This is a genomic window from Kitasatospora sp. NPDC088861 (assembly GCF_044750105.1).
In the GTDB taxonomy this organism is placed as follows: Bacteria; Actinomycetota; Actinomycetes; order Streptomycetales; family Streptomycetaceae; genus Kitasatospora.
In genome coordinates this window covers 1-57,671 of record NZ_JBIVJF010000005.1, presented here as the reverse complement: position 1 = coordinate 57,671, position 57,671 = coordinate 1, and the positions used below count along the sequence as shown (strand labels likewise).

At 75.8% G+C, this 57,671-nt stretch carries 18 protein-coding genes and 1 rRNA gene (1 of these 19 running past the window's edge); 11 read left to right on the top strand and 8 right to left on the bottom strand.

The window, feature by feature from the left end; all coding sequences use genetic code 11:
- From ACIP37_RS11580 to ACIP37_RS11535, 10 genes are all read left to right on the top strand, one after another.
- Positions 1–131, top strand: the 3' portion of a protein-coding gene (locus ACIP37_RS11580) for an FMN-binding protein (RefSeq protein WP_400806119.1). 406 nt of this gene lie to the left of the window's left edge; 131 of the gene's 537 nt are visible here — the last part of the coding sequence; its start codon lies off the left edge, out of view; the stop codon is at positions 129–131.
- 30 nt (positions 132–161) lie between these two features.
- On the top strand, positions 162–959 hold the full coding sequence (locus tag ACIP37_RS11575) for an FAD:protein FMN transferase (protein ID WP_400806166.1): 798 nt from the start codon (positions 162–164) through the stop codon (positions 957–959).
- Positions 960–1,115: 156 nt separating this feature from the next.
- Positions 1,116–1,649 (top strand): EF-hand domain-containing protein, encoded by a 534-nt coding sequence (locus tag ACIP37_RS11570; protein ID WP_363617591.1) that lies wholly within the window; start codon positions 1,116–1,118, stop codon positions 1,647–1,649.
- Positions 1,650–1,859: 210 nt separating this feature from the next.
- On the top strand, positions 1,860–2,747 hold the full coding sequence (locus ACIP37_RS11565; RefSeq protein ID WP_363617593.1) for an SAM-dependent methyltransferase: 888 nt from the start codon (positions 1,860–1,862) through the stop codon (positions 2,745–2,747).
- A gap of 116 nt (positions 2,748–2,863) precedes the next feature.
- Positions 2,864–3,622, top strand: coding sequence for a DeoR/GlpR family DNA-binding transcription regulator (locus ACIP37_RS11560; RefSeq protein ID WP_363586604.1), 759 nt, complete (start codon positions 2,864–2,866; stop codon positions 3,620–3,622).
- A gap of 217 nt (positions 3,623–3,839) precedes the next feature.
- Complete coding sequence (locus ACIP37_RS11555; protein ID WP_363586605.1) at positions 3,840–5,111, top strand: extracellular solute-binding protein; 1,272 nt, start codon at positions 3,840–3,842, stop codon at positions 5,109–5,111.
- Between the two features lie 43 nt (positions 5,112–5,154).
- Positions 5,155–6,084 carry a sugar ABC transporter permease gene (locus ACIP37_RS11550; protein ID WP_363374460.1) on the top strand — a complete coding sequence of 310 codons (930 nt, stop codon included), beginning with the start codon at positions 5,155–5,157 and terminating at the stop codon, positions 6,082–6,084.
- A gap of 44 nt (positions 6,085–6,128) precedes the next feature.
- Positions 6,129–6,920 (top strand): carbohydrate ABC transporter permease, encoded by a 792-nt coding sequence (locus ACIP37_RS11545; RefSeq protein ID WP_363586619.1) that lies wholly within the window; start codon positions 6,129–6,131, stop codon positions 6,918–6,920.
- Positions 6,921–7,066: 146 nt separating this feature from the next.
- A complete protein-coding gene (locus ACIP37_RS11540) occupies positions 7,067–9,727 on the top strand; it encodes a TIM-barrel domain-containing protein (protein WP_400806124.1) in 2,661 nt (886 codons plus the stop codon).
- A 116-nt stretch (positions 9,728–9,843) separates the two neighbouring features.
- Positions 9,844–11,427 (top strand): phytoene desaturase family protein, encoded by a 1,584-nt coding sequence (locus tag ACIP37_RS11535; protein ID WP_400806127.1) that lies wholly within the window; start codon positions 9,844–9,846, stop codon positions 11,425–11,427.
- A 28-nt stretch (positions 11,428–11,455) separates the two neighbouring features.
- On the opposite strand, the gene ACIP37_RS11530 is transcribed toward ACIP37_RS11535, so the two are convergent.
- On the bottom strand, positions 11,456–12,109 hold the full coding sequence (locus tag ACIP37_RS11530) for an SRPBCC family protein (protein WP_400806129.1): 654 nt from the start codon (positions 12,107–12,109) through the stop codon (positions 11,456–11,458).
- A 358-nt stretch (positions 12,110–12,467) separates the two neighbouring features.
- Here ACIP37_RS11530 and ACIP37_RS11525 point away from each other — a divergent pair, with 358 nt between their 5' ends.
- On the top strand, positions 12,468–13,946 hold the full coding sequence (locus ACIP37_RS11525) for an FAD/NAD(P)-binding protein (RefSeq protein ID WP_400806131.1): 1,479 nt from the start codon (positions 12,468–12,470) through the stop codon (positions 13,944–13,946).
- Positions 13,947–14,019: 73 nt separating this feature from the next.
- On the opposite strand, the gene ACIP37_RS11520 is transcribed toward ACIP37_RS11525, so the two are convergent.
- The 7 genes from ACIP37_RS11520 to rrf all read right to left on the bottom strand — a co-directional run.
- Positions 14,020–14,532: a GNAT family N-acetyltransferase gene (locus ACIP37_RS11520; protein ID WP_363586611.1), complete on the bottom strand. Its 513-nt coding sequence runs from the start codon at positions 14,530–14,532 to the stop codon at positions 14,020–14,022.
- A gap of 45 nt (positions 14,533–14,577) precedes the next feature.
- A complete protein-coding gene (locus tag ACIP37_RS11515; RefSeq protein ID WP_363586612.1) occupies positions 14,578–14,781 on the bottom strand; it encodes an MbtH family NRPS accessory protein in 204 nt (67 codons plus the stop codon).
- 130 nt (positions 14,782–14,911) lie between these two features.
- Entirely contained in the window at positions 14,912–35,038 is a 20,127-nt protein-coding gene (locus ACIP37_RS11510; RefSeq protein WP_400806134.1) for a non-ribosomal peptide synthase/polyketide synthase, read from the bottom strand.
- 23 nt (positions 35,039–35,061) lie between these two features.
- Positions 35,062–54,006 (bottom strand): non-ribosomal peptide synthase/polyketide synthase, encoded by an 18,945-nt coding sequence (locus tag ACIP37_RS11505; RefSeq protein ID WP_400806137.1) that lies wholly within the window; start codon positions 54,004–54,006, stop codon positions 35,062–35,064.
- A gap of 201 nt (positions 54,007–54,207) precedes the next feature.
- A complete protein-coding gene (locus ACIP37_RS11500) occupies positions 54,208–55,557 on the bottom strand; it encodes a serine hydrolase domain-containing protein (RefSeq protein WP_400806139.1) in 1,350 nt (449 codons plus the stop codon).
- 1,040 nt (positions 55,558–56,597) lie between these two features.
- Entirely contained in the window at positions 56,598–57,191 is a 594-nt protein-coding gene (locus ACIP37_RS11495) for a hypothetical protein (RefSeq protein ID WP_400806142.1), read from the bottom strand.
- 388 nt (positions 57,192–57,579) lie between these two features.
- A 5S ribosomal RNA gene (gene rrf / locus ACIP37_RS11490) occupies positions 57,580–57,671 on the bottom strand; the annotation flags it as partial.

Genomic DNA, 57,671 nt, shown 5'->3' with positions numbered 1-57,671 from the left:
CGCTGCCCCTGCTCAACCAGGAGGCGATCGCCGCGCAGAGCGCCGGGATCGACGTGGTCAGCGGCGCGACCTTCACCAGCGACGGCTACGTCCGCTCCCTACAGAGCGCGCTCGACCGCGCCGGGCGGTGAGGCACGGTGCTCCGCCACGCCGAACCCGTCATGGGCACCGTCTTCTCGATCGCCGTCCGCGATCCCGGCCCGGACACGCCCGCCGCGCTCCGCCGGATCGCCGACCGGCTGCACCGGATCGACGCGGTGTTCTCGCCCTACCGGCCGGACAGCGACATCAGCCGCCTCGACCGGGGCGAACTCGCCCTCGCCGACTGCGATCCGCAGGTCCGCGCCGTCCTGGCCGCCTGCCGCGAGGTCGCCGCGCAGACCGACGGCTTCTTCACCGAGCGGCCCGGCGGCCGGCTCGACCCGAGCGGCTGGGTCAAGGGGTGGGCGGTCGAGGAGGCGGCGGGGCTGCTGCGCGCCGCCGGGGCCCGGCAGTACTGCGTCAGCGGCGGCGGGGACGTGCAGACCGCCGGCGGGCCGTGGCGGATCGGGGTCGCCCACCCGCTGCGGCCGGACGCGCTGGCCGCCGTCCTGGGCGGCGACGACCTCGCGGTGGCCACCTCCGGCACCGCCGAGCGCGGCGCGCACATCCTCGATCCGCACACCGGCCGGCCGGCGCTCGGCCTCGCCTCGCTGACCCTGGTCGGCGCCCCCGGCACCGGGATCGCCCGCACCGACGCCTGGGCCACCGGCGCCTTCGCGATGGGCCCCGACCGCGCGCTCGTCTGGGCCGCCCGGCAGCCCGGCGTCGAGGCCCTCGCCGTCCTGCCCGACGGGACCAAGCGCTGGACGCCCGGCCTGCCCCGGCACCTCCCGCCCACCGGCCCCGCCGACTGGCGGCCGGCCGCCCCGGCGGCCCGAGCAGGGCCGTTTGCGCGCCAACTGGCTTTCGAACGCTGATAGTTCACTCCATCAGGTGAAGAACTCGATCATGACTCATCCGCCCCGACCCGGGTGGCCGATAGTGGGGAGACCGATCGGACGCACACCATCCGGTCCCACCGGAACGCGTGGACCCGCGGACACGCGTGAACCCACGGAAAGAGGTAGCGACACATGCCCACCGAGGCCACCCGGCGGATCGACCTCGTCTTCTCCCTGTTCGACGCCAACCGCAACGGCGTCGTCGAGGTCGACGACTTCAACCTGATGACGGCCCGCGTGGTCGCGGCCGCCGCCGATTCGGACGACGCCGCGAAGGCCGCGATCCGCGCCGCCTTCCGGCGCTACTGGACCACCCTGGTCAGCGAGTTGGACACCGACGGCGACGGCGTGATCAGCCGCGAGGAGTTCGGCGGCTTCGTCCTCTCGCCCGAGCGCTTCGGCCCCACCGCCGGCGAGTTCGCCGACGCCCTGGCCGCGCTCGGCGACCCGGACGGCGACGGCCTGATCGAGCGCCCGCTGTTCGTGGCGCTGATGTCCGCGATCGGCTTCGAGCACGCCAACGTCCACGCCCTCTTCGACGCCTTCGGCCCCACCCCCGAGGACCGCATCACGGTGGCCGTCTGGGCCGCCGGGATCCGCGACTACTACGCCCCGGACAAGGTCGGCATCCCCGGCGACCTGCTGGTGGGCCAACCGGCCGCCTGATCTCCCCGGGGCGCGCCCGCCCCGGATCGGCTGAGCGACGGCGCCGCCGCCCCGCACCTGCCCGGCGGCGCCGTCCCGCGCTTCGCGCACCGGGCCCACGGCCGCCCGCGCCACCACCCACGACCGGTCCGCCGGGCAGGTCCTGTCCGGCCGATCCTGCCGGACAGGACCTGGTCGCGGCTTCCCGAAGTCCGAACACCAGGAGGGATCATGGCCACCGCCGCCCGCCCCCGTGCCGGCGTCGACGAGGGCGTCGGACCGACCGCCCTGATGGTCGCCGCCGCCCGCGCGATCGAGACCCACCGCCCCGACGCCCTCGCCCGGGACGCCCACGCCGAGCACTTCGTACGCGCCGCCCGGTCTTCCGCGCACTGGCCGGTGCACCCCCGGGACGTCCCGGGCGGCGAGGCCGATCCGCTCTGGGGGCGGCTCGGCCGCTACCTCGCCCTGCGGACGAGGGCGCTGGACGACCAGCTGCTGTGGTCCGCCCACCTGGGCGTCCGCCAGGTCGTCCTGCTCGGCGCCGGCCTGGACACCCGGGCCTTCCGGCTCGACTGGCCCGCCGACCTCGCCGTCTTCGAGGTCGACCGGCCCGAGGTCCTCGCCTTCAAGCAGCGCGTCCTCGACCGGGTCGACGCCCGGCCGGCGGCGCGCCGCGTACCGGTGGCCGCCGACCTGCGCGGCGACTGGGCCGACGCCCTCACCGCGGCCGGCTTCCAGCCCGCCGAGCCGACCGCCTGGCTCGCCGAGGGCCTGCTGCCCTACCTGCCCGCCGCCGCCGAACAGCGACTCGCGGCCGCCGTCGACCGACTCGGCGCCGCAGGAAGCACCTTGGCGTACGAGGCCAAGCTCGGACCGGAGTCCGCGGCGGTCCGCGACAACCCCGTCTACACGACCGCTCGCGAGCGGCTCGGGGTCGACCTGCTCGCCCTGTTCGACGCCGGGCCCCGCCCCGACACCACCGCCGATCTCACCGCGCGCGGCTGGTCCACCACCGTCCACACCCCGTTCGACTTCACCCGCCACTACGGCCGCGGCCCCCGGCCCGAACCCCACGACGCCTTCGCCGCCAACCGCTGGGTCTTCGCCACCCGGTGACGCCCCCGCTCCGGGCTGCCCCGGCCGGCTCCGGCCCGCCCGGTGTTCGGTTCTGCGCACAGGCCGCCGCCGCACGGGCCCGACGTGATCCAACGGACACGCCCTAGACTTCGGCCATGCTCAAAGCCGACCGTACCGCCCGGATCCTCACCCACATCACCGAGGCGGGCAGCGCCGATGTGCACGAGCTGGCCGGCCTCCTCCAGGTGTCACCGGCCACCGTCCGCCGGGACCTCCAGGAACTGCACGACCAGGGCCTGCTGCACCGCACCCGTGGCGGGGCGGTCACCGGTGCCGTCAACCTCGAACTGCCGCTGCGCCACAAGCACGGGACGCGGCAGGCGGAGAAGCGGCGGATCGCGCTGGCGGCCGACCGGCTGGTGCCGGACGGCGCCGTGGTGGGCCTGACGGGCGGCACGACGACGAGCGAGCTGGCCCGGGTGCTGGCCGAGCGCGGCGGGATCACCATCGTGACCAACGCGGTCAACATCGCGGCGGACCTCATCGTCCGGCCGGAGGTCCGCCTGGTGGTGGTCGGCGGCCTGGCCCGGACCACGAGTTACGAGCTGGTGGGGCCGGCCGCCGACCGGATGCTCGCCCAGTACCACCTGGACCTCGCGTTCATCGGGGTGGACGGCCTGACCGCGCAGGACGGCTGCACGACGCACGACGAGATGGAGGCCCAGACCGACCGCGCGTTCCTGCACGCCAGCGCGCGGTCGGTGGTCCTGGCGGACAGCACCAAGATCGGCCGGGTGACCTTCGCCAAGATCTGCCCGCTCGCCGAGGTGCACGACCTCGTCACCGACGACGAGGCCACCGCGGCGCAGGAGAAGGCGATCGCCGCCTGCGGGGTGCGGGTCGCGCGCGTCTGACCTGTTCACGCGGGGTGCCCGGCCGGGGAGAACCGGCCGGGCTCTCTGTCGCACCGTCAGTTGTCATGCAACGGTCCGATAACGACATCCGGGCGACACCTCGACCCCGCCGGTCCGCCTCGTGAATACTGCCCGACGCCACGCTCTTTCGAATCTGCTCAGAACCAGCGCTCTTCAAGCAACTAGGATCAAGCGGCGTACGAAGGCGGTAACTGCGGTGAACACACGTGTACGTACCCTCTGGGCGGTCTGTGCCGTCGGCGCGCTCGCCCTCACAGCGTGCGGCGGCAGCAGTGGCGGCGGGTCCTCCCCGAACGGCGCCGTGACGCTCAAACTCGTCGCCGCCGACTACGGCGAGAAGGAGTCCAACAGCTCCAAGGCCTACTGGAACGGCGTCGCCACCGCGTTCACCGCGGCCAATCCCGGCATCAGGGTCGACGTCCAGGTGATGAACTGGAACGACATCGACAAGCAGGTCAAGACGATGATCCAGAGCGGCAACGTCCCCGACGTCCTGCAGACCGGGGGCTACGCCGACAAGGTCGCCGACGACCTCCTCTACAAGGCCGAGGACGTCCTGTCCGCCGACACCCGGGCCGACCTGATCCCGAGCTTCGCCGAGGCCGGCCGGGTCGACGGCGTGCAGTACGGCATCCCGTTCGTCTCCTCCGCCCGCGCCCTCTTCTACAACAAGGCCGTCTTCCAGCAGGCCGGCATCACCCAGCCGCCCGCCACCTGGGACGAGGTGCGCAAGGACGCCGAACTGATCAAGGCCAAGGCGCCCGGGGTCACCCCGTACGCGCTGCCGCTCGGCCCGGAGGAGGCCCAGGGCGAGAGCATGATCTGGGAGCTCGGCAACGGCGGCGGCCCCACCGCCAAGGACGGCACGTACGCCATCGACAGCCAGGCCGACGTCGACACCTTCCGCTGGCTCAAGGCCAACCTCGTCGACCCCGGCCTGACCTACGCCAACCCGGCCACCACCGACCGCAAGACCGCCTTCGCCGACTTCGCCGCGGGCAAGGCCGCCATGGCCAACGGCCACCCCTCGCTGATCCAGATGGCCAAGGACGGCAAGGTCGACTACGGCGTCGCGCCCATCCCCGGCAGGACCGGCCCGCTCGCCTCCACCCTCGGCGTCGCGGACTGGACGATGGCCTTCAAGAAGAACGGCCACCGCGACCAGATCAGGAAGTTCCTCGACTTCGCGTACTCCAAGGACAACACGCTCGCCTTCGACGAGACCTACAACCTGATGCCGGTCACCCAGAGCACCCTGCGCGAGATGACCGCCAGCGGCAAGCACAAGGACCTCGAACCGTTCTTCGCCCTCCTGCCGAACGCCGTCTTCTACCCGCTCGGCAACACCACCTGGGACGCGGTCTCGGCCGAGCTCAAGAAGAGCATCGGCACCGCCGTCGCCGGCGACCCGGCCAAGGTGCTCGGCGACCTGCAGAAGAAGGCCCGGGACGCCGTCGCGAACAAGTAGGGCACGCCCGCCCCGGCCCGCGCCCCGTCCGAAAGGCACCGCCGTGTCCCTCGACTCCCCCACCCCCCAAGCCTCCGGGCCCGGGCGGCCCGCCCGGACGGGCTCCGGCCCCGGCCGGCTCGGACCGCTGCCGTGGATCGCCCCGGCCGTCCTGCTGATCCTGGCCGTCGTCCTGTGGCCCGTCTACGAGATGGTCCGCACCTCGTTCCTGCGCATCAGCACCAGCGGATTCGTCCGCGGCTCCGCCGGGCTGGACAAGTACCGCAAGCTCTTCGGCGAGGCCGACCTCGGCCGGGTGCTGCTCTCGACGGTCGTCTGGACGGTGGCCGTCGTCGGCCTGACGATGGCGCTCTCGCTCGGCCTGGCCCAGCTGTTCAACCAGCGCTTCCCCGGGCGCCGGTTCGCGCGCTGGGCCCTGATCGCCCCCTGGGCGGCGTCCGTCCTGATGACCGCCATCGGCTTCCGGTGGATGCTCGACCGGACGGCCGGCGTGCTCAACACCGCGCTGACCGACCTCGGCCTGGTCGACGGCCCCCGGGACTGGCTCGGCGACCCGTCGACCGCCTGGCCCTGGATGGTCCTCGTCGCCGTCTTCGTCTCGCTGCCGTTCACCACCTACACCCTGCTCGCCGGCCTGCAGACCGTCCCCGGCGAGCTGTACGAGGCGGCCCGGGTGGACGGTGCCTCCCCGTGGCAGGCCTACCGGAGGATCACCCTGCCGCTGCTGCGCCCGGCCTTCCTGGTCGGCCTCGTGATCAACCTGATCAACGTCTTCAACTCCTTCCCCGTCATCTGGGGCATGACCCAGGGCGGCCCGGGCAGCGCCACGGCCACCAGCACGGTGTTCATGTACCAGCTGAAGAACACCGACATCGGCGAGTCCGCGGCCATGTCGGTGGTCAACTTCGCCCTGGTGGTGCTGATGGTGCTGGTCTTCCTCAAGGTCGGCCGCTGGAACGGGGAGGAGCGTTGACGGCCCGCCCGCCCGCGCGCCGGATCCGCCCGCGCGCCCTGGTCATGGCGGCGGCGGCCTGGCTGCTGGCGGCGGTCTTCCTGCTCCCGTACCTGGAGATGGCCGTCACCGCGCTGCGCCCCGCCGACGAGCTGCGCGACGCGGGCTACCTGCCGCGCCACCCCGCCTGGTCCAACTTCGTCGACGTCTGGCGCGAGTCGACGCTCGGCGCCAACCTCAAGGTCACCCTGCTGGTCGCCGGCGGCTCCACCGTGCTGGCGCTGCTGGTCGCGCTGCCCGCCGCGTACTGCACCGCGCGGTTCAGGTACCGGGGCCGCAGGCTCTTCCTGCTGCTCGTCCTGGTCACCCAGATGTTCCAGCCGACCTCGCTGCTGGTGGGCCTCTACCGCGAGTTCTACCAGCTGGACATGCTCAACTCGGTCTGGACGCTGATCCTCTGCAACGCCGCCTTCAACCTGGCCTTCGCCGTCTGGATCCTCACCGCCTACATCGGCTCGATCCCGGTCGAGTTGGAGGAGGCCGCGCTGCTCGACGGCCTCGGCCGGCTCGGGGCGCTGCGCCGGGTGGTGCTGCCGCTGGCCATGCCCGGCGTGGTCACCGCGGTGATCTTCACCTTCATCTCCGCCTGGAACGAGTTCGTGATGGGCCTGACCCTGTCGACGGCCCCGGAGAGCCAGCCGCTGACCGTCGGCATCAACGGCTTCATCGGCAACTACACCGTGGAGTGGAACTACCTGTTCGCCGGATCGGTGGTCGCGATCGTGCCGGTCGTGGTGCTGTTCGCCGTCATCGAGCGCCACGTGGTCTCCGGGCTGACCGCCGGATCGGTCAAGTAGCCCCGGCCGTCCGGGGTGTCGGGAACGGTGACCCCGCCATTGACATGGACCGGCCACAACTGTGAATGTTGCTTGTATTCCCCCATGTTCAAGCAGCTTCGCGCAGTAAGTGAACATCTCTTGCTCATCCGACGGGAGAACACACCGTGCGCTTGGTACGACCTCGCCTCCGCCGGGCCGCCCTCACCGTGGCCCTCACCAGCATCGCCGCCGTGGCCGGGCCCGCCCTGCCGGCCCGCGCCGCCACCCCCGGCTCCGCCGTCCTCGACGGCAGCCACCAGAGCACCACCTGGCAGAGCCCCACGTACGCCAAGGGCACCCTCGGCGGCGCCGCCTCCTGCCCGTCCGCCGCCCAGGACCCGGACGGCACGGTCTGCGGCCGCTTCGACCTGACCGTCGACGCGCCCGCCGGCTACTGGGACGACAACCCCGAGGGCGGCGTCCCGCTCTCGATCCAGTGGCAGAACCCCACCGACGACTTCGACCTCTACGTCTACGACGCCAACGGCAAGGAGGTCGCCGAGAGCGCGGGCACCGCCAACCCCGAGGCGACCGTCATCCCGAAGGCCTCGGGCACGTACCACGTCCTGGTCGTCCCCTACGACGTGCACGGCGGCTCCTTCACCGGCCGCGCCTACCTGCCGCAGACCGCCGACGCGGGAGACCTCACCTCCTTCTCCGGCGGCCAGGGCAGCTACGACATCGCCGCCGGCACCCTCAAGGCCAAGGTCGACTTCCTCGCCGACGACCAGTTGCGGCTGCGCGCCGCCCCGGACGGCGTGCTCACCGACCCGGCCGGCAGCACGATCATCCGCAAGCAGCCCGAACTCCAGCGCGGCACCTCGTCGTTCGACGCCGGCGACTACTACGGCATCCGCTCCAAGGACCAGGTGCTGCGGGTCTACAAGCACCCCCTGAGGTTCGGCCTGTACAAGGCCGACAACCGCACCGCCGTCTGGCAGGAGGACGCCCCGCTACGCTGGTCCACCAGCGGGCTGCGGCAGAGCCTGGTCCGCGGCGCCGACGAGCAGTTCTTCGGCGGCGGCGAGCAGAACGGCTCCTTCTCCCACCGGGACAAGACCGTCCACGTCGCCAACAGCACCAACTGGAACGAGGGCGGCTACAACAACTCGCAGCCGTTCTACATCTCCACCGCCGGCTACGGCGTCTTCCGCAACACCTTCGCCCCGGGCAGCTACGACTTCGGCTCGCCCGTGCGCACCGGACAGCAGGAACGGCGCCTGGACGCCTACTACTTCACCGGTGACGTCAAGTCGGTGATCGGCAAGTACACCACCCTGGTCGGCAAGCCCTTCATGCCGCCCGTCTACGGCCTGGAGCCCGGCGACTCCGACTGCTACCTGCACAACGCCAACCGCGGCGAACGCCACACCACCGACGCGCTCAAGGTCGCCGACGGCTACGTGCGGAACCAGATGCCGCTCGGCTGGATGCTCGTCAACGACGGCTACGGCTGCGGCTACGAGAACCTCGCCCAGACCGGCGAGGGCCTGCGCAAGGACCACGCCCAGCTCGGGCTCTGGACCCAGAACGGCCTGCCCGACCAGGCCGCCGAGGTCAAGGCCGGCGCCCTGGTGCGCAAGCTCGACGTCGCCTGGGTCGGCAACGGCTACGACTTCGCGCTGAACGCCTGCGACCAGGCCAAGGCCGGCATCGAGGACGGCAGCGACGCCCGCGGCTTCGTCTGGCTGCCCGTCTCCTGGGCCGGCGCCCAGCGCTGCGGCGTCCTGTGGAGCGGCGACCAGAGCCTGTCCTGGGACTACATCCGCTGGCAGATCCCCACCTACGCCGGCGCCACCATGTCCGGCATCGCCTACAACACCGGCGACGTCGGCTCCATCTACCGCCGCGACCCGAAGATGTACACCCGCGACCTCCAGTGGAAGTCCTTCCTCCCGGCCATCATGACCATGGACGGCTGGGCCAGGGACATGGCCGGCAAGGAGCAGCGCGACCAGCAGCCCTGGCTGGACGGCGAGCCCTACACCTCGATCAACCGCAAGTACCTCCAGCTGAAGGAGCGGCTGCTGCCGTACATGTACACGCTGTCGGCGGAGGCCACCAGGACGGGCGTCGGCGCGGTGCGTCCGCTCGCCCTGGAGTACCCGGACGACCCGGCGACCCTCGGCCCGAACGCCAGGTACGAGTTCCTGGCCGGGCCGGACTTCCTCGTCGCACCGGTCTACTCGGACACCTCGGTGCGCGACGGCATCTACCTGCCCAAGGGCACCTGGACCGACTACTGGACCGGGCGCACCTACCAGGGCCCCACCACGGTCAACGGCTACTCCGCGCCGCTGGACACCCTGCCGCTGTTCGTCAAGGGCGGCTCGATCGTGCCGATGTGGCCCGAGGGCACGCTGTCCTGGGAGAACCGGGACCGCACCCGGCTCGACTACGACCTCTACCCGCAGGGCGACTCCTCCTACACCCTGTACGAGGACGACGGCGTCACCCGCGGCTTCGCCGCCGGCGCCTCGGCCACCCAGCGGGTGGACGTCCGCGCCCACGGGCCGGTCACCGTGGTCAAGGTCGGTGCCAGCGTGGGGAGTTACACCGGCAAGCCGGCCGAGCGGGGGTACCGCTTCACCGTGCACGGCAAGCCCGCCCCGCGCCTGGTCGTCACGCAGGGCGGACCGCTGCCCCGGCTGGACTCCGCGGCGGCGCTCGACTCGGCCGCCTCGGGCTGGTACTACGACGCCGCGACCGGGGTCACCCAGGTCAGGACGCCCGCCGTCGCCACCGACCACGGCTTCTCCGTCGAACTGATCCACGGCGGCCGCTGACCGGCCGGACGCCGCAGGGCCCCCTCGCGAACCGCCGCGAGGGGGCGCTGCGGCGTTCCGGAGCCGCTGTGTCCGGGGCATTCCCCGGCCCGCCCCCGTCCCGTAGCGTGGCGGGGGTGAACGCGAACCCGTCCACCCCCGCCCGGTACGACGCCGTGATCGTCGGCGGCGGCCACAACGGGCTGGTGGCCGCCGCCTACCTCGCCCGGGCCGGACGCCGGGTCCTGCTGCTCGAACGGCTGCCCCGGGTCGGCGGGGCCGCCGTCTCCACCCGGGCGTTCCCCGGCGTGGACGCCCGGCTGTCGCGCTACTCCTACCTGGTCAGCCTGCTGCCGCGGAAGATCGTCCAGGAGCTGGGCCTGCGGCTCGACCTGCGGCGCCGCCGGATCGCCTCGTACACGCCCACCGTCCGGGACGGGAAGCCCACCGGCCTGCTGGTGGACGCCGCCGACCCCGGCCGGACCGGGGAGGCGTTCCGGGCGCTCACCGGAACCGACCGGGAGTGGGAGGCCTGGCAGCGCTTCTACGGCATGACCGGACAGGTCGCCCGACGGGTCTTCCCGACCCTCACCGAGCCGCTGCCCGCACGCGCCGAACTGCGCCGGCGGATCGCCGACGACGCCGCCTGGACCGCCCTGTTCGAACGGCCGCTGGGCGAGACGATCGAACGGACCTTCAGCGACGACCTGGTCCGCGGGATCGCCCTGACGGACGCACTGATCGGTACCTTCACCCACGCCCACGACCCCTCGCTCCGGCAGAACCGCTGCTTCCTCTACCACGTGATCGGCAACGGGACGGGCGACTGGGACGTCCCGGTCGGCGGCATGGGCGCGGTGACGGACGCGCTGGCCGAGGCGGCCCTGGCCGCCGGCGCGGAGATCCGTACCGGGTGCGAGGTCACCGCCATCGCCACCGACGGCCACGGCGACGCCGAGGTGACGTACCGCCACCGGGGCGGCGAGGCCACGGCGGCGGGCCGCCGGGTGCTGGTCAACGCCGCCCCGGCCACCCTGGCCCGCCTCCTCGGCGAGGAGCCCGGGCCCGCGCCCGAGGGCGCCCAGCTGAAGGTCAACCTGGTGCTGCGCCGGCTGCCGCGGCTCCGGGACACCGGCGCGGACCCCCGGGAGGCCTTCGCGGGCACCTTCCACATCGCCGAGGGCTACCGGCAGTTGGAGACCGCCTACGCCGAGGCGGCGGCCGGCCGGATGCCCTCCGCGCCCCCGTCGGAGATCTACTGCCACACCCTCACCGACCCCACCATCCTGGGCCCCGAAGCCGTCCGCCAGGGCCTCCAGACGCTGACCCTGTTCGGCCTGCACATGCCCGCACGGCTGTTCACCGACCCGGCCGCCAAGGAGCGCGCCCTGGCGGCCAGTCTGGCCCAACTGGACGAGGTGCTGGCCGAACCGATCGCCGACTGCCTCGCGCCGGACGCCACCGGCCGGCCCTGTGTGGAGGCCAGGACCCCGCTCGACCTGGAACGGGAGATCGGCCTGCCCGGCGGCCACATCTTCCACCGGGACCTCTCCTTCCCGTTCGCGACCGGGCCCGTGGACGGCCCCGCCGCCCGCTGGGGCGTGGCGACGGCCCACCCGAACGTCCTGCTGTGCGGCGCGGGCGCCGTCCGCGGCGGCGGAGTCAGCGGCATCCCCGGCCACAACGCCGCCCGGGCCGCCCTCGAAGCCCTGTCCGGTTAGGCCCGGTCGGCGTCGGCCCCGGCGCCGGTCAGCTCCGGTCGGCGTCGGCCCCGGCGATGGCCCCGGCGATGGCCTCGGCGGTGGTCTTCAGGTCGTGCAGCCACCCGTCGAGGCCCTGGCGCAGGATCGCGGTCGCGGTGGGAACGTCCGCGTCGACCTGGGGCCCGGTGTGGGTCTCCTCGGTGCTCACCCGGACGCCGCCCTCGACCTTGGTGAAGTTCCACACGTGGACGCCGTCGATGTGCAGCCCTTCGGCGACGGCGGGGCCCGTCCAGCGGATGCAGGACTCCCGCTTGAGCTGCTGGACGGTCGAGGTGATGTCCAGGCTGGTGGCGGTGGTCGCGGGGTTGGGCGGGAGGGGGGTCGTCCACCGGAACGCCGAACCCGGGCGCAGGCGGCCGTGGTCGAGGCGCTCCGCGCTCGCGACGGGGCCCTGCCAGGACGGCCAGCGCTCCACGTCGGTCTGGAGCTTCCAGATGGTGTGCAGCGGCGCGTGGACCACCGTCTCGGTCCGGTAGCGGACCTGGGCCCGGGGATCGACGCCCTGGCCGCGGCAGGTCAGGGAGGTGCCGGGGTGCGAGGTGGCGGCCCCGGCGGGCGCGGCCGCGGTGCCGAGGAGGCTGACGACGAGCGGGACGGCGAACAGGGCGGCGCGGACGCCGGTGCTGCGGGTGCCGGACATGGGATTCCCCTTGATCGAGTGTCAGTTGGTGGGCGGGCGTTGCCTGTCGGGCTGCGTGCGAGGCTGCGGCAGCCCCGCACGCGATAGATGCTTGCGCGTTCGTTAGAAGTTATAACGCGAATCCCCGTAAGAGGTCAACAGCTTTCGTGACACCCTCTAACCAGGGGCCGGGCGACGGGCGGCCGAGCGCCCCAAACTCTCCTTATGGGACGGAACGTGTCGAACCCGGGACCCTACGTGACCTTCGCCCTGCCCCAGGTCGACGCACCACCGCGCCACCGGGCCATAAGTCCTGCTTGGCGAGGGGCCTATGAACCGTCGTTGGACGCGGCGGCGCGATCGGCTCGATGTTGGCCGCATGACGTCTCCCGCTGCGTCCGACGCGGCCGCCGTGAACCAGAGCAGGACCCCGCACGAGATCGCCGTGGTGGGCGCAGGCGCCGCCGGCACCCTCACGGCGCTGCGCCTGCTCCACCACGCGGCCGCCGGGAGACCCGCACCGGCCCGGATCTGGCTCATCGACCCCGGGCCCGCAGGCCCGGGGCTGGCGTTCGGTACCGACGCGCCGCACCACCTGCTGAACGTCCCGGCCGGCCGAATGAGCGCCCACCGGGACGACCCCGGCCACTTCGTGCGCTGGCTCAGCGACCGCGGCGGCGAGCACGACTTCGTCCCCCGGCGCCTCTTCGGCCGCTACCTCGCCGAGAGCCTGGCAGCGGCTGCCTCCGGCCCCGGCACCCCCGACCTGGTCCGAGTGCCCGACCGCGTCGTCGCCCTCACCCACCGGCCCCGGGCGACCACCCCGCCGCTGCGCCTGTGGCTGCACGACGGGCCACCGCTCGACGTCGACGCGGCGGTGCTGGCCCTGGGCAACTTCGCACCCGGCCAAGCCTGGGCACCGCCGGCGCTGCGCGACTCCGGGCGGTTCCTGGCCGACCCCTGGGCACCCGGCGCCCTCGCGGCCGTCCCCGAGGACCGCGACGTCCTGCTCGTCGGCACCGGCCTGACCATGGTCGACATGGCGCTCAGCCTGCAACGCCCCGGACGCGTCGTCCACGCCCTGTCCCGGCACGGCCTGGTCCCCCGACCGCACGCCGCCACCCCGCTCACCACCCCGGCCGCACCGGCCGTCCCGCAGCTCGACGCCCGTGCGGGGCTGCCCGCGCTGCGCCGGGCGGTACTGTGCCAGATCGCCCGCTGCCGCCGCGTCCACGGCGACTGGCGGGCCGGGGTCGACAGCCTCCGCCCCCTCACCAGCGCCCTGTGGCAGCAGCTCTCACCCGCCGACCAGGCCCGGCTGCTGGCCCGGGACCTCCGGCTCTGGGAGACCCACCGCCACCGGATCCCGCCGGTCAGCGCCAGGGCCCTGCGCACCGCCGTCGACGCGGGCCTGGTCAGCATCGGCCGGGGCACCGTGGCCGACGCCAAGACCACCGCGGACGGCCCCGGCGAGGTCGGCGAGGTCATCGACGTCCGGCTGGACGACGGCCGCGCGCTGCGGGTGGGGGCGGTGCTGAACTGCACCGGCTCCGAGGCCGAACTCACCCGGGTCGACGACCCGCTGATCACCGACCTGCTCACCACCGGCCTCGGCTCCCCCGCCCCCGTCGGCGGCGGCTTCGACACCGCCGCCGACGGCCGGCTCCTCCCCGCGGGCGGCCGGGCTCCGGCGCCGCTGTGGACGCTGGGCTCGCTGCGGCGCGGCAACCTGCTGGAGACGACCGCCATCCCGGAGATCCGCTGCCAGGCCGACGACCTCGCCCTGCTGCTGGGCCGCAGCGCGGCGGGAACGCCGAGCGGGCCGGGAGCGCCGAACGGAGCGGTACCGGCCCGCTGAGCGGGCGTGCACGTCAGCGGCCCGCGGCGCGACCGGACGCGCCGCGGGCCGGGCCGCACCCGGCCGGGCCCGGTCAGGCCTGGCCGGTCGTCGAGAGCGCCACCACCTTCGTCACCGAGCCGTCGTCCCCGAGGACGTCGCGCAGGTGCCGGAAGCCCAGCCGTCGACACATCGCCAGGCTCGGGGCGTTCTCCGCACCCACCATGCCGTAGACCTCCTTGAGCCCCAACTCGTCGGCGGCGTAACGGATCAGTCCGCGGACCACCTCGGTGCCCAGGCCCCGGCCCCAGAACTCCGGGGCGAGGGCGGTGACCAGCTCGTGGCCGTCGACGTTCCCGGTCTTCTTCACCTCGGCGTGGCCCGCGTACCTCCCGTCCAGCCACAGGCCCCACACGTCGAAGATCCGCTGCGGGTACACGTCGGTCAGGATCGCGCGGAACAGCGCGCGGATCTGCGGCTCGGGCACCAGGTCCTGGCCCATCCAGCTGCACACGTCAGCGTTGCGGAGGAGGGAGACGAAGGCGTCCTCGTCCTCGGCCCGGTAGGGGATGAACTCCAGGTGTTCGGTGCGCAGCGAAGGGGTCACGGTCAGCTCCTCGGGGTTGTCGTGGGACGGAAGTGCTGCGACCGGTCAGGATCCGGCGCTCTCCATGCGCTCGCGCAGGCTCCGCGGCCGCATGTCGGTCCACACCTCGTCGACGTAGGCGGTGCACTCCGCCTCGGTGCCCTCCTGGCCGACGGGCTGCCAGCCGGCGGGCACGTCGAGGTCGACCGGCCAGAGGGAGTACTGCTCCTCGTCGTTGCGCAGCACCTGGTAGCGGGTGTTCTCGTCCATGTCGTGCTCCTTCGTCGTTGTCGGGTTTCCAGCGGTGGTCTTGCGGTGGTGGTCTTGCGGCAGTGGTCTTGCGCGGTGGTCTGACAGCAGGGGGTTCAGCGGCGGGTGGTCGTCGGTGGGTGGGCGGCCGTCACCGTCCTCCCCGGGCGTGCCGGGCGATGTGCCGCAGCGCCACGGCGAACTCCTCGGCCGCCCGGCGCACGGTCGCCGTGTCGTGGAGGGCGGGGCGGTGGTGCCAGGTGAAGGCGAGGCGCCCGTGCTGCGCCGCGCCCACCACCTCCACCGGATGCGAGCCGCCGTCGCGGGGGTCGTGGTCCTGCCCGAAGGAGCCGTGCTCGGCGCGGACCAGGCCGTCGCCGGCGGTCTCGGGCCGCGCGTCCCACTGGCCGAGGTAGTTGAAGACCACCTGGCCGTGCGCGCCGGCGGCGAGGCGCTCGCGGACCTCGGGCGGGCCGAAGGTGCGCAGGGCGCCGAAGCCCAGCCCGTTGCCCGGCACGGCGCGCAGCTGGCGGCGGACCGACTTCACCAGGGCGCGCCAGTCGCGGTCCGGGCCGAGGTCATCGGGGTCGGGGACGTGGAAGGTGACCGGGTGCATGGTGGTGAACCAGCCGACCGTGCGGGACAGGTCCACGCCCTCCACGACGTCCTCCCGGCCGTGCCCCTCCAGGTCCAGCCGGATCCGCTCGTGGCCGGTCCAGCGGGCCAGTGCCAGGGCCAGGGCGGTCAGCAGCACGTCGTTGACGCGGGTGCGGTAGGCCGCCGGGGCCGCGCGCAGCAGTGCCTCGGTGTCCTCCTCGTCCAGTTCGACGGTGACCGTCGCGGTCTCGGCGGCACCGGGTTCGACGGTCCCGGGCTCGGCCGCACCGGGGTCAGCGGGACCGGGGTCAGCGGCACCGGGCACGGCGGATCGGCCGGGCAGGGCCTCGGCGGCGCTCACCGCCTCGTCCCAGTAGGGCAGTTCGTGGTCCAGGCCACCGTCGGCGACATGGGCCGCGAGCCGGAGCGCCCAGTCCCGGTAGGAGGTGCCGCGCTCCCCCAGCGTGATCGCCGTGCCCAGGGCAGCCTGCCGGTAGGCGCTCTCCAGGTCGTCGCGCAGCAGGCGCCAGGAGACGGCGTCGACGACCAGGTGGTGGGCGACCAGCAGCAGGAGCGCCGGGCGGTCCGGGGCGCCGGTGAACAGGGCCGCCCGCAGCAGCGGGCCCCGGGCCAGGTCGAAGCCGGCGTGCAGTTCGTCGGCCGCCTTGGCCATGGCCGCGTCGGCGACCTCGGCGCTCTGCCCGGTCAGGTCGTACCGGACGAGGACGTCCTCGGCGGGGGCCGGCGGCGGGTTGAACTGGTGCCAGCCCGTCTCGTCGTGGGTGAAACGCAGCCGCAGGGCGTCGTGGTGTTCGAGCAGGGCGTCCAACGCGGCCCGCAGTGCCCGCGGGTCGGGGTCGGCGCCGAGTTCGAGCAGGGTCGACTGGTTGAAGTGGTGGTGGGCGGCGCGCGGGGTGGCCAGGAACCACTCCTGGATGGGGGTGAGCGGCACGTCCCCGGTGACCGGGCCGTCGTCCTCGCGGTCGGGGGCGGTGCGCACCACGGTGGCCAGTTCGGCCACCGTCTGGTGGGTGAAGAGCTCCCGGGTGGCGAGGTACAGGCCGTCCCGGCGCAGCCTGGACACCACCTGCATGCTGAGGATGGAGTCGCCGCCGAGCAGGAAGAAGTTGTCGTCGGCGCCGACCTCCTCGATGCCCAGGACGTCGGCCCAGATCCGGGCGATCCGGCGTTCGGTGTCGGTGCCCGGCTCCCGGCGCGGACCGGCCGCGGCCTGCACGGGCCCGGGTTCGGGCAGGGCCCGCCGGTCGAGCTTGCCGTTCGGGGTGAGCGGCAGCCGTTCCAGCGGGACGAACACCGACGGGACGAGGTGCGGCGGCAGCAACCCGGCCAGGTGGGCGCGCAGTTCGGCGGCGGGCAGGCCCGCAGTGGCCCCATCGTCGTCGCCCTCCGGTGCGGCACCGCCCGCTCCGGCCCCGACCGCCGGGACGACGTAGGCGACCAGCCGGCCGGCCCCGGAGCCCGCACCGCTCCCGGGGGCGTCGGCGCGCACGGTGACGACGGCGTCGCGCACCAGGGGGCTGCGGCGCAGCGCGCTCTCGATCTCGCCCGGTTCGATCCGGAAGCCGCGCAGCTTGATCTGGTCGTCGACGCGGCCGGCGAAGCGCAGTTCGCCGTCAGCGTCCCGGTGGGCGAGGTCGCCGGTGCGGTACATCCGCTCGCCCGGTGCGCCGAAGGGGTCGGCGAGGAACCGCCCGGCCGTCAGTCCCGGGCGGCCGAGGTAGCCGCGGGCGAGGCCGGGACCGGCCAGCCAGAGCTCTCCGGTCACGCCGGGCGGCACCGGCCGCAGGGCGGCGTCCAGGACGTAGCTGCGGGCGGCGCCGCCGGGGCGGCCGATCGCCGGTGCGCCGGTGCCCGGCGACAGCGGGCCGGTCCAGGTGGCGACCACGGTGGCCTCGGTGGGGCCGTAGGAGTTGATCATCCGACGGCCGGGGGCCCAGGTGTCGACCAGATCGGCCGGGCAGGCCTCCGCCCCGACGACCAGGGTGCGCAGGGCGGGCAGGGTCGCGGCCGTCGCCGGGTCCACGGTGGCCAGGGCCGCCGGGGGGATCAGGGCGTGGGTGATGCGCCGTTCGGCCAGGACCTTGGCCAGCCGCTCGCCGACGAGCGGCCCTTCCTCCCCCGTGACCAGGGTGGCCCCGCTGAGCAGGGAGACGCACAGTTCCAGGACGGAGGCGTCGAAGCTGGGCGAGGCGAACTGGAGCACCCTGGCCCCGGGGCCGGCGGCGTACTGCTCGGCGGCGGCCTCCGCGAAGGCGGCGAGTCCGGCGTGGGTCACCAGGACGCCCTTGGGCGTGCCGGTCGATCCGGAGGTGTAGATGACGTAGGCCGGGTGTCCGGGGGTGAGCGGGGTGGCGCGGTCGGCGTCGGTGGGCGCGGTCTCGCGGTCGGTGGCGCGGTCGGCGTCGGTGGGCGGGGTCTGTGGCCCGTCGGCGGACCACACCTCGGCCGGGTCGTCGAGCACCAGGTGGGCACCCGCGTCGCGCACCATGAACTCCCGCCTGGGCGCCGGGTAGTCCGGGTCCACCGGGAGGAAGGCGCCGCCGGCCTTGGCGACGGCGAGCTGGGCCACCACCGCCGCCGCCGAGCGGGGCAGGGCGAGGGCGACCAGCCGCTCCGGCCCCACGCCGCGCCGGATGAGCCGGTGGGCCAGCCGGTTGGCCACCCGCTCCACCTCGGCATAGCTCAGCTCGCGGCCGCCGTCGAGCAGCGCCACCGCGTCGGGGGTGCGGGCGGCCCGGCGCTCGAAGAGTTCGGCCAGGGTCGCCTCGGGGACGGGGCGGAAGGTGCCGCGCGCCCGGTCCAGTTCGGCGGCCAGCTGGTCGCCACCGGCGAGCGGCAGCGTGCCGATGGCGCGATCCGGGTCCTCGGCGACGGCGGTGAGCAGGGTGGCGAGCTGCCCGGCCATCCGCTCGGCCGTGGCCGGGTCGAACAGGTCGGTGTTGTAGGTGATCAGGCCGTGCAGCGCGCCGGAGTCGGCCTCCGCGAACTCCAGCGCGAGGTCGAAGGCCGCCTGCGTGGTGTCGGTCTCGACGTCGGTCACGTGCAGGCCCGGGAGGTCGAGGTCGGCGGCCGGGGTGTTCTGGAGGACGACCAGGGCCTGGAAGAGCGGGCTGCGGCTGGTGTCGCGCACCGGCTGCACCTCGTCGACCACGCGCTCGAACGGCACGTCCTGGTGGGCGAAGGCGTCCCGGACGGTCTGCCGGACCGCGCCGAGGAAGTCGCCGAAGGGCTGCGCGGGTTCCACCCGCGAGCGCAGCACCAGGGTGTTGACGAAGAAGCCGACGAGGCTCTGGGTCTCCGCCTGCTCGCGGCCTGAGGTGACGGTGCCGACGGCGATGTCCTGGTCGCCGCCGAGCCGGGCGAGGTAGGCCTGCGCGGCGGCGACCAGGGTGGTGAACAGGGTGGCGCCGCGCTCCCGGCCGACCCGGGCCAGTCGGCGGGCCGTGTCGGCGGGCAGCTCCAGGCGGGCGGTGGCCCCGTTGGTGGTGCGCACGGCGGGCCGAGGCCGGTCGGTGGGCAGGCGCAGCGTCGAGACGTCGGCCAACTGCTCCTTCCAGTAGGCGAGTTGGTCGGCCCCGGCGGCGCCGACCGTGCGCTGCCAGTGCGCGTAGTCGGCGTACTGCACCGGCAGCGGCGCCAACCGGCTCTCCCCGGAGCCGAGTTCGGCGCGGTAGAGGTGGGCCAGATCGGTGAGCAGGACGGCGGTCGACCAGCCGTCGGTGACGATGTGGTGCAGGGTCAGGGCCAGCACGTGGTCGCCCTCGGCCAGCCGCACCAGGGCGGTGCGCAGCAGCGGTCCGCGGCGCAGGTCGAAGGGGCGGGCCCGCTCGGCGGCGAGCAGGCCGCGCAGGGCCTCCGCCCGCGGCTGCGCCGGCCGGCCGGACAGGTCGTGCAGCGGCAGCGGCACGTCCTGCGGCGGGTGGACGAGCTGGACGCCGTGGCCGTCGACGCTGTCGAAGGTGGTGCGCAGCGACTCGTGCCGGGCCGCGAGGGCGCGCAGTGCCGCGCCGAGGGCGTCGGTGTCCAGGACGCCGCGCAGGCGCAGCGCGAGCGCGGTGACGTACTCGGCGCCGCCGGGCGCGAACTCCTCCAGGAACCACAGGCGTTGCTGGGCGTAGGACATCGGCGCGGCGCCGTCGCGGGCGACCGGGAGGACGGGCGGGCGCCCCGGGCTTCCCGGGCTTCCCGGGCGGCCCTGCTCCTCGGTGAGCAGGCGGGCCAGGCCGGCCGGTGTGGGGTGGTCGAAGACGGCGCGGGGGGTGAGGTCGGCGCCGAAGGCCTCGGCCAGGCGGGCGACGAGCCGGATGCTGAGGATCGAGTCGCCGCCCAGCTCGAAGAAGCCGTCCTCCACGCCGGGCGGCCGGATGCCCAGGACGTCCCCGAAGACCTCGGCGGTGCGGCGTTCGGCCTCGGTGCGCGGCTCGATCCGCGCGCGGCGTCCGCTCCCGTGCTCCTCGTCCGGCGCCGGGAGGGCCGCCCGGTCGACCTTGCCGTTGCGGCTCAGCGGGAGGGCGGCGAGCGGGACGAAGGCGGCGGGGACGAGGTAGTCGGGCAGCGCGCGGGCGGCGAAGGCCCGCAGTTCCCCGGGTTCGGCGCCCGCCGGGCCGACCACGTAGGCCACCAGGCGCCGGGCGCCGGGCCGGTCCTCGCGGGTGACCACGGCGACGTCGGTGACCTGGGGGTGGCGGGCGAGTGCGGCCTCCACCTCGCCGGGTTCGACCCGGAAGCCGCGGATCTTCACCTGGTCGTCCGCGCGGCCCAGGAACTCGACGGTGCCGTCCGGGCGCCGCCTCGCCAGGTCGCCGGTGCGGTACATCCGGGCGCCGGGCGGGCCGGAGGGGTCGGCGAGGAAGCGGGCCGCGGTCTCGCCGGGCCGGCCCAGGTAGCCGCGGGCCACGCCCTCGCCGGCGACGTACAGTTCGCCCGCGCAGCCCGGCGGGACGGGCCGCAGGCGCCGGTCGAGGACGTGGACGCGGCGGTCGTCCAGGGGGTGGCCGATCGGCAGGGTGTCGGGCACCGCCGCCGCCTCCGCGACGGCGAAGGCGGTGGCGAAGGTCGTGGTCTCGGTGGGCCCGTAGCCGTCCACCACGGTCAGCCCGGGGCAGGCCGCCAGGACGCGGCGCACCGCGGCGGCGGGCACCACGTCCCCGCCGGTCCACAGCGTGCGCAGGCCCGCGAAGCAGTCCGGCGCGTCCTGGGCGAGCAGCCGGAAGAGCCCGGCGGTGAGCCACAGCGCCGTCGGCCCGTCCGGTCCGGCGAGCCGCCGCAGCAGGGCGGCGTCCACCGGCCCGTCGGGGGCGACGAGCACGCAGCCGCCGCCCAGCAGCGGCGCCCAGACCTCGAAGGTGGCGGCGTCGAAGGCGACCGGCGAGTGCAGCAGCACCCGTGCGCAGCGGCCGTCGGCGAAGCGGCTGTCGGTGGCGAGCGAGGCCACGTCGCGGTGCCGTACCGCCACCGCCTTGGGCACCCCGGTGGAGCCCGAGGTGAACATCACGTACGCCAGCCGGTCGGGGTCGGCGGGCGGCAGGGCCGCCGCCACCGGCCCGGCCGCGCCGGTGCGCGCGGCGGTGACCTGCTCGGAGGTGAGCCGCAGGGCGGCGCCGACCTGGTCGAGCAGGGCGCGGCGGCGCTCCTCGGGGGCCCGGAGGTCGACGGGCAGGTAGGCACCGCCCGCCTTGAGGACGGCCAGCTGGGCGGCGACGAGTTCGGCGGAGCGGTCCATCAGCAGCGCCACCCGGTCTTCGGGGGCCAGGCCGTCGGCCAGCAGCCGGGCCGCCAGGCGGTCGGACCAGTCGTCGAGTTGGCGGTAGGTCAGCTCGCGGTCGCCGTCGCGCACGGCGGGCGCGCCGGGGGTGCGCCGGACCTGCTCGGCGAAGACCTGGAGCGGGCTGCGCGGCGCCACCGGGCGGGCGGTTCCGTGCCAGGAGGCCAGCTGCTCCCGGTCGGCGGGGGTGAGCCGGTCCAGCTCGGCGAGGTCGCCGTCGAGGCCGTCGGCGAGGGCGGTGAGCAGCAGGACCAGGCGGTCGGCCGCGCCGTGGGCCGTCCGGTGGTCGAAGAGCGCGGGGTCGTAGGCCAGGTCGAAGCCGAGCCGCTCGGCCAGGTGGGCGCGCAGGCACCAGGGGAAGGTGGTGGCGTCGTCGGCGCGCACCTCGACCACCCGCACCCCGGTCCGGTCGGCGGCCGACTCGTCGACGGGGTAGTTCTCGAAGACCGCCATGCTGTCGAACAGCGGCTCCCCGGCAGGCAGGTCGCTCAGGGCCTGGACGCGTGGTAGTGCCAGGTGGTCGAAGCGGCGGCCGTCGCTCTGGCGTTCCTGGAGCTCCCGCAGCCAGGGCAGCACGCCGCCCGAGGGGATCGGGACCCTGGTCGGCACGGTGTTGATGAACAGGCCGATCATCGACTCGACGCCGGGCAGTTCGGCCGGGCGCCCGGACACGGTGGTGCCGAAGACCACGTCGTCGCCGCCGCTGTAGCGGGCCAGCAGCAGCGCCCAGGCGCCCTCCACCACGGTGTTGACGGTCAGTCCGGCGGCCGCGGCGTTCTCGCGCAGCCGCCGGGAGAGCGTCTCGTCCAGTTCGCGGCGGGCCGCGGCGCTGGAGCGGGCGCGGTGGGCCCGCGTCGGCGGGCGGTCGTACGGCAGCGGGGTCCGGCCGGTGAACCCGGCCAGCAGGCCGCGCCAGTGGGCCTCGGCCGCCTCCTCGTCCCGCTCGTGCAGCCAGCCCAGGAAGTCCGCGAACGGCCGTCGGACCGGCCGGGGCGCCTGCGGGCCGCCGGTCAGCGCGGCGTACTCCTCGCACACCTCGGTGAGCAGTTGTCCGGTGCTCCAGCCGTCCAGGATCAGGTGGTGGGTGGACCACAGCAGCAGGACCTCGTCGCCGGGCAGCGCGGCCAGGGTCAGCCGGGTGAGCGGCGCGGTGGCGAGGTCCATCCCGGCGGCGCGCTCCTCGGCGAGCAGCCGCTCCGTCCGGTCGGCGCGCTGCCCGGGCGTCAGGTCGCGCCAGTCGAGCCGGCGGACGGGCAGTGCGGCATGCCGCGCGACCACCTGGACGGGGTGCGGCAGGCCCCGCCAGTGAACACTGGAACGCAGTGCCGGGGTGCGGTCGGCGACCTGCTGCCAGGCCTCGGCGAAGGCCCGCGGGTCGGCCACGCCGGCCAGGCGCACCGCGATCCGGTCCACGTAGGCGCCGTCGGCGTCGACGAGCCCGTGGAAGAGCATGCCGGACTGCAGCGGCGTCAGCGGGAGCACGTCGTCGGTCTCGCGCCCGTCGCCGACGAGCCGGTCCAGCCGGTCCTGGTCGAGGCCGGCGAGCGGGAAGTCCGACGGGGTGCGGCCGCCGGCGTCCGGGCGGGCGCAGTGCGCTGCCAGCTCGCGCAGCGCGGCGCCCATCTCCTCGGCGAGCCCGCGGACGGTGGCCTCGTCGTAGACGGCGGCGGGGTAGGTCCACGCCAGTTCGAGGCGGCCGTCCTGGACCGCGCCGATGATGTCCAGCAGGTAGGGGCGGGGCTCGTCGGGGTCGGTGTCGCGACCGGCCGGGGGCAGCGCGCCGCGGACCAGGCCGTCGGCGCCGCCGCGGGTGTCCCACTGGCCGTGGTAGTTGAAGCCGATCTGCGGCGCCGCCGAGCCGGTCAGCGGGCCGTCCGGCCGCAGGTGGCGCAGCGCGCCGTGGCTGAGTCCGCGCAGCGGGACGGCGCGCAGCTGCTCCTTGACCGAGCGCAGGGTGTCGTGCCATCCGGCGTCGGGGTCGACGCGCAGGGCGAGCGGGAACTCGGCGGTGAACCAGCCCACCGTCCGGGAGAGGTCCAGGTCCTCGAACAGGTCCTCGCGGCCGTGCCCCTCCACTCCGACCAGCACGGTGTCCCGGCCGCACCAACGGGCCAGGGTGCGGCCCAGGGCGCTGAGCAGGACGTCGTTGACCTGGGTGCGGTAGACCTCGGGGACGCGGCGCAGCAGCGCCTCGGTGGTCCGCTCGTCCAGCGTCACCTGGACGGTGGCGGCGGTGGCGTGGGTGTTGGAGGCGCCGGTGTCAGGGGCGGGGCGGCCGGCGGGCAGGTCGGCCGGGGCCGCGCCGGTGCGCGTCCAGTGGCCGAGGTCGCCGTCCAGGGCGCCGGCGCGGGTGTGCCGCTCCAGCCGGGTGGCCCAGCGGCCGTAGGACGTGCCGGTCGGCGGCAGGGCGACGGGGGCTCCGGCGCGGGCCGTGCGGTACGCCGCTTCGAGGTCGGCCAGCAGGATGCGCCAGGAGACGCCGTCCACGGCCAAGTGGTGCACGGTGAGGACGAGTTGGCCCGGCTGCCGGGGGCCGGGGTCGAAGAACAGGGCCCGCAGCAACCGGCCGTCGACGGGGTCGAGCGAGCGCTGGGCCTCGTCGGTGGCGCGCTGGACCTGCGCCTCCGCGTCATGGCCGGCGAGGTCCGGGTGGCTGACGTCGTGCCGGGTGAAGATGCCGTCCGCCCCCTGGGGAAGCACCTCCTGGCGCCAGCCGGCCTCGGTGCGGTGGAAGCGGGTGCGCAGGGCCGGGTGGTGCTCCACCAGGGCCAGCACCGCCCGGCGCAGGGCCGCCGGATCGGTGCCGGGGGCCAGTTCCAGGCGCTGGGTCATGGTGAAGCGCAGGGCGTCGCCGGGGCGGCGGCCGTCGAGGTACCAGTGCTGGATCGGGGTGAGCGGCGCCTCGCCGGGCTCGGCTTCGCCGCCTTCCTGGCGATTGGTCAGATCTCCTGCACACAGGGAGAGTTCGGCGATGTTCTGGTGCCGGAAGACGTCCTTGGTGGTGAGGGCGAGCCCGGCGGCGCGGGCGCGGGAGACGATCTGGATGCTGAGGATGGAGTCGCCGCCGAGCGCGAAGAAGTTGTCCCGGGTGCCGACGCGCTCCACGCCCAGCACCTCGGCCCAGATCGCGGCGAGCCGTTCCTCGGCTCCGGGCCGCGGTGCGACGTACGGGGTGGTGCGGTCGGGCTGGGCGGGCGGGGCGGGCAGCGCGCGCCGGTCGGTCTTGCCGCCGGTGGTCCGCGGTATTCGGGCCAGCGGGACGAACGCGACGGGCACCAGGTGGTCGGGCAGCGTCCGCCGCAGCCAGGTCCGCAGTTCCTCGGCGGTCGGCACGCGGCGGCCGGCGGGCACCGGGTAGCCGACGAGCACCGTACGGCCGGCGTGCTCGCGCGCGGCGACCGCGCAGTCGGCGACGTCCGGGTGGGCGAGCAGGGCGGCCTCCACCTCCCCGGGCTCGATCCGGAACCCGCGGACCTTGACCTGTTCGTCGGCCCGGCCCCGGAACTCCAGTTGCCCGTTCGCGTCCCAGCGGGCCAGGTCGCCGGTGCGGTACATCCGGGCCCCGGGCGGGCCGTAGGGGTCGGCGAGGAAGCGGGCGGCCGTCAGCCCGGGCCGGTTCAGGTAGCCGCGGGCCACCTGCTCCCCCGCCAGGTACAGCTCCCCCGGCATGCCGGGCGGCACCGGCCGCAGGGCGCCGTCGAGCAGGTAGGCGCCCAGGTTACGGCCGGGGCGGCCGATGACGGGGCGCTCGGGGTGGTCCGCGCACCGGGCGTAGGCGGCGTCGACGGTGCACTCGGTGGGCCCGTACATGTTGTAGGCGGTGACGCCGAGGTCCGCGTGCGCCGCGCACAGCTCCCGCCAGACGGCGGCGGGGACGGCCTCGCCGCCGACCAGCAGCAGGCGCGGGTGGTGCGGGCCGGGGGCGAGCAGTCCGGCGGCGGTGAGTTCGCGCAGGAAGGAGGGGGTGACGTTGACCAGGTCCAGACGGCGGTCGACGACCTGGGCGCAGAACGCCTGCGGGTCCAGCCGGACGTCCTCGTCGATCAGGTGGAGCTCCTGGCCCAGTGCGAGCAGCAGCGGGCCCTCCCAGCTGGTGTCGAAGGAGAAGGAGGCGCTGAGCGCGGCCCGCAGCCGCCCTCCGTCGGCGGTGTGCGGCGCGACCAGGCCCTCCTGGTGGTCCCGGCAGAGGTTGACCAGCTGGCGGTGTTCGACGACGACGCCCTTGGGGCGGCCGGTCGAGCCGGAGGTGTGGACGAGGTAGGCGGCGTGCTGCGGCAGCAGGGGGGCGGTCCGCTCGGCGTCGGTCAGGTCGTGGGCGGGCAGCGCGTCCCACGGCACCTCGCGCAGGGCCTGCCCGGTCAGCACCACCCGGGGCCGGGTGTCGTCGAGGAGGAGGGCGGCCCGGTCCTCGGGCAGGTCCGGGTCGACGAAGAGCAGGGCGGCGCCCGCCTTGAGCACCGCGAACAGCGCCACCAGCAGGTCCGAGGTGCGCGGCAGCCGGACCGCGACCACCTGCTCCGGGCCGGCGCCGAGGGCGGCGAGGTGGCGGGCGAGCCGGTTGGCCCGCGCGTTGAGGGCGGCGAAGTCGAGGGTGGCGTCCCGGGCGACCAGGGCGGTGGCGTCCGGGGTGCGGGCGGCCTGCGCCTCGAACAGGGCGGGGAAGGTGGTGTCCGGCGCGGGCAGCGGCGTGCCCCGCCCCTGCCGCAGCACCCGGCGCCGTTCGTCGGCCGTCATCAGCGGCAGCGCCCCGACGGCCGTCTCCGGCGCCTCGGCCACGGCCTCCAGCAGGGTGCCCAGCCAGCCGGCCAGGTGCTCGGCGGTCCGCGCGTCGAACAGCCCGGTGTTGTACTCCAGATAGCCGGTCAGGCCTCCGTCGCGCTCGACGAAGTCGAAGGAGAGGTCGAAGGTGGCGCCGTGGACGGGCGGGGTGACCGGCTCCACCGTCAGGCCCGGCAGGTTCGGCACCTCGGCGCCGAGGTTGTGCAGGGCCACCATGACCTGGAAGAGCGGCGTGCGGCTGGTGTCGCGCTCCGGCTGGAGGGCGTCCACCAGCCGCTCGAAGGGCACCTCCTGGTGGGCGAGCGCTTCCAGGACGGTGCCGTGGGCGGCGGCCAGCAGTTCGCGGAACGACAGCTCCGGCCGGACGGCGCCGCGCAGCACCAGGGTGTTGACGAACATGCCGACCACGTCGTGGAGTTCGCCCTGCTCGCGGCCCGAGGTGACGGTGCCGACCGCGATGTCCTGCTGCCCGGACCAGCGGGCGAGCAGGACCTGGCAGGCCGCCAGGAGGGTGGTGTAGAGGGTGCCGTCGACCTCCCGGCCCCGTTCGCGCAACCGCGCGGTCAGCCCGGCGGGCAGGGTGAAGGCGACCAGCGCGCCGTCCCGGGTGCGTACGGCCGGGCGCGGCCGGTCGGTGGGCAGCTCCAGCGGGGTCAGGCCGTCCAGGGCCCGGCGCCAGTGGGCGAGGTCCGCCTCGGCGAGGTCGGTGCGCGCGCGCTGCCAGGACGCGTAGTCGGTGTAGCGCACGGGCAGCGCGGGCAGCCGTGGCGGGCGCCCCTCGCGGGCCGCCGCGTACAGCTCGCCCAGGTCGCGGCCCAGGACGCCCATCGACCAGCCGTCGGTGGCGATGTGGTGCACGGCCAGCGCGAGCACGTGCTCGTCCGCGGCCGTCCGGACCAGCCGGGCCCGCAGAAGGGGCCCGGCGGCCAGGTCGAACGGGGTGCCGGCGATCCGCTCCAGCAGCGCGTCCAGGGCCGCCGGGGGCGCCCCGGCAAGGTCCTCGCACGGCAGCTCGACCGGCTGCGGCGGGCGCACCACCTGCCGGGCGCGGCCGTCCCGCTCGGCGAAGGTGGTCCGCAGCGCCTCGTGCCGGGCGACCAGGGCGTCCAGGGCGGTGCCCAGCGCGGCCGGGTCGAGCGCTCCGCGCAGGCGCAGCACGGACAGCGAGGTGTACTCGGTGCTGCCCGGCTCGAACCGGTCGAGGAACCAGAGCCGCTGCTGGGCGTACGACAGCGGCGGCTCGGCCGCCGGGTCCGCGGCCGGGATGACCAGGGCCGACGGGCCGTCCGCCGCGCCCGGCTCGCCGAGCGAGCCGAGGGCCTCGGCCAGGTCCGCCAGCACCGGGTGGCTGAACAGCAGCCGGGGCGAGAGATCCGCCGCCCCGAAGGCCGCGCGCAGCCGGGCGGTGACCCGGACGGCGAGGATGGAGTCGCCGCCCAGGGCGAAGAAGTCGTCCTCGGCGCCGATCTCCCCGGTGTCCAGGACCTCCGTCCAGGCCGCGGCGACCAGCCGCTCGGCGCGGGTGCGGGGCGCGGTGCGCTGCCGGCCGGCGGCGAAGCCCTCCGGGCCGGGCGCGGGCAGCGCGCGCCGGTCGAGCTTGCCGTTGGGGGTGAGCGGCAGGACCGCCAGGGGGACGTACGCGGCGGGCACCAGGTAGGCGGGCAGCAGCCGTTCGAGGTGGGCGCGCAGGTCGGCGGCGGCCGGGGGGTGAGCCGCGCCGGGGCCGGCGACGACGTGGGCGACCAGTCGGCGGGTGCCGGAGGCGTCCTGGTACACGCCCACGGTGGCGGCGCCCACACCCGGGTGGGTCTGGAGGGCGGCCTCGATCTCGCCGGGTTCGATCCGGTAGCCGCGGATCTTGACCTGCTGGTCGGCGCGGCCCAGGTAGCGAAGGGTGCCGTCGGCCTGTCGGCGCGCCCGGTCGCCGGTGCGGTACATCCGGGTGCCCGGGGCCCCGAACGGGTCGGCGAGGAAGCGGGTGGCGGTCAGGCCGGGCCGGTTGAGGTAGCCGCGGGCCAGCCCCTCCCCCGCCACGTACAGCTCGCCCACGGCGCCCGGGGGCACCGGGGCCAGGTCGGTGTCGAGGACGTACAGCCGCAGGTCCTGGAGGCCGGTGCCGATCGGTGCGGGGCCGCCGGCCGCCGCGGTCGTGCGGTCCAGCGGGGCCTGGGTGACGTGCACGGTCGTCTCGGTGATGCCGTACATGTTCACCAGGCGCGGCGCGTCCTGCGGGTGGCGGTCGTACCAGTCGGCGAGGCGGCCTGCGTCCAGCGCCTCGCCGCCGAAGACCACCGTGCGCAGCGCCAGCCGGCGGGAGAGCTCGGGGTGTTCGGCGTCGGCGCGGGCCAGCGGGTGGAAGGCGGACGGGGTCTGGTTGAGGACGGTGACGCCTTCGTCGGCGAGCAGCCTCAGGAAGTCCTCCGGGGAGCGGGCGGTGTCCTCGGGCACGACGACGAGCCGGCCGCCGTGCAGCAGCGGGCCCCACAGCTCCCAGACCGAGAAGTCGAAGGTGTAGGAGTGGAACAGCGTCCAGACGTCCTCGGCGCCGAAGCCGAACACGTCCTCGGTCTGCTCGAACAGCCGCACCACGTTGGCGTGCGGCACCACGACGCCCTTGGGGCGGCCGGTGGAGCCGGAGGTGAAGATGGCGTAGGCGGGGCTGTCGGGCAGCGGGCGGTGCCCGGCGGCGAGCGGGGCGGCCGGGCCCCGGGCCAGGTCGGCGCGCAGCTGCGGGTCCGCCAGGGAGAGGACGGGCACCCCGTGCTCGAAGCTCTCGGGCGGCGCGCCGGGTGCGTGGGTCACCAGGGCCACCGGGGCGGCGTCGCCCAGCAGTTGGGCGCGGCGTTCGGCCGGCAGGCCCGGGTCGAGCGGCAGGTAGGCCGCGCCCGTCTTGAGGACGGCGAGGACGGCCACGACCAGGTCGGCCGTGCGGGGCAGCGCGAGGGCCACGAACCGCTCGGGCCCGGCGCCGAGTCCGGCCAGCCGGTGGGCGAGCCGGCCGGCCCGCGCGTCCAGGGCGGCGTAGTCGAGGTGCTCGTCGCCGCAGGTGACGGCCTCGGCGTGCGGGGTGCGGGCGGCCTGCGCCTCGAAGAGGTCGACCAGGGTCCGGTCGGGGCGGCCCCGCACGGTGCCGTCCCACTCGGTCAGCAGCCGCCGCTCCTGCGCGGTCGTCCACTCCAGGGCGCGCAGCGGCCGGTCCAGTCCGGCGGCCAGTCCGGTGAGCAGCAGGCAGAGCCGCTCGGCGAGGGCGCGGACCGTCGCGGCGTCGAACAGCTCCGGGTCGTAGGCGAGGTCGAAGCCGAAGTGCCCGCCCTGGTAGGCGCGCAGGACGAGCGGGTAGTTGGTGGCGTCCCGGGAGGTGACCTCCACCAGGCGCACCCCGCTGTCGGCCGTGCGGGCGTCGTCGAAGGGGTAGTTCTCGAAGGCGACGATGCTGTCGAACAGCGTGCCGCCGGACGGCACGCCGCTGAAGGCGGTGAGTTCGGCGAGGGACACCGCGGCGTGGCGCCGGGCCTCGGCCTGGGCCTCCTGGAGGTCGCGCAGCCAGTCGGCGGCGGTGCGGTCGCCGTCGACCAGGACCCTGGTGGGCAGGGTGTTGATGAACATGCCGATCATCGACTCGACGCCGGGCAGTTCGTCGGGGCGTCCGGAGACGGTCGTCCCGAACAGCACGTCCGGCTCGCCGCTGTACCGGGAGAGCAGCAGGGCCCAGGCGCCCTGCACCACGGTGCCGAGGGTGAGCCCGGCCTGCCGGGCGGTGCGGGCCAGCCGCTCGGAGGCCTCCGGCGACAGGCCGGCGGTGTGCGCGAGCGCCGAGCGGGCCCGGTGGGCCTCGCGCCGGACGCGGTCGGCGGGCAGCGGGGTGGCGGTGGCGAAGCCGTCCAGGACGCCCCGCCAGTGCGCGCGGGCGGCCGCGGTGTCCTGCCCGGCCAGCCAGTGCACGTAGTCGGCGAAGGGCCGGCGCACCGCCGGTGTCGGCACACCCCCGGTGGTGAGGGCCGCGTACTCCTCGAACACGTCGGTGAGCACCTGGGCCAGGCTCCAGCCGTCCAGGATCAGGTGGTGGGAGGTCCACAGCAGGTGCAGGCGGGCCTCGGGCAGCCGGACCAGGGTGAGCCGGGTGAGCGGCGCCGTGGCGAGGTCCAGCCCGTGGGCGAGGTCGTCCGCGCGCAGCCGGGCCAGCCGGTCGGCGCGCTCGCCCGGGTCGACCGCCCGCAGGTCCAGGTGGGTCACCGGCAGCCGGACGCCGCGGCGCACGACCTGGAGGGGGGCGGGGACGCCCTCCCACACCACCGAGGTGCGCAGCGCGGGCGTGCGGTCGGCGACCCGCTGCCAGGCCAGGGCGAAGGCGTACGGGTCGCCCACGCCCTCCAGCAGCAGGCCGGCCTGGTCCACGTAGACGTCGTCGGGGCCGCCGACCAGGCGGTGGAAGAGCATGCCCTCCTGGAGCGGGGTGAGCGGCAGCAGGTCCTCGACGTCCCGCCCGTCGCCGGCGATCCGGTCCACCCCGGCCTGGTCCAGTCCGGCCAGCGGGTAGTCGGAGGGGGTGCGGCCGCCGGCGTCGGGGCGGGCGCAGTGCTCGACGATGCCGGTCAGCGCCGCGGCCGTGGCCTGCGCCAGCGCGCGGACGGTGGCCGCCTCGTGCGCCTGGTCGCTGTAGTGCCAGGTGAGTTCCAGTTCGCCGTCGGCGACGACCGCGGAGACATCGAGCAGGTGGTCCAGGGGTTCGTCGGGGGCGAGCTCCCGGCCCGGCGCCTGGCCGGCGGGCGCGAAGTCGCCGGTCCCGGGGGCGGTCCACTGCCCGTGGTAGGTGAAGCAGACCTGCGGCAGCGGACGGTCCCTCAGGGCGTCGGCGGCGGGCGGGCCGAGCCGGGCCAGGGCCTCGTAGCTCAGGCCCCGGCGGGGTACGGCGCGCAGCCGCTCCTTGACCTGCTTGAGGGTGGCGGCCCAGTCGGGGGCGCCGGCCGGGCCGGCCGGGGCGAGGGTGACGGGGTACCGGGTGGTGAACCAGCCGACCGTCCGGGAGAGGTCGACGCCGTCGAAGAGTTCCTCGCGGCCGTGGCCCTCCAGGGCGATGGTCACCCGTTCGGTGCCCGTCCAGTCGGCGAGGGCCCGGCCCAGCGCGCTGAGCAGCACGTCGTTGACCTGGGTCCGGTAGGCCTCGGGGACTCTGCGCAGCAGGGCCTCGGTGGTGGCGCGGTCGAGCCGGGTGCGCAGGGTGCGCACGGAGGCGGCCGTGGGCGTGCCGGGGTGGTCGACGGGCAGCGGGGCCGCCGGGGCCCTGGTCTCGGCGCTCCAGTAGGGCAGGTCGTCGTCGAGGCCTCCGGCCCGGACCCGTTCGGCGAGGTGGTGGGCCCAGTCGGTGAACGGGGTGGGCTCGGGCTCCAGGTGCGGGGCGTCCCCGGCCGCCGCCTGCCGGTAGGCCTGTTCCAGGTCGGCGAGCAGCACCCGCCAGGAGACGCCGTCGACGGCCAGGTGGTGGGCGGTCAGGACGAGTTGGGGCCGGGCGTCGCCGCGGGCCCGGAACAGGACGGCGCGCAGCAGGGTGCCGGTGGCCGGGTCCAGGGCGGCGCGGGCGGCCTCGGCGGCCTCGACCCGGGCGGCTTCAGGGCCGGGGCCGGCGCCGGGGGCGGGCGGGTCGAGTCTGGTCAGCAGCCCGGTGCCCGGGTCCGCGACCGGCTCCTGGCGCCAGGTGCCCCCGGCGCGGGTGAAGCGGGTGCGCAGCGCCGGGTGGGCCGCCAGGACCGCCCGCAGCGCCTGGTCCAGGGCCGGCTCGTCGAGGTCGCGCGGCAGGTCGAGCAGCATCGACATGGTGAAGTGGCGCAGCGGGCCGTGGGCGGCGAAGAACCACTCCTGGACGGGGGTGAGCGGGGCCGGTCCGTCCGCGCGGCGCGGCCGGGGGGCCGGGGCGGCGGCCGGGCGGGCGGCGGCGACCAGGTCGGCGACGGTCTGGTGGCGGAAGACGTCCTGGGAGCCGATCCGCAGGCCGGCGGCGCGGGCCCGGGAGACGGCCTGGATGCTCAGGATCGAGTCGCCGCCGAGCTCGAAGAAGTTGTCGGTGACGCCGACCCGCGCCACGCCCAGCACCTCGGCCCAGATCCCGGCGAGGGTCTCCTCCTCGGGGGTGCGCGGGGCCACGAACTCCCCTTCCCTTCCTTCGCCTTCGAGGTCGGGGGCGGGCAGCGCTCGGCGGTCCAGCTTCCCGCTGGTGGTGAGCGGCAGGGTGTCGAGCGCGGTGAACGAGGACGGCACCAGGTGGTCGGGCAGCACCCGCCGCAGGGCGGCGCGCAGGTCGGCGGACGGGCGGGCCGCGCCGTCGGCGAAGACCAGGTAGGCCGCCAGCCGGGTGTGGCCGCGCGCGTCGGGCACGGCGGCGACGGCGGCCGCGGCGACCTGCGGCAGGTCGAGCAGCGCCGCCTCGATCTCGCCGGGTTCGATCCGGTGGCCGCGCACCTTGACCTGGTCGTCGGCGCGTCCGAGGTACTCCAGGCTCCCGTCGGCCGTCCAGCGGGCCAGGTCGCCGGTGCGGTACATCCGGGCGCCGGGCGGCCCGTACGGGTCGGCGGTGAAGCGGGCGGCGGTCAGCCCCGGCCGGCCGGCGTAGCCGCGGGCGACCTGCTCGCCGGCGAGGTGGAGTTCGCCGCTCACCCCGGGCGGTACCGGCTGGAGCCGGTCGTCGAGGACGTAGGCGCGCAGGTTGGGCAGCGGGCGGCCCACCAGCGGCCGGTCACCGCCCGCGATGCGGCAGGCGAGCGCGTCGACCGTGCACTCGGTGGGGCCGTAGTAGTTGTAGGCGGCGACGTCCGGGTGCCCGGCGAGTTCGCGCCAGAGCCGGGGCCCGACGGCCTCACCGCCGAGCATCAGCACCCGGGGGCGGTGGCGCGGGTCGTCGAGCAGCCCGGCGGGCAGCAGCTGGCGCAGGTAGGAGGGGGTCAGGTCGAGGAAGTCGACGCGGTGGCGCACGACGTACTCGACCAGGGCGGCCGGGTCCATCCGGGTCGTCTCGTCGACCAGGTGCAGCGGGTGGCCGTCGGCCATCAGCAGCACGCCCTCCAGGGAGGTGTCGAAGGAGAACGAGGCGGTCAGCGCCACGCGCAGCGGCCCGCCGCCCGCGTCGGCGACGAAGCCCGCCCGGTGGGCGGCGAGCAGGTTCACCACCGCGCGGTGCGGGACGGCGACGCCCTTGGGGCGGCCGGTGGAGCCGGAGGTGTAGAGCACGTACGCGGTGTTGGAGGGGTGCAGCGGGGCGGTCCGGTCGGCGTCACCGGGGTCGGTGTCCGGGCCGGTGTCGGGCAGCGCCCGGAGCGCCTGTTCGTCCAGGACCAGGGCGGGGCGGGCGTCGTCGAGCAGGTAGCGCAGGCGCTCGGCCGGCAGGGCCGGGTCCAGGGGCAGGTAGCCGGCGCCGGCCTTCCAGACGGCGAGGATCGCCACGATCATGTCGGCGGTGCGCGGCAGCCGCAGCGCGACCAGCCGTTCGGGGCCGGCGCCGCGGGCGATGAGCTGGTGGGCGAGCCGGTTGGCGCGGGTGTCGAGCGTCGCGTAGTCGAGCCGCTCGGCTCCGGCGACCAGGGCCGGGGCGTGCGGGGTCAGGGCGGCCCTGCGCCGGAACAGCTCGGGGTAGCTGGTGTCCTCGACGGGCAGCGCGGTGGCGTTCCAGTCCCGGGTGACCTGCCGGGTCTCCCGGGGCGAGAGCAGCGGCAGGGTGCCGAGCGGGCGGTCGGGCTCGGCGGCGGCGCCGTCCAGCAGCAGCAGGAGCTGGTCGGCCATCCGGCGTGCGGTGGGCGCGTCGAAGAGGTCGGCGCGGTACTCCAGCAGGCCGGTGAGCGCCTCGCCGTCCGGGACGAACTCGACGCTGAGGTCGAAGGTGGCGGCCTGCCGGGGCACGGCGACCGGGGTGAGCGCCGACCCCAGCGGGGTGGTGGCCTCGGGCGGCGCGGGGTGCAGCAGGACCAGCACGTCGAACAGCGGGTTGCGGCCCGCCTGGCGGGGTGCGCCGACCGCCTCGACGAGCCGTTCGAAGGGCGTGTCGCCGTGCGCGAGCGCGTCGTTGCCGGTCTCGGTGGCGGCCGCGAGCAGGTCGCGGAAGGATCCGGCGGGCTCCACCCGGGTGCGCAGGACGACGGTGTTGACGAAGCAGCCGACGGCCCGTTCCAGCTCGGTGCGGGAGCGCCCGGGCGTCAGGGAGCCGACGGTGACGTCCTGCTGGCCGGACCAGCGGGCCAGCAGCGCCTGGGTGGCGGCGACCAGGGCGGTGTGCAGGGTGCCGTGCCGTTCGGCCGCGAGCTCGCGCAGCCGGGCGGTGAGCGGCGCGGGGACGGTGAAGGCGTGGACGGCGCCGGGGCCGGCCTCCTCGCCGCGCCGCGGGTGGTCCAGCGGCAGTTCCGGCGGCACCGCACCGGCCAGTTTCGCCTTCCAGTGGGCCAGTTGGCCCTCCAGCCGGGCGCCGGAGAGCTGTTCGCGCTGCCACACCGCGAAGTCCGGGTACTGGACCGCCACCGGGGGAAGGTCCGGGGCGGCGCCGCGGGCCAGGGCCTCGTAGCCGGTGCACAGTTCGTCCAGGACGACGCCCATCGACCAGCCGTCGGTGACGATGTGGTGCGCCGTCAGTTGCAGGACGTGCGAGCGGTCCGACTCGCGCACCAGCAGGGCGCGCAGCAGCGGCCCCTGCCGGAGGTCGAAGGGGCGGGAGTACTCCTGGAGCAGGATCGCGTCGAGGGTCTCCCCGTCGGCCGGCTCCCGGACGGGCAGCGGCACCGGCCCGGCCGGCCGCACGGTCTGCACCGGGCGGCCGTCGGCCTCGTCGAAGGTGGTCCGCAGCCCCTCGTGGCGGGCCACGACGGCGGCCAGCGCCCCGGCGAGCGCCGCGCGGTCCAGCGGGCCGGTGAACCGTACGGCGACCGCGCTGTTGTAGCGGGGGTCGCCGGGGCGCAGCCGGTCCAGGAACCACAGGCGCTGCTGGACGAAGGAGGGCGGCAGCGGTCGGCTGCGGTCGGCTTGCGGGATGGACCGGTCGGCGGCGGCCCGGGCGCCGCCGGAGCGCCCGGCCAGCCGCAGGCGCAGCGCTTCGCGCAGGTCGGCGGGCAGGGCCTCGGCGCGGTCTCGCTTCGAAGGCGTCATGGTCGTCGGATCCTCACCGTTCGTCATCGTTCGTCATCGTCGGGGCCGCCGGACGCGGCGTCTTCGAGTTCGCTCAGCACCTGGTCCTCCACCAGTTCCGCCAGGGCGGCCACGGTGCGGGAGACCAGGACGTCGCGGGGGGTGAGCGTGACGCCGAAGGCATCGTTGGCGCGGGAGGCGATCAGCAGGGCCCGCATGGAGTCGCCGCCCAGCTGGAAGAAGTCGTCCGTCACGCCCACGGCCGTCCGCAGGGTCTCGGCCCAGATCTCGGCCACGGCCTCCTCGGTGGGCGTGCGGGGCGCCAGCCGGCCGGGCCGCTGCTCCTCCTCCGGTGCGGGGGCGGGCAGGGCGGCGCGGTCGGTCTTGCCGCTCGCGGTGAGCGGGAAGCGGTCGAGGACCGCGAAGGCCGAGGGGACGAGGTGGCCGGGCAGGGAGCGGGCGGCCAGGGCGCGCAGTTCGGCGCCGGTCGGCGGTTCGGCGCCGGGGGCCGCGAGCAGGTGCGCGACCAGGCGGGGCAGCCCGGGCTCGTCCTCCCGCACCGTCACCACGGCGTCCAGCACGGCCGGGTGGCGCGCCAGGACGGCCTCGACCTCGCCCGCCTCGATGCGGTGGCCGCGCAGCTTGAGCTGGTGGTCGATGCGGCCCAAGTAGTGCAGTTCGCCCCGGTGGTCGCGGCGCACCAGGTCCCCGGTGCGGTACATCCGGGTGCCGGGCGGCCCGTACGGGTCGGCGGTGAAGCGGGCGGCGGTCAGGCCCGGCCGGCCGAGGTAGCCGCGGGCCAGGGCCGGTCCGCTCAGCCACAGTTCGCCGGTGACGCCGTCGGGCACCGGCCGGAGCCGGGCGTCGAGGACGTAGGCGCCGGTGCCGGGCAGCGGGCGGCCGATCGGCGGCGCGGCGCCGTCCGGGGCCAGCGGCGCGGACCAGGCGGCGACCACGGTGGCCTCGGTGGGACCGTAGGAGTTGACCATGCGGTGGTGCGGGGCCCAGCGGGCCACCAGGTCGGCGCCGCACGCTTCGGCGCCGACCACCAGGGTCCTGAGCGCGGGCAGCGTGCCGGGGGTGTCGGCGGGCAGGGTGGCGAGGGCGGCCGGCGGCAGCAGGGTGTGGGTGATCGCCTCCGCCCGGAGCACCTCGGCCAGTTGGGCGCCGAGCAGCGGTCCGGGCGCGGGCACCACCAGCCGGGCGCCGTGCGGCAGGGACATGCACAGTTCGAGCACGGAGGCGTCGAAGCTGGGGGTGGCGAAGGCCAGCACCCGGTCACCCGGCACGACTTGGTAGTGCTCGGCCTCGGCGGCGGCGAAGGCGGCCAGCCCGCGGTGGGTGAGGACGACGCCCTTCGGGGTGCCGGTGGAGCCGGAGGTGTAGATGACGTAGGCGGGGTCGTCCAGGTCGAGCGGGCGGATCCGGTCGGGGTCGGCGGGGCGGTGGTCGGGGGCGCCGTCCGGCGGGGCGGCCAGCAGCGCCGCGACCTCCTTGGCGTCCAGGGTGAGTGCGGGCGCCGCGTCGCGCAGCATGAACTCGACGCGCTCGTCGGGGTAGTGGGGGTCGACCGGCAGGAACGCGGCGCCGGTCTTCGCCACCGCCAGCTGGGCGAGCACCATGTCCGCCGAGCGCGGCAGCAGGAGGGCGACCACCTCGCCGGGGCCGGCGCCGCGCGCGATGAGCCGGTGCGCCAGGCGGTTGGCGTGCGCCTCGGCCTCGGCGAAGGTCAGCTCCAGCCCGGGGGCGCTCAGCGCCGGGGCGTGCGGCCGGCGGTCCACGGCGGCCTCGACCAGGGCGGGCAGGGCCGCCGGGGGCACCGGGCCGCCCGCCGGGCGGGCCGGGCCGCGCAGCAGCCGCTCGCGTTCCCCGGGCGGCAGCAGGTCGAGGTCGTCCAGGCGGGCGGTGCCGTCCGAACCGGCCAGCGCGGCGAGGGTGTGCAGCAGTTGGGCGGCCAGTTTCTCGGCGGTGGCCCGGTCGATGTACCGGGGGTCGTGGCCGAGTTCGACGGCGAGCCGGTCGCCGGGCGAGACGACCACGGTGAGCGGGTAGTTGGTGGCCTCCCTGGCGTCCAGTTCGCGGATCAGCAGGCCGTGGGCGCCGGCCGTCGCGTCGCCGACCGGGTAGTTCTCGAAGACCACCAGGCTGTCGAACAGCGCCGTCCCGGGCGCAAGCCCGCTCAGGCCGTGCATCGCGGCCAGCGGCAGGTGGTCGAAGCGGCGGTCCTCGGCCTGCTCCTCCTGGAGCGCGCGCAGCCAGGCGGCACAGGGCTGTGAGCCGTCGACGGTGACATGGGCGGGCAGGGTGGTGATGAACAGGCCGACGATGGCGTCGGAGCCGGCCAGGTCGGCCGGGCGCCCGGAGACGGTGGTGCCGAAGCACACCCGCTGCTCCCCGCTCCACCGCGACAGCAGCAGCGCCCAGGCGCCCTGCACCAGGGTGTTGAGGGTGAGGCGGTGCCGGCGGGCGAACTCCTGGAGCCGCTCCGTCTCGGCCTCGGCCAGGAGGTGCGAGAGCCAGGCCCCGGAGCGGGCCGTGTCGCCCTGGGCGGGCTTGCGGTCGTAGGGCAGCGCCGTGGTGGTGAGGTCCGCCAGGACGCCGCGCCAGTGCTCCGTGGCGGCGGCGGTGTCGCGGGCGGCGAGCCAGCCGACGTAGTCCGCGAAGGGCCGGCGCTCGGGCAGGCCCGGCCGGTCGCCGCGGGCGAGCGCGGCGTGGGCGGCCAGGACGTCGGACAGGACGTGGAAGACGCTCCACCCGTCGAGCAGCACGTGGTGGAAGGTCCACACCACGCGCGCCGCGTCCGGCCCGAGCCGGATCAGGTCGAGCCGCAGCAGCGGGGCCCGGTCCAGGGCCAGCGGGCGGGCCCGCTGGTCGGCGAGCAGCCGCTCCAGGCGGGCTTCGCGCTCGGCTTGCGGCAGTGCGCTCCAGTCGTGTTCGGTGACCGGCAGCGTCACGTCCCGGTGGACCACCTGGAGGGGTACGGGCACGTCGCGCAGGACGACGGCGGTGCGCAGCACGGGGGTGCGGTCGACGACGTGCTGCCAGGCGGCGGCCAGCGGCCGCAGGTCGCGGGCGCCGTCCAGCACGAAGGTGATCTGCTCGACGTACAGGCCGTGTTCGGCCTCGTCCAGGCCGTGCAGCACCATGCCGGTCTGGGTGGGGGTGAGCGGCTGGATCTCCGTCACGTCCCGTCCGGTGCCGGCCAGTCGGTCGACGGCGGCCTGGTCCAGGGGGGCCAGCGGGTAGTCGGCGGGGGTGCGGCCGCCCGCGCCGGGTTCGGCGCAGTGGCGGACGATCTCCCGCAGCTCGTCCAGCAGTTCGGCGGCGAGCCGGGCGACGGTCGCGCGGTGGTGCACCGCGCGGGAGTACGACCAGGTGAACGCCAGCTTCCCGTCGCTCACCCGGCCGAGCACGTCCAGCAGGTGCGGCCGGTCCGCCGCCCGGTCCATGCCGCCGGTGAGCGGGCCGGACGGGGCGTGCAGCAGGCCGCCGGGGGCGGGGGTCCAGTCCTGCCGGCCCAGGTAGTTGAAGCCGATCTGCGGCAGGTCGGGCAGCCGGGGCTCGACAGTGGCGGCGGGCCGCAGGTGGCGCAGGGCGCCGTAGCCGAGCCCGCCGCGCGGTACGGCGCGCAGGTTCTCCTTGACGGTCTTCAGGGCGGTGCCGGTGTCGGCGCCCCGGGGCATGTCCAGGGCCACGGGGTACAGCGTGGTGAACCAGCCGACGGTCCGGGAGAGGTCGACTCCGTCGAACAGCTCCTCGCGGCCGTGGCCCTCCAGGGCGACCGTCACCCGGTCCCGGCCGGTCCAGCGGGCCAGCACCCGGCCCAGGGCGCAGAGCAGGACGTCGTTGACCCGGGTGCGGTAGACCTCCGGGACGTCCTGGAGCAGCCGGCGGGTGTCCTCGGCGTCCAGGGCGAGGTCCAGCGACTCCTCGGTGGCGGCCGTGTTGGCACCGTCCAGGTCGGTCGGCAGGGCGGTCGCGGCGCCGTGCTCCAGCCCGTACCAGTGGGCGTGCTCGTCGTCGAAGCCGCCGGCCGCGGTGTGCTCGGCGAGCCGTTCGGCCCAGGCCCGGAAGGAGGTGCTCTTGGGGCCGAGGTCGGGGTGTTCGCCCGCCCGCAGCGCACGGTGGGCGGTGTCCAGGTCCTCCAGGAGCACGCGCCAGGACACCGCGTCGACCACCAGGTGGTGCGCGGCCAGCAGCAGGACGGGGTGCCGTTCGCCGTCGAAGCGGCACAGCGCGGCCCGCAGCAGCGGCCCTTCGGCCAGGTCGAAGCCCGCGGCCAGGCGCTCGGCCAGCTCGCGCAGCGTCGCCTCGCGCTCCTGCGCCGGTGCGGCGGGCAGCTCGTGGGTGCGCAGCTCCGGCAGGTCGCCGGGCGCGGTGCCGTGCTGGCGCCACCGCCCGTCGCCGAGCGGCTCGAACCGCAGGCGCAGCGCGTCGTGGTGGTCCAGGACGGCGGCGAGCGCGGCCCGCAGCAGGGGCTCCTCGGTGCCGGGGGCGAGGGTGAAGGAGACCGACTGGGTGAACTGGGCGGTGTCCCCGCCGAGGGTGTCCAGCAGCCAGTGCTGGACGGGGGTGAGCGGGGCGTCGCCGACCACGGCGCCCTGTTCGGCGGCGACCGCCGGGCTCGGCGACTCCTCGGCGGCGAGGGCGAGTTCGGCCAGGGTCTGGTGGGCGAACAGGTGCCGGGGGGTGAGTGCGAGGCCGGCCCGGCGGGCCGCCGAGACGATCTGGATGCCCAGGATCGAATCGCCGCCGAGCGCGAAGTAGTTGTCGTCCGCGCCCACGTCGGGTACGCCGAGCACCTCGCGCCAGATCGCGGCGAGGGTGCGTTCGGCCTCGGTGCGCGGAGGCCGGGCGCCGATTGCGGCCGGGGCGGCCCACACCGGGGCGGGCAGCGCGCGGCGGTCGAGTTTGCCGGTGGCGCCGAGCGGCAGCCGGTCCAGCGGCACCACCAGTGCGGGCACCAGGTGGTCGGGGAGGGTGTGCCCGAGGAAGGCACGCCACTCGACGGGGTCGGGCAGTGCGCCGTCACGGGCCACCGCGTAGCCCACCAGGCGCCGGTGGCCGTCGTGGTCGACGACCCGGGCGGCGGCGGCCGACACCTGCGGGTGGCGGGCCATCGCGGCCTCGACCTCGCCGAGTTCGATCCGGAAGCCGCGCACCTTGACCTGGTCGTCCGCGCGGCCGAGGTAGCGGAGGTCGCCGTCGGCCGTCCAGCGCACCAGGTCCCCGGTGCGGTACATCCGGCGCCCGGGCGGGCCGAAGGGGTCGGGCAGGAACCGGGCGGCGGTCAGGCCCGGGCGGCGCAGGTAGCCGCGGGCGACGCCGGTGCCGGCCAGGTACAGCTCCCCCGGCGCGCCGACGGGCACCGGGCGCAGCCGGTCGTCCAGGACGTAGGCCCGGGCGCCGCCGACCGGGCGGCCGATCGGCGGGTCGCGGTCGGGGTCGGCGGGGTCGCAGGCGAAGGCGGTGGCGTAGACGGTGGCCTCGGTGGGGCCGTAGATGTTCAGCACCCGGCAGCCGGGGACGGCCTCGCGCAGCCGGCGCACGGTGCGGGCGGGCAGGGCCTCGCCGGCCAGGACGACGGTGTCCGCGCCGAGGTGCACGGCGTCCTCCGCGAGGAGGCCGCCCAGGGCGGAGGGCACCGCGCTGAGCAGGCCGGCCCGCCACGGCCCGGGGCGCTCGGCCAGGGCCAGCAGGTCCCGGACGAGTTCCACGCAGCCGCCGGCGAGCAGGGGCGAGAAGATCTCGAACACCGACACGTCGAAGTTGAGCGAGGTGGCGGCCACCACGTGGGCCAGGCCGTGGTCGGCGAACTCGGCGGCGGCCCAGTCGGTCAGGGCCAGGACCGAGGCGTGGGCGACCACGACGCCCTTGGGGCGGCCGGTCGAGCCGGAGGTGTGGATGACGTACGCGGGGTGCTGCGGCAGCAGGGCGCCGAGCCGTTCGTCGTCGCGCACGGCGTCGGGGCGGGCGGCGGCGAGCCGTTCGGCGCACCCGGGGTCGTCGAGCACGATCCGGGTGAACGGGCCCGCCGGCAGCCGCCCTCCGGTCTCCGCGTCGGTGACCACGGCGTCGGGCCGGACGTCCGCGAAGAGGAACGCGATCCGCTCGGCCGGGTACCCGGGGTCGACCGGCAGGTAGGCGGCGCCGCTCTTGAGCACCGCCAGCAGCGCCACGGCCAGGTCGGCGGTGCGGGGCAGCGCGAGCGCGACGAACCGCTCGGGCCCGGCGCCGGCCGCGATCAGCAGCCGGGCCAGCCGGTTGGCCCGTTCGTCGAGCTCCCGGTAGGTCAGCTGCACGTCGCCGCAGCGGACGGCCGGGGCGTCGGGCGTGCGGGCGGCCTGCCGGGCGAAGGCCTCGGGCACGGTGTCCTGCGGTGCCTCGACCGCCGCCCCGCCGAAGCGGTCGACGAGTTCGCGCCCCCGCGGCGGGTCGAGCAGCGGCAGGTGCGCCGGCGGCCGGTCGAGGCCGTCCGCCATCGCCGTCAGCAGGGTGCACAGGCCCGCCCCGAGCGCCTCGACGGTGGCGGTGTCGAAGACGGCCGGGTCGTGGTCGAGGCTGACCGCGATGGCGTCGCCGGGGGCGACCACCACGCCGAGCGGGTAGTTGGTCGGCTCCAGGACGTGCTCGGTCTCGACGCCCAGGCCGTGCCGGGTCAGCGCCTGCGCGTCGAACGGGTAGTTCTCGAAGACCACGATGCTGTCGAACAGGGCCGTGCCGCCTGGCAGTTCGCTCCAATTCTGGAGCTGCGCCAGGGAGACGGCGTCGTAGCGGCGGGCCTCCGACTGGGCGTCCTGGAGCTCCCGCAGCCACTCCAGCAGCGAGCGGCCGGCGTCGATCCGCACCCGGGTGGGCAGCGCGTTGATGAACAGCCCGACCATCGAGGTGACGCCCGGGAGTTCGGCGGGCCGGCCGGAGACGATCGTGCCGAAGACCACGTCGTCCCCACCGCCGTAGCGGGAGAGCAGCAGCGCCCAGGCGCCCTGGAGCACGGTGTTGACGGTCAGCCCGGCCTGCCGGGCGGTGGTCCGCAGCCGCTCCGACAGGTCGTTGTCGAGGGTCACCCGCACCGATGCCGAGGACGACGCGCGGTGCGCCTCGGCCGGGCGCCGGTCGCGGGGCAGTTCGGTGGGGGCGGGGAACCCGGCCAGCGTGTCGCGCCAGTACCGCTCGACCCGCGCCGGGTCCTGCCCGGACAGCCAGCGCAGGTAGTCGGCGAAGGGGGCGCGCGCGACCGGGTTCGGCCGGCGCCCGGCGGCCAGGGCGGCGTACCGCTCGCACACCTCGTCGAAGACCTGGGCCGCGCTCCACCCGTCGAGCAGGACGTGGTGGAAGGTCCACACCACCCGCACCCGGGTCGGCGACAGCCGGACCAGGGTCAGCCGCATCAGCGGTGCGGCGGCCAGGTCGAGGCCGGCCGCCCGGTCCTCGGCGAGCAGCCGGGCGGTGTCCCGCTCGATCCGGTCGGCCGGCCGGCCGGCCCAGTCGTGGTGGGTCACCGGGACGGCGGCCCGGTGCTGGACGACCTGGAGCGGTTCGGCGGTGTCCTGCCAGGCGAGCCGGGTGCGCAGCACCGCGTTGGCGTCCACGGTCTGCTGCCAGGCGGCGGCCAGGGCGTGCGGGTCGGTGACCCCGGAGAGGACCAGCTGGACCTGGTTGACGTAGGTGTGGGCGTCCGGGTCCAGCAGGCTGTGGAAGAGCATGCCCGCCTGCATCGCCGTCAGCGGGTACACGTCCGCGACGCGGCGGCCGTCCCCGGCGATCCGGTCCACCGCCGCCTGGTCCAGCCGGGCCAGCGGGAAGTCGGCGGGGGTGCGGCCGCCGGCGCCGGGCTCGGCACAGTGGGCGACGAGGTCCTCCAGGGCCCGCAGCATGGCGTCCGCGAGCGCGGTGACGGTCCGTTCGTGGTGCCGGCCCGCGCTGTAGTACCAGCCGATCTCCAGCCGGTCGTCCTCGACCCGGGCGACGACGTCCAGCAGGTGCGGGCGCTCGGTGCCGGGCGCCTCCGCGCCGCCGAGGCCGCCGGGGACGGCGCGGACCAGGGCGGCGCCGTCGGCGGACCAGTCGAAGCGGCCCAGGTAGTTGAAGCTGATCCCGGGGGCCGGGGCGTCGGCGAGCTGCTCGTCCCGGGCGAGGTGGCGCAGCGCGCCGTAGCCGAGGCCGCGCTCCGGCACCGCCCGCAGCTGCTCCTTGACGGCCTTCAGCGCGGTGCCCCAGTCCCCGTCCGGGACGTCGAGGGCGACGGGGAAGAGCGAGGTGAACCAGCCGACCGTGCGGGACAGGTCGATGTCCTCGAACAGCTGGTCCTCGCGGCCGTGCCCCTCCAGGCCGATCGCGACGGTGCGCCGTCCGGTCCACTCGGCGAGCACCCGGCCCAGGGCGGTGAGCAGGACGTCGTCGATCCGGGTGCGGTAGACCCCGGGGACCTTGCGCAGCAGGTCCCCGGTGCGCTCGCGGTCCAGCCGGACGGTGACGGCGCGCAGGTCGGCGGCGGTGTTGCCGCCGTCGCCGTCCACCGGCAGCACGGCCGCGCAGTGCCGGGCAGCCGCCGCCCAGTGGGCGCGCCGGGACGCGAAGCCGCCGGCCGCGGTGTGCTCGCGCAGGCGGCGGGTCCACTCCCGGACGGAGGTGGTGCGGGCGGGCAGGCGCAGCGGCCGGCCCTCCACGGCCTGCCGGTAGGCGGTCTCCAGGTCCTCCAGCAGGATCCGCCAGGAGACCCCGTCGACGACCAGGTGGTGTACGGCCAGCAGCAGCCGGGCGGGCCGGGTGCCGTCGGTGGTGAACAGGCGGGCGGTGAGCAGCGGGAGGGTGTCCAGCCGGAACGCGGCGTGCGCGGCCTCGGTGGCCCGGGCCTCGGCGGCCTCGGCCGCCGCCCGGTCCAGGGCGCCGAGGTCGACGACCTCCAGCAGTTCGGGGGCGGCGGCGTCCGCGGGGGCGCAGTGCTGCTGCCAGGCGCCGTCCTCCCCGGTGGTGAAGCGGGAACGCAGGGCGTCGTGGTGGGCCCACAGGGCGGTCAGGGCGCGGCGCAGGGCCTGCGGGTCGACCTCGCCGGGAGCCTCCACCACGACGGACTGGTCGAAGGACGCGGCGTACGGCGGGTGCGGGTCGAGGAACCAGTGCTGGATGGGTGTCAGGCCCACCTCTCCGCTGACCGGTTCGGTCCCGGCGACGGTGACGGCGGTACCGGCGGCGGCGGCCAGCGCGGCGACGGTGGGGTGCCGGAACAGGTCGCGGGGGGACAGCGCGAGACCGGCGGCGCGGGCGCGGGAGACGACCTGGATGCTCAGGATCGAGTCGCCGCCGAGCAGGAAGAAGTCGTCGTCGACCCCGACCCGCTCCACGCCGAGCAGTTCCGCCCAGATCGCGGTGAGGACGCGTTCGGTGTCGGTGGTCGGGGCGCGGTGGGCGCGGTCGCCCGTCGCCGACCAGTCGGGGGCGGTCAGCCGTCGGCGGTCCACCTTGCCGTTGGCGGTCAGCGGCAGTTCGGAGACCGTGACGAAGGCCGCGGGCAGCATGTAGTCGGGCAGGTCGGCGGCCAGGTGGGCGCGCAGCGCCGTGGCGGAGGGCGGCTCGGCGCCGCCGGTCGGCACCAGGTGGGCGGCCAGCCGCTTGCGCCCCGCGTCCTCGTGGAGCGAGACGACGGCCTCCGCGACGGCCGGGTGGGCGGTGAGCCGTGCCTCGATCTCGGCGGGTTCGATGCGGAAGCCGCGGATCTTGATCTGGTCGTCCGCGCGGCCCACGAAGTGCAGTTCGCCGTCCTCGCTCCACCGGGCGGTGTCGCCGGTGCGGTACATCCGGCCGCCGGGCGGCCCGAAGGGGTCGGCGAGGTAGCGGGCGGCGGTCTCGCCGGGCCGGCCCGCGTAGCCGCGCGCGACTCCGGCGCCGGCGATGTACAACTCGCCGGTGATGCCGGGCGGTTGCGGTTGGAGGGCGCCGTCCAGCACGTACACCCGGGTGTCGTCCAGCGGGCGTCCGATCGGCAGCACGGCGGGCAGCCGGTCCCCGGGGCGGAAGGCCCGGCGGGTGGCGAAGGTGGTGGTCTCGGTCGGGCCGTAGCCGTCGACCACGGTGAGGTCGGGGCAGGCCTCCAGGACGCGGCGCACGACCGCGCCGGGCACCGCCTCGCCGCCGGTCCACACCTCCCGGGCGCCGCGCAGGCAGCCCGGGTCCTCCTGGGCGAGGAGCCGGAACAGGCCGGCGGTCAGCCACAGGCATTGCACGCCCTGCTCGGTGACGGCGCGGCGGACGGCGGCGGCGTCCAGGTCCTCCGGCGGGGCCAGTACGGCGGTGCCGCCGCGCAGCAGCGGCACCCACAGCTCGTAGGTGGCGGCGTCGAAGGCGTGCGGGGAGTGCACGAGCACCCGGTCGTGGCCGGTGAAGGCGCGGTCCAGGGCGAGCGCGGCGACGTCGCGCCGGCGCACCGCGACGCCCTTGGGGGTGCCGGTGGAACCCGAGGTGAACATCAGGTACTGGACGTTGTCGGGGTGGGGCACCGGGGCCGCGGCCGGGGCGGCCGGGCCCGGCCGGTCGGCGACGTGCGGCCGGTCGGCGGCGTGCGGCCCGTCGGCGGCGTGCGGCCCGTCCGGCCGGTCGACGCGCAGCACCCGCTCGGCGGGGAGCAGTTCCTCGGCGGCGCTCGCCCGGTGCGCGTCGGTGAGCAGCAGGTCCGCGCCGGCCTCGGCCAGCATCAGGTGCAGCCGCTCGCGCGGCGCCCTGCCGTCCAGCGGCACGTAGACCCCGCCGGTCCGGACCAGCGCCAGCTGGGCGACGACCAGGTCGACGGAGCGGTCCATGAGCACGCCGACCGGGTGTTCGACGCCGACGCCGAGCGCGGCCAGCCGGCCCGCCAGGGCGGCGGCGCGGGCGTCGAGGTCGCGGTAGCTGAGGCGCTCGTGGCCCGCCTCCAGGGCGACGGCGTCCGGGTTGCGGCGCACCTGCTCGGCGAACAGGTCGGCGATGTCGCGCTCGGTCCGTTCGACGGCGGTGGCGTTCCAGTCCACGAGGATCCGCCGGCGCTCCCCGGCGGTCAGCAGCGGCACGCGCGCGGGAGGGCTCCCGGCGCCCCGGGGCAGTCCCGTCAGGACGGCCGTGAGCTGCCCGGCCATCCGCCGGACGGTGGCCTCGTCGAACAGCCGAGGGTCGTAGCACAGCCGCAGGGCCAGCTCCGGCCCCGGGTAGGCCAGCAGGGCGAGCGGGTAGTTGGTGGTCTCGATCCCGTCCAGGTCGCGCAGGCGCAGGCCGTGCGCGGCGGCCGCGTCGTCCTCGACCGGGTAGTTCTCGAAGACGACGATGCTGTCGAACAGGGCGGTCTGCTCGGGGAGGACGGTGGCGGCCCGCAGGCGGGTGAGCGGGACGAAGCCGTGGCGCCGGTCCTCGCCCTGCTCCCGTTGCAGCGTGCGGAGCCAGTCGAGCAGGGTGCCGTCAGCGGGCACGACCGTCCGGGTGGGCAGGGTGGTGATGAACAGGCCGGTCATCGACTCGACGCCGGGCAGCTCGGGCGGCCGCCCGGACGAGGTGGTGCCGAACACCACCTCGTCCCGGTTCGCCTGACGGCCCAGCAGGATCGCCCAGGCGCCCTGGACCAGGGTGTTCAGGGTCAGGCCGGAGCTGCGCGCGAGGCCTTCCAGCGCCCGGGTCGCGGCGGCGGGGAGGGTGAACGGCACGGCCCGGGTGGATTCCGCGCGGTGGCTCTGGCGCGGCTCGCGGTCGTACGGCAGCGGCGTCGGCTCGGCCAGCCCGGCCAGGCGCCCGCGCCAGTGCCGCTCGGCCTCCGCCGGGTCGCGCTCGCGCAGCCAGGCCACGAAGTCGCGGTAGGGCCGGCGCTCCGGCACCGTGCCGTACGGGACGGTGCCGAAGGGCTCGGTGCCGAAGGGGTCGGTGCCGGACGGCACGGTACCGGACGGGACTTCTCCCGTCTCCGGCCCGGAGCGGGCCAGCGCGGCGTGCACGGCGAACACGTCCGACAGCACCTGGAAGAGGCTCCAGCCGTCCAGGACGAGGTGGTGGAAGGACCACAGCACGCGCACGCGGGTGTCGGAGAGGCGGATGAGCAGCAGGCGCTGGAGCGGGGCCCGGGCCAGGTCCAGGCCGCGGGCCCGGTCGCGGTCCAGGAGCTCGGCCAGCCGGCCCCGGCGCTCGGACTCGGGCAGCTCGCGCCAGTCCAGGTGGGTGACCGGCACGGCCGCCCGCCGCCGCACCACCAGCAGCGGCTCGGGCACCTCCTGCCAGCGGACGTGGGCGCGCAGCACCGGGGTTCGGTCGGTGACCCACTGCCAGGCGGCGGCGAGCCGCCCCGGGTCGGGCACGCCGTCCAGGACGAAGTCCAGCTGCTGGAAGTAGGCGCCGCTGTCCTCCTCGGCCAGGCCGTGGAAGAGCATCCCGGACTGGGTCGGCGTCAGCGGGAGGACGTCCTCCACCGCGCCCGGGGCGTCGCCGGTGATCAGGTCCACGGCCGCCTGGTCGAGCCGGGCCAGCGGGAAGTCGGACGGGGTGCGCCCGGCGGCGCCCGGGCGGGCCGCGTACCGCGCGAGGTCGGCCAGCTCGGCGGCGAAGCGCCGGGCCAGGGCCTCGACGGTGTCGCGCCGGTGCACGGCGCCGGAGTAGAACCAGCTGAACTCCAGCGCGTCGCCGTCGAGCCGGCCGACCACCTCCAGGGCGTGCGGGCGCTCGACGCGCGGGTCGGCGTCCAGTTCCAGGGGCCGGAAGGTGCCGCGGTAGAGCCCGGCCGCGTCCTGCGGGAAGGACATCCGGCCGAGGTAGTTGAAGCTGATCCGCGCGGCCGGGGCGTCGGGGGCCGTGCCGGGGCGCCCCAGGTGGCGCAGGGCGTCGAATCCGAGGCCCCGTCGGGGGACGGCGCGCAGCTGCTCCTTGACCCGCTTGAGGACGCCGTCCCAGTCGGCCCCGGCGGGCACGGCCAGCGCCACGGGGTGCCGGGTGGTGAACCAGCCGACCGTGCGGCTCAGGTCGAGATCGGCGAACAACTCCTCGCGCCCGTGCCCCTCGACGTCCACCACGACCCGCTCCAGGCCGCTCGCCCCGCACAGGGCCCGGCCGAGGGCGCTCAGCAGCACGTCGTTGGCCTGGGTGCGATAGGTGTCGGGCAGGGTGCGCAGGAGGGCGGTGGTGTCGGCGGGGTCGAGGCGCACGGTGACGGAGCGGGCCGAGGCGTGGGTGTCGGCCCCCGAGAGGTCGGCCGGGAACGGGTCCGCCGGGGCGTCACCGTCCTGCGCGGGGACGGCCCGCGCCCAGTACTCCGTCTCGTCCTCGAAGCCTCCGGCCGCGGCGTGGGCGCCGAGCCGCTGGCCCCACTGCCGCAGCGGGGAGGACTTCGCCGGCAGGGCCGCCGCCCCGTCCCGGCCGTCGCGGCGGGCGCGGTAGGCCGTGTCGAGGTCCTCCGCCAGCACCCGCCAGGAGACCCCGTCGACGACCAGGTGGTGGACGGCCAGGTGCAGGACCGGCGGCTGCCCCGCACCGCGCTCGTGCAGCACGGCGCGCAGCAGCGGGCCTTCGCCGCCCAGGTCGAAGGGGCCGAAGTGCGGGGTGTCGCCGTCCGGGCCGGTGTGCCGGCCCAGGCGGATCCGGGGCGCCCGGTCGTCGATCCGCCAGCGCACGCCGGGGCCGGTACCGATCTCGCCGTCGCGGGGCTCTGCGGGGTCGGACTCTCCGGCGTCGGACTCTGCGGTACGGGGCTCTGCGGGGTCGGACTCTCCGGCGTCGGCTGTGAAGGCCGAGCGCAGCGCGTCGTGGTGGGCGACCACGTCGTTCAGGGCGTCCTCCAGCGCCGCCCGGTCCACGTCGGCGCCCAGCAGGAGGGAGAGCGCCTGGTTGAAGTGCCCGGCGCGCCCGGCGGCCCGGTCGAGCCACCAGCGCTGGATCGGGGTCAGGACGCCCACCCCGGTGGCGGCCACCCGGGCGGTCACGGCCGGCCGTTCGGCGTCGTCCGCGCACCGGGCCAGCGCGGCGACCGTCTGGTGCCGGTAGAGGTCCCCGGAGGTCACCGCCAGCCCCACCTGCCGGGAGCGGGCTACCACCTGGATGCCGAGGATGGAGTCGCCGCCGAGGTCGAAGAAGTTGTCGTCCGCGCCGACCCGTTCCAGCCGCAGCACCTCCGCCCAGATGGTGGCGAGCGCCTGTTCGGCGGGGGTCCGGGGGGCGACGTGGCGTACGGCGGGCACGGCCGGCCCCGGGGCGGGCAGCCGGCTCCGGTCGAGCTTGCCGTTGGGGTTGAGCGGCAGCGCGGGCAGCGGCACGACGACCGAGGGCACCAGGTAGTCGGGCAGGGCCAGGCCGAGCGCCCGGCGCACGGCCTCGGGCTCCACCCGCCCGCCCGGGACGGGGACCACGTAGCCGACCAGGCGCCGGTTGCCCCCGCCGTCGGCGACGGTGGCAGCCGCCTCCGCCACGCCCTCGCAGCGCCGCAGCGCCTCCTCCACCTCGCCCAGTTCGATCCGGAAGCCGCGCACCTTGACCTGCTGGTCGATCCGGCCGAGGTACTCCAGGTCGCCGTCGGCGTTCCACCGCACCCGGTCTCCGGTGCGGTACATCCGCTCCCCCGGCGCGCCGTACGGGTCGGCGACGAACCGGGCGGCGGTCAGCCCGGGGCGGCCCAGGTAGCCGCGCGCCAGGCCGCCGCCCCCGAGGTACAACTCGCCCACCACGCCCGGCGGTTGCGGGCGAAGCCCGGCGTCCAGGACGTACGTCCGGGTCAGTGCGAGCGGCCTGCCGATCGGCGGCGCCTGCTCCGGCAGCCGGTCACCGGCGAACCAGGCGGTGGCGTAGACGGTGGCCTCGGTGGGGCCGTAGATGTTGGCGATCGCGCTGCCGGGCAGGGCGCGCCGCAGGTCGCCCACCGCCTGGGCGGAGAGGGCCTCGCCGGCCAGCACGACGGTGGCCGCGTCGACCGGGGCGGCGCCCCCGGCGAGCAGCCGGGAGATCACCGAGGGCACGCCGCTGACCAGGCCGACGCGGCGCGGGGCCGGCTCCTCGGCGAGGGCGGCGAGGTCGGCGACCACCTCGACGCTCCCGCCCGCCAGCAGCGGGCAGAGCAGTTCGAAGACCGACACGTCGAAGTTGAGCGAGGTGGCGGCGACCACGTGGTCCAGCCCGCCGGGCCCGAACCGCTCGGCCGCCCAGCGGGCGAGGGCGACGACGCTGCGGTGGGTGATCACGACGCCCTTGGGCCGGCCGGTCGACCCCGAGGTGTAGATGACGTAGGCGGGGTGCTCCGGCAGCAGCGGCCGGAGGCGGTCGGCGTCCGTGAGGTCGGCGTCCCCGGTGTCGTCGGTGTCCGCCGGGCCGGCAGCGGCCAGGCCGGTGTCATCCGGGCCGCCGGCGTCGGCGGCCAGGCCGGCGCCGTCCTCCAGCAGCAGGACGGGCCACCCCTCGGGCAGCGCGGCCGCCGTCTCCCGGGTGGCGAGGACCAGCGCGGGCCCGGCGTCGGCCAGCATGAAGCGGATCCGCTCGGCCGGGTAGCCCGGGTCCACCGGCAGGTACGCCGCACCCGACTTGAGCACCGCCCACAGCACCGACGGCAGGTCTGCGGAGCGCGGCAGGCACAGCGCGACCAGCCGCTCGGGGCCCGCGCCCCGGGCGACCAGCAGCCGGGCGAGGCGGTTGGCCCGCCGGTTGACCTCCGCGTAGTCCCGCCGCACCGGGCCGCAGCCGACGGCGGTCCGCCCGGGCGTACGGGCCGCCTGCGCCTCGAACAGCCCGGGCAGCACGGGCGGCACGGTGTCCGGGAGGTCGCCGGCGGCGTGCGCGGGCGGGTTCCAGGAGTCGAGCAGCGTGCGCTGCTCCTCCTCGGAGAGCATGGGCAGTTCGGCGAGGATGCGCTGCGGGCCGTCCGCCATGCCCGCCAGCAGGCGGTGCAGGTGGCGCGCCATCCGGGCCACCGTCCGGGCGTCGAACAGGTCCGTGTTGTACTCCACCGTCAGCGCGCAGCCGCCGGTGTCCTCCGGGGTGAACTCCAGTACCAGGTCGAACCGGGCGGCCGGGCGGGGCAGCGGGTGGTCCTCGAAGCGCAGGCCTCCGGCGGGCGGCGGGGTGGTGGGGCTCTGCTGGACGACCATGACCTGGACCAGCGGGGTGCGGCTCGGGTCCCGGGGCGGGGCCAGTTCCTCGACCACCCGGTCGAAGGGCACCGCGGCGTGGGCGAAGGCGTCCAGCAGGGTGGTGCGCACGCTCTCCACGAACCGGTCGACGGTGGCCCGCTCGTCCACGTCGCCGCGCAGCACCACGGTGTTGACGAAGAAGCCGGTCACCTCCTCCAGCTCCCGCCGGTCGCGCCCGGTGGTGACGGTGCCGAACGCCACGTCCCGCTGGCCGGAGTAGCGCGAGAACAGCAGCGCGGACGCCCCCGCGAACAGGGTGAACAGCGTCGTACCGCGGCCCGCGGCGAGGTGCCGCAGCCGGGCCACCAGTTCGGCCGGGAGGCGGTGGCGGTGCGCCGCGCCGTTCGTCGTGCGCTGGGCGGGCCGGGGCCGGTCGGTGGGCAGTTGCAGGGGTTGCAGCTCCGCCAGGTTCCGCTTCCAGTAGGCGAGGTCCGGCGCGTCCGTTGCCCCGGCTTGGGTCCGCCGGTGCTGCTCCCAGCGCGCGAAGTCGGGGTACTGGAGGGCGGGGGCGGCGAGCGCGTCCGGTTCGCCGGAGGCCTCCGCCCGGTAGAGCGCGGCCAGTTCGCGGGTGAGGACGCCCACCGACCAGCCGTCGGTGATGATGTGGTGCTGCGCCAGCAGCAGCAGGTGCTCGTCGGCGGCGAGGCGGACCAGCAGTGCCCGGGCGAGCGGGCCGTCCGTCAGGTCGTAGGGCCGGTTCAGCTCCTCGGTCAGCAGCCGTTCGGCCACCTCGGCGCGCTCCCCGGCCGGCCGGTCGCCGACGTCCGCGGTGCGCAGCGGCAGGGTGCCCTCCGCCGCGACGCGCTGCACGAGCTGCCCGTCGACGGTGGCGAAGGTGGTGCGCAGCGAGTCGTGCCGGGCGGCGAGTCGGCCCAGGGCCCGGCGCAGGGCCGCCGGGTCCGTCGTTCCGCGCAGCCGCAGGGCCACGCCGGTGTTGTACTCCGTCCCCCCGACGGTGAGGTCGTCGAGGAACCACAGGCGGCGCTGGGCGCTGGACAGCGGCAACGGCTCCTCGCGCGGGGCGGGCGGGATCGGCTCCGGCGGCGCGGCGGTGTGCCGCTCGTCCACCAGCGGGGCCAAGGCGGCGACGGTCCGCGCGGTGAAGACGTCCCGGAGCGTGAGCCGGACGCCCAGCCGCTCGGCGACCCGGGCCAGGGTCCGGGCGGCGAGGATCGAGTCGCCGCCCAGGTCGAAGAAGTCGTCCGCCGCGCCCACCGCGTCGACGCCGAGGACCTCGGCCCAGATGCTGGCCAGGGCGCGTTCGCGCTCGGTGCGCGGGGCGACGGGCCCGGCCGCGCCGGAGCGGGCGGGGGCGGGCAGCGCCTGCTGGTCGATCTTGTGCTGCGGGGTGAGCGGCAGCGCGGCCAGGACGACCACGGCGGACGGCACCAGGTGGGCCGGCAGGGCGGCGGCCAGCGCCGCGCGCAGCTCCGCCGGGTCCGGGGCGTGCTCCGGGTCGGCGGGCGTGGCGTAGCCGACCAGGCGTTCGCGACCCGGTTCGTCCTCCCGGACCACGACGACGGCCTGGTCGACGGCGGGGTGCGCCCGCAGGGCGGCCTCGATCTCCCCCGGCTCGATCCGGAAGCCGCGGATCTTCACCTGTCGGTCGAGCCGGCCGAGGAACTCCAGCTCCCCGTCGGCGGTCCACCGGGCGCGGTCTCCGGTGCGGTAGAGCCGGGCGCCGGGCGGGCCGAAGGGGTCGGCGACGAAGCGCCCGGCGGTCAGGCCGGGGCGGCCCAGGTAGCCGCGGGCCACGCCCTCTCCGCCGACGTACAACTCGCCGTCGGCACCTGGCGGTTGGGGCCGCATGGCCGCGTCGAGCACGTACGCCCGGGTGTGCGGCAACGCGCCGCCGATGGGGGGTGCGCCGCTGCCGGCGGCCAGCGGGCCGGTCCAGGTGGCGACGATGGTCGCCTCGGTCGGGCCGTAGGAGTTGATCATGCGCCGGCCGGGCGCCCAGCGGTCGACCAGTTCGGCGGGGCAGGCCTCGGCTCCGACGATCAGCGTGCGCAGATGGCGGCCCGCACCGCCGGGCACGGTGGCCAGGGCGGCCGGCGGGATGAGGGCGTGGGTGATGCGGTGCTCGTCGAGCACGGCGGCGAGTTCCTCGCCCAGCCAGGGGCCGTGCGGGGGGATCACCAGCGTGGCCCCGGCCAGGACGGAGATGAACAGTTCGAGGACGGAGGCGTCGAAGCTGGGCGAGGAGAACTGCAGCACCCGGTCTCCGGGGCGCACGGAGTAGTGCGCGCGGGCCGCCTCGGCGAAGCCGCCGATCCCCCGGTGGGTGACGATCACGCCCTTGGGCGTCCCGGTGGAGCCCGAGGTGTAGATCACGTACGCCGCGTGGTCGGTACCGGCCGGGCCCGGCAGCGCGGTACCGGTCGGGCCCGCCAGGCCGGCGTCGGGCGTGTCTGCGGCGCTGGCCGGGTCGGCCTCCAACAGCGCGCGGACCCGGGCCGGATCGTCCAGGACGACGGCGGGGGCGGCGTCGGCGAGCATCAGCGCCCGTCTCCCGGCGGGGTAGGCCGGATCCACGGGCAGGAAGGCGGCGCCCGTCCGGGCGACGGCCAGCTCCGCCGCGACCAGTTCCATCGAGCGCGGCAGGACGAGCGCCACCGTCCGGTCCGTCCCGGCGCCGCGCCGCGCGAGGTCGCGGGCCAGGTGCTCGACCCGGTCGGCCAGTTCCCGGTACGTCCAGCTGCGCCGGCCGTCGGTCACCGCGGGCGCGTGCGGCGCGCGGGCCACCTGGGCGGCGAACAGCGCGTCGAGCGTCGGGTGCGCCGGCGGCGGGGCGGCCTCGGTCCCCGGGGCGCCAGGGGTGTCGCCGGCCTGCGGCGGAGCGGACGAACGCACGGGCTGGGCAGGCCGGTCGGTCATGGCGGAAGGTCCTTCCGGACGGGGAGGAGGCGATGCGGGCGCCGGGGCAGACGGGGGCAGGCCCTCGGACCCGGGAACGGGGGCCGGGGGAACGGAACGAGCGGGGGGTGAGCCCGGTGGAGCGGCGTCGGCGCGGCGGCGGCGCGGCGGCGGACGCCTCAGGCGACGAGCAGCGGCGGCGGCAGGCGGGCGAAAGGCGCCTCAGGCGGGGTCGGCGCGACGCGCCGTGCGCCCGGACACCTGCACCCGGTCGATCACGCCGGTGGCGGGATCGCGGTGGAAGCGCCCGCCCGGCTCGGGGCGGCCGGTGTCGGGGGCGAGCAGGTCGTAGGAGAGGTCGGCGAAACAGCGCAGGGGTATCGGCAGGTCTCCGTCCACGGAGAGCGTGGACGATCCGTCGCCCGCGGGCTCGACGAGGTACCGGATCGAACCGTTGCGGTAGGTGCCCGCGCACTCGGGCAGGGGGGCGGGCTCGCCCGCGCCCACGGGTGCGATCGCGGCGGGCACCCGGACGCCCGCCAGCTCGGCCAGGTCGGCCGCGAGCTCGCGCCAGAGCGCGGTGGCGGCGGCGGCGTTGCCCGCGAAGGCGACCACCACGCCGCTGTCGGGGTCGGCCCGCAGGTGGCAGGAGGTCCCCATGGCGTTGCCGTCGTGGCCGCACCACAGCCGGCCGTCCTGCTGGTAGAGGGCGAGCCCCGGGCCCCAGCCGTCCGCGAGCGCACCCGGCCGGGCGCCGGGCTGCGGGCGGCGCATCTCCTCGGCGACGGCGGGGGGCAGGGCCTTGGCCCGGCCGACCAGGGCGCCGCCGAGCGCGGCGAGGTCCGCGGCGCTCGCCAGCAGGGCGCCGGCCGGGGCCTCCAGCGGGGCCAGGTTCTGCCGGACCGGCCGGGCCCGGCCGGTCGCGGCGTTGAGCGCGTGCCCGGCGGCGACCGGGCGAGCGGGTGCGCTCGCGTCGACGAACACGGGCACGGTGCCGAGCGGTTCGAGCAGCAGGGCGGCCACGGCCTCGTGCCAGGGCATCCCGGTCACCGCCTCCACCAGGCGCCCGGCGGCGACGTAGCCGGCGTTGGAATAGGAGAAGTCCGTCCCGGGCGGGAAGAGCGCGTCCCCCGCCGTGCACACGGACGACAGGTAGTGCGCCGCGGTGGTCCGGGCGGCGGCGTCGGAGTCCGGCCCGGTGGGCAGTCCGCCGGTGTGGCTGAGGAGTTGGCGAATCGTTACTGCGGGCATCCGGCGGAGCTCGGGCAGGTGATCGGCGACCCGGTCGTCGAGGTCGAGGTCGCCGTCGTCGGCGAGGAGCATCACCAGAGCGGCCGTGTAGGGCTTGGTGAGCGACCCCACCGGCACGACGGTGTCCCCGGTGAAGGGCGCACCGGTGGCGGCGTCGGCCACACCGGTGTGCAGGGCCACGACCTCCGAGCCGGTGTCCAGCACCACCTGGGCGCCGGGCACCCGGTGGGTGCGCGCGAGCGTGTCGAGCCGGTGCTGCAGTTCGCGGCGTAAGAGGAACGGCGCGCGCTCGCGGACCGGCGCGGAACTGGGGTACGGCATGGGCGGACGCTCCCGTTGACTGGTTCTCAGATGCGGGCGCGGCAAGCGTCCGCGGATGAATTCCGGATTACTGTGGAGCACGCCGTGAAATTTCCTGCCACCTGCGCTCCTCGACTCAAGACTCGTGGGAAGAACGGGAATCGACGGAAGCCCTGCCGATGACGGCCGACGGGTGCGAACGGGAATCCCCGACAGCTCCCGACAGGGCGCCGCACGCACCCCAGGGGAGCCGTTCCGGGCCGCTTCGGCGCTCCCCGACCGGACGGTGCGAATGCGACCCGAATTCCACGCCGCCCAGGAACGGCGAACGGGGGAACGGTGAGCGGGAACAGTGAGCGGCGAACGGCCGACCGCCGAATGACCTCACCCCGCAGGCGGGGCCGGACAGGAATCCCGAACGCTCCAGTCGGCCGCTCCAACGGCCCTGACCTGTGCGATCGTTGCGCCCGGCATGCCTATCCCCCCTGCGATCCCTCCCCGCAACCACCGTGCGGAACCTGCCACAACCGTCGCGAGGACCGGGCAATACCTTGACGGCCCGAACGCTCGGAACGACGAACGCGGAACAGTCTTCACGGCGGGTCACCCGCTCGCAACCCCTGGCGATTGAACGGAAAGCGACTCTCCCCGGAATCGGAACCGCAAAATCGCTGGTGTGACTCCCGGCCACGCCCGGAACGCCTGATGACGGGTGTGAATTCTTTGGCCGAAACTGTGGCACCCGGATCCCCCCGGCCACCCGGCCGGGTTTCCGCAGGGAATAGCCGAGTGATTCCCCTGACGCCTGGGGCGGTTGTGCAGGAATGCGACGGAACAGATCAGGTGCGTCGCGAGTGAATCAATGAGGGCTCTGATGCGCGTGTGCCCCGATGCGCTTGTGCCGTGGTGCGCGCGCGCCCCGTCGCGCGCGTGGCCCGGTTCGCGTCTGCCGCCCCCGGGCCACGGAAGGACCGCCGCGCTCGGCCACCCCGGGGCGCGGGGCGACCGAGCGGATCCGCCGCGCGCCGGAACGCGGGCGGGCTCGGGGCTCAGAACACCCGTCAGCCCTGCCAGGAGCTGCCGGTCGAGGGCCGGGTCGCCGTGCCACCGGTGGACGTCACCGCGCGCGACGGAGCGGACGGGGCCGACCCGGCCCCCGAACCGCTGGTCCGCACGGTCGACGCCGACGAGGTGGTCGACGTCCCGCGCACCGGCGCGGCAGAAGTCCGCGGGGCCGACGCCCCGGACGCCGCCACCGGCCGGTCCGTCGAGGTGCGCGGCGCGGTCGCGCGGCCCTGTGCGGCCACGTCCACGGGCGCGCCGCCGCCCGATTCGACCCGCTCGATCCGCAGCACCAGGTTCCGGTCGCTGCGGTCACCGCCCCCGTCCCGGTTGCGACTGTGCACCACCTGCGTCAGCACACCCCGGACCTCCTGCCAGCGCCCCTGCACCGCGCGGATGTTGGGACACCACTCGCCCTCCCGCCGGTGCTCCAGGTCGAGCTCCCAGCGCTCGGCGTCCACGAGGTGGCTCGCACCGACCGTCCCGGGAATCTCGACCGGACGGCCGCCGCGCACCGTCACCACCGCCCGCTGCGGCCACTGCCCCTCCACCGCCGTCACCGTGATCCGGCTCTGCCCCTGGTACCAGGCCATCGCTGTCCTCCCGCATCCGTCCTCGCGCCGTCCGCCGTCCGCCGACCGGCCTCGGCCGATATCACGGCCGGCGCCCCCTCCCGGGTTCGAACGGCGGCTGCGGAGGTGCACGTCAGGGGGTGCGGGAGCCCGGGGGCGACGCGACCGTCGAACGGTCCTGTCGACAGATTCAGGTCAGGGCGATGGCTCGATCACCCCCCTTGTCCATAGTCATGCGCACACCTGGCATGACCGACGACCGCCGCCTCTCTGAGAGGCTCGGCTTCGTCCCGTCGCACCTCGGATTCAAACTCCAGCTCTGAGGCCGTAACGCCCTTCAGCCATTAAGCCCTAGAAATGCAGAGAACCCCCATCCGGTTTCCCGGATGGGGGTTCTCTGTGAATGATTGTTCGGCGGCGTCCTACTCTCCCACAGGGTCCCCCCTGCAGTACCATCGGCGCTGTAAGGCTTAGCTTCCGGGTTCGGAATGTAACCGGGCG

Excerpts from the sequence above, each read along its gene's own strand:
- ACIP37_RS11515 (WP_363586612.1), bottom strand. The coding sequence starts at position 14,781 with ATGGACGAGAACACCCGCTACCAGGTGCTGCGCAACGACGAGGAGCAG.
- ACIP37_RS11505 (WP_400806137.1), bottom strand. The coding sequence starts at position 54,006 with ATGACCGACCGGCCTGCCCAGCCCGTGCGTTCGTCCGCTCCGCCGCAG.
- ACIP37_RS11500 (WP_400806139.1), bottom strand. The coding sequence starts at position 55,557 with ATGCCGTACCCCAGTTCCGCGCCGGTCCGCGAGCGCGCGCCGTTCCTC.
- ACIP37_RS11510 (WP_400806134.1), bottom strand. The coding sequence starts at position 35,038 with ATGACGCCTTCGAAGCGAGACCGCGCCGAGGCCCTGCCCGCCGACCTG.
- ACIP37_RS11570 (WP_363617591.1), top strand. The coding sequence starts at position 1,116 with ATGCCCACCGAGGCCACCCGGCGGATCGACCTCGTCTTCTCCCTGTTC.
- ACIP37_RS11565 (WP_363617593.1), top strand. The coding sequence starts at position 1,860 with ATGGCCACCGCCGCCCGCCCCCGTGCCGGCGTCGACGAGGGCGTCGGA.
- ACIP37_RS11525 (WP_400806131.1), top strand. The coding sequence starts at position 12,468 with ATGACGTCTCCCGCTGCGTCCGACGCGGCCGCCGTGAACCAGAGCAGG.
- ACIP37_RS11530 (WP_400806129.1), bottom strand. The coding sequence starts at position 12,109 with ATGTCCGGCACCCGCAGCACCGGCGTCCGCGCCGCCCTGTTCGCCGTC.
- ACIP37_RS11545 (WP_363586619.1), top strand. The coding sequence starts at position 6,129 with ATGGCGGCGGCGGCCTGGCTGCTGGCGGCGGTCTTCCTGCTCCCGTAC.
- ACIP37_RS11560 (WP_363586604.1), top strand. The coding sequence starts at position 2,864 with ATGCTCAAAGCCGACCGTACCGCCCGGATCCTCACCCACATCACCGAG.
- ACIP37_RS11495 (WP_400806142.1), bottom strand. The coding sequence starts at position 57,191 with ATGGCCTGGTACCAGGGGCAGAGCCGGATCACGGTGACGGCGGTGGAG.
- ACIP37_RS11575 (WP_400806166.1), top strand. The coding sequence starts at position 162 with ATGGGCACCGTCTTCTCGATCGCCGTCCGCGATCCCGGCCCGGACACG.